The organism is Variovorax sp. RO1, from assembly GCF_002849325.1.
Classification (GTDB): domain Bacteria; phylum Pseudomonadota; class Gammaproteobacteria; order Burkholderiales; family Burkholderiaceae_C; genus Variovorax.
The window spans coordinates 286539-342873 of the sequence record NZ_PKMT01000001.1 but is presented as its reverse complement, the minus strand read 5'-3'; the positions used below and the strand labels follow the sequence as shown (position 1 = coordinate 342873).

52 protein-coding genes and 2 riboswitches (2 of these 54 only partly in view) are annotated in these 56335 nt (G+C 68.8%); of the genes, 27 read left to right on the top strand and 25 right to left on the bottom strand.

Annotated elements, in window-relative coordinates; genetic code table 11:
- The 7 genes from CY658_RS01525 to rfbB form a co-directional block, all read right to left on the bottom strand.
- On the bottom strand, positions 1-550 hold the 5' end (the start) of the coding sequence (locus CY658_RS01525) for a DegT/DnrJ/EryC1/StrS family aminotransferase (protein ID WP_101488552.1). It extends 551 nt beyond the left edge of the window; only the first 550 of its 1101 coding nucleotides appear in the window; the start codon lies at positions 548-550; its stop codon lies off the left edge, out of view.
- Positions 551-991 (bottom strand): sugar 3,4-ketoisomerase, encoded by a 441-nt coding sequence (locus CY658_RS01520; RefSeq protein ID WP_101488551.1) that lies wholly within the window; start codon positions 989-991, stop codon positions 551-553.
- Between the two features lie 19 nt (positions 992-1010).
- Positions 1011-2639: a glycosyltransferase family 61 protein gene (locus CY658_RS01515; RefSeq protein ID WP_143713521.1), complete on the bottom strand. Its 1629-nt coding sequence runs from the start codon at positions 2637-2639 to the stop codon at positions 1011-1013.
- A gap of 182 nt (positions 2640-2821) precedes the next feature.
- Positions 2822-3370: a dTDP-4-dehydrorhamnose 3,5-epimerase gene (rfbC, locus tag CY658_RS01510; RefSeq protein ID WP_070060261.1), complete on the bottom strand. Its 549-nt coding sequence runs from the start codon at positions 3368-3370 to the stop codon at positions 2822-2824.
- A complete protein-coding gene (gene rfbA / locus CY658_RS01505) occupies positions 3367-4254 on the bottom strand; it encodes a glucose-1-phosphate thymidylyltransferase RfbA (protein WP_101488549.1) in 888 nt (295 codons plus the stop codon). Before rfbA ends, rfbC begins: the two co-directional genes overlap by 4 nt.
- 42 nt (positions 4255-4296) lie before the next feature.
- Positions 4297-5187 (bottom strand): dTDP-4-dehydrorhamnose reductase, encoded by an 891-nt coding sequence (gene rfbD / locus CY658_RS01500; protein WP_101488548.1) that lies wholly within the window; start codon positions 5185-5187, stop codon positions 4297-4299.
- Positions 5184-6263, bottom strand: a complete 1080-nt coding sequence (gene rfbB, locus CY658_RS01495) for a dTDP-glucose 4,6-dehydratase (RefSeq protein WP_101488547.1) — start codon at positions 6261-6263, stop codon at positions 5184-5186. Before rfbB ends, rfbD begins: the two co-directional genes overlap by 4 nt.
- Positions 6264-6381: 118 nt before the next feature.
- Positions 6382-6472: riboswitch (glycine riboswitch) on the top strand.
- Between the two features lie 44 nt (positions 6473-6516).
- Positions 6517-6623, top strand: a riboswitch (glycine riboswitch).
- A gap of 91 nt (positions 6624-6714) precedes the next feature.
- Here rfbB and CY658_RS01490 point away from each other — a divergent pair.
- Positions 6715-8016: a D-amino acid dehydrogenase gene (locus tag CY658_RS01490; RefSeq protein ID WP_101488546.1), complete on the top strand. Its 1302-nt coding sequence runs from the start codon at positions 6715-6717 to the stop codon at positions 8014-8016.
- Positions 8017-8035: 19 nt separating this feature from the next.
- On the opposite strand, the gene CY658_RS01485 is transcribed toward CY658_RS01490, so the two are convergent.
- The 3 genes from CY658_RS01485 to CY658_RS01475 form a co-directional block, all read right to left on the bottom strand.
- Complete coding sequence (locus tag CY658_RS01485) at positions 8036-9316, bottom strand: FIST signal transduction protein (protein ID WP_101488545.1); 1281 nt, start codon at positions 9314-9316, stop codon at positions 8036-8038.
- 49 nt (positions 9317-9365) lie between these two features.
- Complete coding sequence (locus CY658_RS01480; protein WP_101488544.1) at positions 9366-10154, bottom strand: PhaM family polyhydroxyalkanoate granule multifunctional regulatory protein; 789 nt, start codon at positions 10152-10154, stop codon at positions 9366-9368.
- A gap of 64 nt (positions 10155-10218) precedes the next feature.
- Positions 10219-11640: an aminotransferase-like domain-containing protein gene (locus CY658_RS01475; protein WP_101490172.1), complete on the bottom strand. Its 1422-nt coding sequence runs from the start codon at positions 11638-11640 to the stop codon at positions 10219-10221.
- A gap of 121 nt (positions 11641-11761) precedes the next feature.
- Between CY658_RS01475 and CY658_RS01470 the strand changes: the two genes are divergently transcribed.
- The 12 genes from CY658_RS01470 to CY658_RS01415 are packed head-to-tail and all read left to right on the top strand — an operon-like array spanning position 11762 to position 21057.
- Positions 11762-12361 carry a LysE family translocator gene (locus CY658_RS01470; RefSeq protein ID WP_101488543.1) on the top strand — a complete coding sequence of 200 codons (600 nt, stop codon included), beginning with the start codon at positions 11762-11764 and terminating at the stop codon, positions 12359-12361.
- The gene (locus tag CY658_RS01465; RefSeq protein WP_101488542.1) at positions 12358-13308 is read left to right on the top strand and encodes a DMT family transporter; all 951 of its coding nucleotides are present in this window, start codon (positions 12358-12360) and stop codon (positions 13306-13308) included. Before CY658_RS01470 ends, CY658_RS01465 begins: the two co-directional genes overlap by 4 nt.
- A gap of 11 nt (positions 13309-13319) precedes the next feature.
- Entirely contained in the window at positions 13320-13727 is a 408-nt protein-coding gene (locus CY658_RS01460) for a VOC family protein (protein ID WP_101490171.1), read from the top strand.
- Between the two features lie 43 nt (positions 13728-13770).
- Positions 13771-14964 (top strand): aminotransferase-like domain-containing protein, encoded by a 1194-nt coding sequence (locus tag CY658_RS01455; protein WP_101488541.1) that lies wholly within the window; start codon positions 13771-13773, stop codon positions 14962-14964.
- Between the two features lie 14 nt (positions 14965-14978).
- Positions 14979-15602: a DJ-1/PfpI family protein gene (locus CY658_RS01450; RefSeq protein WP_101488540.1), complete on the top strand. Its 624-nt coding sequence runs from the start codon at positions 14979-14981 to the stop codon at positions 15600-15602.
- 16 nt (positions 15603-15618) lie between these two features.
- Positions 15619-16257 (top strand): LysE family translocator, encoded by a 639-nt coding sequence (locus CY658_RS01445; RefSeq protein ID WP_101488539.1) that lies wholly within the window; start codon positions 15619-15621, stop codon positions 16255-16257.
- Positions 16258-16271: 14 nt separating this feature from the next.
- Positions 16272-17105 carry a PhzF family phenazine biosynthesis protein gene (locus CY658_RS01440; protein WP_101488538.1) on the top strand — a complete coding sequence of 278 codons (834 nt, stop codon included), beginning with the start codon at positions 16272-16274 and terminating at the stop codon, positions 17103-17105.
- 37 nt (positions 17106-17142) lie between these two features.
- The gene (locus CY658_RS01435) at positions 17143-17784 is read left to right on the top strand and encodes a glutathione S-transferase family protein (RefSeq protein ID WP_101488537.1); all 642 of its coding nucleotides are present in this window, start codon (positions 17143-17145) and stop codon (positions 17782-17784) included.
- A gap of 5 nt (positions 17785-17789) precedes the next feature.
- Positions 17790-18722 (top strand): PhzF family phenazine biosynthesis protein, encoded by a 933-nt coding sequence (locus tag CY658_RS01430; RefSeq protein ID WP_180838828.1) that lies wholly within the window; start codon positions 17790-17792, stop codon positions 18720-18722.
- A 13-nt stretch (positions 18723-18735) separates the two neighbouring features.
- Positions 18736-19431 (top strand): VOC family protein, encoded by a 696-nt coding sequence (locus CY658_RS01425; RefSeq protein ID WP_101488535.1) that lies wholly within the window; start codon positions 18736-18738, stop codon positions 19429-19431.
- Position 19432: 1 nt separating this feature from the next.
- Positions 19433-20065 (top strand): LysE family translocator, encoded by a 633-nt coding sequence (locus CY658_RS01420; protein WP_101488534.1) that lies wholly within the window; start codon positions 19433-19435, stop codon positions 20063-20065.
- 20 nt (positions 20066-20085) lie between these two features.
- Positions 20086-21057 (top strand): threonine dehydratase, encoded by a 972-nt coding sequence (locus CY658_RS01415; RefSeq protein ID WP_101488533.1) that lies wholly within the window; start codon positions 20086-20088, stop codon positions 21055-21057.
- Between the two features lie 278 nt (positions 21058-21335).
- Here CY658_RS01415 and CY658_RS01410 read toward each other — a convergent pair whose 3' ends face one another.
- Positions 21336-22163 (bottom strand): creatininase family protein, encoded by an 828-nt coding sequence (locus tag CY658_RS01410; RefSeq protein ID WP_101488532.1) that lies wholly within the window; start codon positions 22161-22163, stop codon positions 21336-21338.
- Between the two features lie 310 nt (positions 22164-22473).
- Between CY658_RS01410 and pgaA the strand changes: the two genes are divergently transcribed.
- The 5 genes from pgaA to CY658_RS01385 all read left to right on the top strand — a co-directional run bounded on the left by pgaA (position 22474) and on the right by CY658_RS01385 (position 29865).
- Positions 22474-25026: a poly-beta-1,6 N-acetyl-D-glucosamine export porin PgaA gene (gene pgaA, locus CY658_RS01405; RefSeq protein ID WP_180838827.1), complete on the top strand. Its 2553-nt coding sequence runs from the start codon at positions 22474-22476 to the stop codon at positions 25024-25026.
- Positions 25027-25034: 8 nt separating this feature from the next.
- Positions 25035-27101, top strand: a complete 2067-nt coding sequence (gene pgaB / locus CY658_RS01400; protein ID WP_101490170.1) for a poly-beta-1,6-N-acetyl-D-glucosamine N-deacetylase PgaB — start codon at positions 25035-25037, stop codon at positions 27099-27101.
- Positions 27098-28378, top strand: coding sequence for a poly-beta-1,6-N-acetyl-D-glucosamine synthase (pgaC, locus tag CY658_RS01395; RefSeq protein WP_101488530.1), 1281 nt, complete (start codon positions 27098-27100; stop codon positions 28376-28378). The genes pgaB and pgaC overlap by 4 nt, the downstream gene beginning before the upstream one ends.
- Positions 28368-28934, top strand: coding sequence for a poly-beta-1,6-N-acetyl-D-glucosamine biosynthesis protein PgaD (gene pgaD / locus CY658_RS01390; RefSeq protein ID WP_101488529.1), 567 nt, complete (start codon positions 28368-28370; stop codon positions 28932-28934). Before pgaC ends, pgaD begins: the two co-directional genes overlap by 11 nt.
- A 133-nt stretch (positions 28935-29067) precedes the next feature.
- On the top strand, positions 29068-29865 hold the full coding sequence (locus CY658_RS01385; RefSeq protein ID WP_101488528.1) for an SDR family oxidoreductase: 798 nt from the start codon (positions 29068-29070) through the stop codon (positions 29863-29865).
- A gap of 417 nt (positions 29866-30282) precedes the next feature.
- Here the strand turns inward: CY658_RS01385 and CY658_RS01380 are convergent, their stop codons facing one another.
- Positions 30283-31191 (bottom strand): LysR family transcriptional regulator, encoded by a 909-nt coding sequence (locus tag CY658_RS01380; protein WP_101488527.1) that lies wholly within the window; start codon positions 31189-31191, stop codon positions 30283-30285.
- Between the two features lie 88 nt (positions 31192-31279).
- On the opposite strand from CY658_RS01380, the gene CY658_RS01375 reads away from it, so the two are divergent.
- Together CY658_RS01375 and CY658_RS01370 are read left to right on the top strand one after the other, a co-directional pair.
- The gene (locus CY658_RS01375) at positions 31280-32290 is read left to right on the top strand and encodes a zinc-binding alcohol dehydrogenase family protein (protein WP_101488526.1); all 1011 of its coding nucleotides are present in this window, start codon (positions 31280-31282) and stop codon (positions 32288-32290) included.
- Positions 32291-32309: 19 nt separating this feature from the next.
- Entirely contained in the window at positions 32310-32903 is a 594-nt protein-coding gene (locus tag CY658_RS01370; protein ID WP_101488525.1) for a GNAT family N-acetyltransferase, read from the top strand.
- Here CY658_RS01370 and CY658_RS01365 read toward each other — a convergent pair.
- From CY658_RS01365 to CY658_RS01355, 3 genes are read right to left on the bottom strand one after another with little or no spacing between them, the layout of a single operon-like run.
- Entirely contained in the window at positions 32895-33608 is a 714-nt protein-coding gene (locus tag CY658_RS01365; RefSeq protein ID WP_101488524.1) for a sulfite exporter TauE/SafE family protein, read from the bottom strand. The two genes, CY658_RS01370 and CY658_RS01365, sit on opposite strands and share 9 nt — an antisense overlap.
- Entirely contained in the window at positions 33605-35017 is a 1413-nt protein-coding gene (locus CY658_RS01360) for an amidohydrolase family protein (RefSeq protein ID WP_101488523.1), read from the bottom strand. Before CY658_RS01360 ends, CY658_RS01365 begins: the two co-directional genes overlap by 4 nt.
- A gap of 45 nt (positions 35018-35062) precedes the next feature.
- Entirely contained in the window at positions 35063-36439 is a 1377-nt protein-coding gene (locus CY658_RS01355) for a uracil-xanthine permease family protein (RefSeq protein ID WP_101490169.1), read from the bottom strand.
- Positions 36440-36586: 147 nt separating this feature from the next.
- Here CY658_RS01355 and CY658_RS01350 point away from each other — a divergent pair, with 147 nt between their 5' ends.
- Positions 36587-37627: a LacI family DNA-binding transcriptional regulator gene (locus tag CY658_RS01350; protein WP_101488522.1), complete on the top strand. Its 1041-nt coding sequence runs from the start codon at positions 36587-36589 to the stop codon at positions 37625-37627.
- Between the two features lie 25 nt (positions 37628-37652).
- Here the strand turns inward: CY658_RS01350 and CY658_RS01345 are convergent, their stop codons facing one another.
- Positions 37653-39011 (bottom strand): PQQ-dependent sugar dehydrogenase, encoded by a 1359-nt coding sequence (locus CY658_RS01345; protein WP_101488521.1) that lies wholly within the window; start codon positions 39009-39011, stop codon positions 37653-37655.
- Positions 39012-39141: 130 nt separating this feature from the next.
- On the opposite strand from CY658_RS01345, the gene CY658_RS01340 reads away from it, so the two are divergent.
- The 6 genes from CY658_RS01340 to CY658_RS01315 all read left to right on the top strand — a co-directional run bounded on the left by CY658_RS01340 (position 39142) and on the right by CY658_RS01315 (position 48764).
- Positions 39142-39915, top strand: coding sequence for an alanyl-tRNA editing protein (locus CY658_RS01340; RefSeq protein ID WP_101490168.1), 774 nt, complete (start codon positions 39142-39144; stop codon positions 39913-39915).
- 60 nt (positions 39916-39975) lie between these two features.
- Positions 39976-42195: a protein-disulfide reductase DsbD family protein gene (locus tag CY658_RS01335; RefSeq protein ID WP_180838826.1), complete on the top strand. Its 2220-nt coding sequence runs from the start codon at positions 39976-39978 to the stop codon at positions 42193-42195.
- A 124-nt stretch (positions 42196-42319) separates the two neighbouring features.
- Complete coding sequence (locus tag CY658_RS01330) at positions 42320-43012, top strand: thioredoxin family protein (protein WP_180838825.1); 693 nt, start codon at positions 42320-42322, stop codon at positions 43010-43012.
- Between the two features lie 219 nt (positions 43013-43231).
- Complete coding sequence (locus tag CY658_RS01325; protein ID WP_101488519.1) at positions 43232-46237, top strand: transglycosylase domain-containing protein; 3006 nt, start codon at positions 43232-43234, stop codon at positions 46235-46237.
- A 97-nt stretch (positions 46238-46334) separates the two neighbouring features.
- Positions 46335-47642, top strand: a complete 1308-nt coding sequence (locus CY658_RS01320) for an MFS transporter (RefSeq protein WP_101488518.1) — start codon at positions 46335-46337, stop codon at positions 47640-47642.
- Between the two features lie 141 nt (positions 47643-47783).
- Positions 47784-48764 carry a helix-turn-helix domain-containing protein gene (locus CY658_RS01315; protein ID WP_101488517.1) on the top strand — a complete coding sequence of 327 codons (981 nt, stop codon included), beginning with the start codon at positions 47784-47786 and terminating at the stop codon, positions 48762-48764.
- Between the two features lie 25 nt (positions 48765-48789).
- Here CY658_RS01315 and CY658_RS01310 read toward each other — a convergent pair whose 3' ends face one another.
- The 9 genes in view from CY658_RS01310 to CY658_RS01270 are tightly spaced (at most 46 nt apart) and all read right to left on the bottom strand, a layout consistent with a single transcriptional unit that may run on beyond the window.
- A complete protein-coding gene (locus tag CY658_RS01310) occupies positions 48790-49497 on the bottom strand; it encodes an ABC transporter ATP-binding protein (protein WP_101488516.1) in 708 nt (235 codons plus the stop codon).
- Between the two features lie 7 nt (positions 49498-49504).
- Positions 49505-50212: an ABC transporter ATP-binding protein gene (locus CY658_RS01305; protein WP_101488515.1), complete on the bottom strand. Its 708-nt coding sequence runs from the start codon at positions 50210-50212 to the stop codon at positions 49505-49507.
- Positions 50209-51279 (bottom strand): branched-chain amino acid ABC transporter permease, encoded by a 1071-nt coding sequence (locus CY658_RS01300; RefSeq protein WP_101488514.1) that lies wholly within the window; start codon positions 51277-51279, stop codon positions 50209-50211. Before CY658_RS01300 ends, CY658_RS01305 begins: the two co-directional genes overlap by 4 nt.
- Entirely contained in the window at positions 51276-52145 is an 870-nt protein-coding gene (locus CY658_RS01295; protein ID WP_101488513.1) for a branched-chain amino acid ABC transporter permease, read from the bottom strand. Before CY658_RS01295 ends, CY658_RS01300 begins: the two co-directional genes overlap by 4 nt.
- 12 nt (positions 52146-52157) lie before the next feature.
- Positions 52158-53423, bottom strand: coding sequence for an ABC transporter substrate-binding protein (locus CY658_RS01290; RefSeq protein WP_101488512.1), 1266 nt, complete (start codon positions 53421-53423; stop codon positions 52158-52160).
- 42 nt (positions 53424-53465) lie between these two features.
- Positions 53466-54968, bottom strand: a complete 1503-nt coding sequence (locus CY658_RS01285; RefSeq protein ID WP_101488511.1) for an aldehyde dehydrogenase family protein — start codon at positions 54966-54968, stop codon at positions 53466-53468.
- A gap of 46 nt (positions 54969-55014) precedes the next feature.
- Positions 55015-55407 (bottom strand): nuclear transport factor 2 family protein, encoded by a 393-nt coding sequence (locus CY658_RS01280; RefSeq protein ID WP_099794882.1) that lies wholly within the window; start codon positions 55405-55407, stop codon positions 55015-55017.
- A gap of 26 nt (positions 55408-55433) precedes the next feature.
- Positions 55434-56240 (bottom strand): MoaF C-terminal domain-containing protein, encoded by an 807-nt coding sequence (locus CY658_RS01275; RefSeq protein ID WP_101488510.1) that lies wholly within the window; start codon positions 56238-56240, stop codon positions 55434-55436.
- A gap of 10 nt (positions 56241-56250) precedes the next feature.
- On the bottom strand, positions 56251-56335 hold the final stretch of the coding sequence (locus CY658_RS01270; RefSeq protein ID WP_180838824.1) for an SDR family NAD(P)-dependent oxidoreductase. The gene runs 722 nt beyond the window's last position; only the last 85 of its 807 coding nucleotides appear in the window; its start codon lies off the right edge, out of view; it ends in the stop codon at positions 56251-56253.

Genomic DNA, 56335 nt, shown 5'->3' with positions numbered 1-56335 from the left:
TCGGGTAGAAGCTGAACGCAGCCGCGTCGCCGAGCGAGCCTGCGCGCTTGCCGTTGTGGGTCGAACCGTGCGCCTGGGCCGCATCCTCCAGGACAAAAAGTCCGAGCGGTCGCGCAATCGCGTTGATCGCATCCATCGCTGCAGGCAGGCCGTACAGGTGCACCGGCATGATGGCCTTGGTCTTGCTCGTCAACTTCTCCTTGATCCGGGCCGGGTCCATCAGGTAGGTCGCCGGATCGATTTCGACCGGAACCGGCGTAGCGCCGACCATCGAAACCCCCAGCCACGATGCGATGAACGTCTGGGAAGGAACGAGGACCTCGTCGCCTGCCTTGATGCCCCGCGCGCGCAGAGTCAGCGCCAGCGCATCGAGCCCGTTGCCCACGCCGATGCAGTGCTTGACGCCGCAGTAGGCCGCAAACTCCTTTTCGAAGGCCGCGACCTCGGGGCCCATGATGACGTGGCCACTGTTCATGACCCTCGAAAAGGCCTGCTGGAAATCGTCGGCCAACTCGGCATGGCCGGCATGAATATCAAAAAATGGGGTCATTTATTTACCTTTTCGCGCCACAGAAATGAATTCTTCGTAGTTTCTGATGTAGTCGGATTCTTCGTATCTCATCGAGGCAAGAACCAGACAGACGGCACCAGAAGAAAAATTGTTCAACTCTCGCCACACCAAGGATTTCATGAAAATCCCTTGGAATGGCCTGTTGCAGGTGACTGTTCTTCTTTCGTACCCATTGTCGAGAACGACGTCAAAACTACCCGCAACAGCAATGATCAATTGCTGCAATTGATGATGTGCATGCCCACCCCGGGCTTCGCCCGCGGGAACGTCATACAAATAATAGACCCGCTGAACATCAAAAGGAATGTGACGCCCCCCTTCGATGAACGTCAAATTTCCCCGCGGATCGGTCAAACGCTCCAGGTCAAGTATTTCTACAGCGCTGTCGAGCGAAAATTCAGGAGTTTTGGTTTCTTTCATCGGCAGTCCCTTTGCTCTTTTATTCCTCGTCGGAAATTGCAGCAATCACTGCATCTTCATCGACATGGTAGTCATCGTGTACGCTGTAAATGTCATCTCGCACATACGCGCGCGGCCCCTGAACAATTCTTACCTCTGCGCCGGAAACCCGACCGAGGAGTTCCCAGAAATAGAGCTGATGACTGGGATGATCGGAAGCAAGAACGATCACTTTCACTCCAGGCTTGCACCAGACCATGTTGGTCATCTGCGCCCCGGTAGGCCCCACAATCACTTCAGCGTCTTGGAAGGCCCGGATTTGCGCCTCAAGATCCAATTCATCGGTGTGCACCACCTCGAATCCGAGTTTCTCGACGCGGGATTCTATTTCTCGCTGATTCAAAAGCTTTCGATAACTTCCATTGCGTGCGGCAAAGATCTTTCGCCCTCGCGAAAGATCTTTCGTCGCAAAAGCGCGTTGGCATCTTTCCACGCCCGCACGAATTCGATTGACATCGAGCCCCGTCTGGCGAGCCATTTCACCACCGTGATAGGCATCCACAACCGAAGTCATATCAGAGGGATAGTACATCTGCTTCGCGCGATACAAGGTCCCCGACTCCAGCAGAATGACCGGGCGTTGATCGAGATTGGCCAGTTCAAGCAGCTTCGCGATGTTGGGGTGAAGGCCTTCTGTGCAAAGAAAAGGCACATCCAAAGGCACACCAGCCTCTTCCGCCAGCAGCATTCTTGGAAGCGTTTCTGCAATGAAATGAAAGTAATTATTTTCATACTCATGCATGATGTGAAATCCGCGCTCTATCCAAGCGGCCTGCCGCGCGTTCACCTCGATGTGCAGATGCCCAGGTGTCGATGAGCGCTTCGCCTTTCCATATTTGATGGCGGCGCCCTCCCTGCACAGAAAATGGGCGTTTTCGTCATGCAGCACGAAATCCGTCGGCCCAATCAGATAGCGGGTGCCGGCAATGGCCGTCGCGTCATTGATTTCGGCAACAAATCCGACCTTCGGATAATCCGGGGGGCCATCGAGGCCCTCGCAAAACCCGGGCGCAACGCGGTGAAGAATCCGTCCCACGTCACCAGTCCGAGACGCCAAGGAAAACACCGAGCCCACGGGCAAATCGACCGAGCAAGGCCGAGCCGCATAGGAAGGCGCCAACGCTCCCAGAAATTCGGACAAGGCGGAAACAGAATCGAAATGCGCCAGTCGTGCCGGCAAACGCCCCTCGGCCGCACCGAATTTCAAATAGTGCAGCAGTGGGCTCAATTGCGTGGCAGCAACGTCGGGGTATTCATCCAGATACCACTGCGGATCGAATCTCACGCTGGGCGCATCCCCGGTGCGCTCCCCAATTTCGAGATAGTGAGCCAGCGGGTTCTTTTCCGCCGCACGCAATTCGGGATGGCGATCCAGGTACCAGGTGGTATCAAACATGGGATTGGGATTCCCTCTCAGGAATCCCCCCCCCAGATAGTGCTCCCACGGGTTGGCAATCAGTGCACGGTCCGGCAGCCCCTTGAGGTACCAAGCCGCGTCGAAAAGCTCCGCCAGCTGCGGCGTCTTGCGCGGCAGCCGCTTGCGAAGCGCCCCTTTGGCGGCGTCCAGCAAGCTCTCTTTCTTTTCATTGATGGCAGGCGAACTTTTCACGGCTGCGCGGCCCTCATGTCGTCCCGACGGCCGATGGTGATCCCCTTGCACAGGCACCCGTACGCGACCAGCCCGTTGAAGTCAGCAAGTTGTCTCATCTGGAATTGGAATATTTTTGAGATGGCCCGCGTGGGAAGGGCTCTGAAGAAAACGCCGCAAACCGGCTGCTGGTCGACCTGTGTTCAGCCGGGAATTTCGGCGCTCAGAAAGGTCGGCGCTGCAGCGTCCTTGGCGGACAGCTTCGGCGCGATGCCCGTGTCAGGCCACTCGATCGCCAACGTGGGGTCGTTCCAGGCAATGCAGCGCTCGTGCGCCGGCGCGTAGTAGTCCGTCGTCTTGTACAGAAAATCAGCCGACTCGCTGAGCACCAGGAAGCCGTGCGCCAGACCCGGCGGAACCCACAACTGCCGATGGTTGTCTTCCGACAGTTCACTGCCCACCCATTGCCCGAAGGTCGGAGACGACCGGCGGATGTCCACCGCCACGTCGAACACCGCACCGCGAACCACGCGCACCAGTTTTCCCTGTGGTTGCTGCACCTGGTAGTGAAGGCCTCGCAAGACCCCCTTGGTGGAGCGCGAGTGGTTGTCCTGAACGAAGTCGACGCGCTGGCCGACGGCTTCGTCAAAAGCCTTCTGATTGAAGCTCTCGAAGAAAAACCCGCGGGCGTCGCCGAACACCTTGGGTTCGATCAGCAACACGTCGGCAATGGCCGTCTGCGTGACCTTCATGAGCGCACACCTTCGGCCAGCAAATGGCTGAGGTACTTGCCGTAACCATTCTTCTGCAATGGTGCTGCAAGCTTGGCCAGTTGCTCGTTGTCGATGAACCCATGGCGCCACGCGATCTCTTCGGGGCACGCGATCTTGAGCCCCTGCCGATGCTCCAGCGTCGCAATGAACTGCCCCGCCTCGAGCAGGCTTTCATGCGTGCCGGTATCGAGCCAGGCGTAGCCGCGCTGCATGATCTGCACATTGAGCTGGCCGAGGTCGAGGTACGCCTGATTGACAGCCGTGATCTCGAGTTCGCCTCGCGGGCTCGGCTTCACCGCCTTGGCGATGTCGATGACCTGGTTGTCGTAGAAATACAGGCCGGTCACCGCATAATTGCTCTTGGGCTTGAGCGGCTTTTCCTCGATGCTGCTGGCCTTGCCCTGCGCGTCGAATGCGACCACGCCATAGCGCTCCGGATCGTGCACGTGGTACGCGAAAACAGTGGCTCCTGCGTCTTGCGCGTCGGCTCCGCCCAGCAGATGGGCAAAGTCATGCCCATAAAAGATGTTGTCCCCCAGCACCAGCGCGCTCGGCGAATTGCCCACGAACTTCTCGCCGATGATGAACGCCTGCGCCAGGCCATCGGGACTCGGCTGCACCGCGTACTGCAGGTTCATGCCCCACTGGCTGCCGTCTCCCAACAGCTGCTGAAAGCGCGGCGTGTCCTGCGGCGTGCTGATGATCAGGATGTCGCGCATGCCGCCGAGCATCAGCGTGCTCAGCGGGTAATAGATCATCGGCTTGTCGTACACCGGCAGGAGCTGCTTGCTCATGGCGAGCGTGGCCGGGTGCAGGCGGGTGCCGGAGCCACCGGCGAGGATGATGCCTTTGCGTTGCGTCATGGGGGTCTTCTTCTGTAGGGGGCCGGAAAAATCAGTCGGTCGTCAGAGCGTCTCGCGCAGCATGCGCGCCACGCCTTCCTGCCATGGCGGCAGGCGCAGGCCGAAGGTGGTCTGCAGCTTGGAGGTGTCGAGCCGCGAGTTGTGCGGCCGCGTCGCGGGCGTCGGGAAGGCGCTGGTGGGCACGGCTTCCACGGCCTCCGGGCCGGCCTTGAGTTCGACACCGGCTTGCTGCGCCATCTCGAGCACGAAGCGCGCGTAGCCGTGCCAGCTGGTCTCGCCGCCGGCGATGGCGTGGTACAGCCCGGCCTTGGCCGGGTCTTGCAGCGTGGCGCGGATGGCGTGCGCAGTGATGTCGGCCAGCAGCTCAGCGCCGGTCGGCGCGCCGAACTGGTCGTCGATGACGGTCAGCTTGTCGCGCTCCTTGGCCAGGCGCAGCATGGTCTTGGCGAAGTTGCCGCCGCGTGCCGCATACACCCAGCTGGTGCGAAAGATGAGGTGCTTCGCGCAGTGCTTGGCCACCAGCTGCTCGCCTTCGAGCTTGGTCTGGCCGTACACGCTGAGCGGGCCGGTCGCGTCGTCTTCTTTCCAGGGCTTGGTGCCGCTGCCGTCGAAGACGTAGTCGGTGGAGTAATGCACCATCAGCGCGCCGATCTGCTGCGCCGCCTCGGCCACCACGCCGGGCGAGGTGGCGTTGAGCTTGCGCGCAAAGTCGGGCTCGCTCTCGGCCTTGTCGACGGCGGTGTGCGCGGCGGCATTGACGATGACGTCAGGGCGCACGGCCCGCACCGTCTCGGCCAGCTGCTCGGGACGGCTGAAGTCGGCGTGGAAGTCGGTGCTGTCGAAATCCAGCGCGACCAGTTCGCCGAGCGGCGCGAGGCTGCGCTGCAGCTCCCAGCCGACCTGTCCACCCTTGCCAAGCAGCAACAGCTTCATGCGGCGGCCTTCGCCGTCGTGGCGTCGTATTGCTTCTCGACCCATTCGCGGTACGCGCCGCTTTGCACGTTGCGCACCCACTCGCCGTTCGCGAGGTACCACTCGACGGTCTTGCGGATGCCGGTGTCGAAGGTCTCGGCGGGCTTCCAGCCAAGCTCGGCCTCGAGCTTGCGTGCATCGATGGCGTAGCGGCGGTCGTGGCCCGGGCGGTCCGTGACGTAGGTGATCTGTTCCTTGTACGGCTTGCCGTCGGCGCGCGGGCTCAGTTCGTCGAGCAGCGCACACACGGTGTTGACGATCTCGATGTTGGGCTTCTCGTTCCAGCCGCCGACGTTGTAGGTCTCGCCGAGCCGGCCGGCTTCGAGCACGCGGCGGATGGCGCTGCAGTGGTCCTTCACGTAGAGCCAGTCGCGCACCTGCATGCCGTCGCCGTACACGGGCAGGTTCTTGCCGGCCAGTGCGTTGACGATCATCAGCGGGATCAGCTTCTCGGGGAAGTGGAACGGGCCGTAGTTGTTCGAGCAGTTGGTGGTGACCACCGGCAGGCCGTAGGTGTGGTGCCAGGCGCGCACGAGGTGGTCGCTGGCGGCCTTGCTGGCCGAGTACGGGCTGTTGGGCTCGTACTTGTTCTCTTCGGTGAAGGCCGGGTCGGTCTTGGAGAGCGAGCCGTAGACCTCGTCGGTCGACACATGCAGGAAGCGGAAGGCCGTCTTCTGGTCGGCCGGAAGCGCGTTCCAGTAACCGCGCACGGATTCGAGCAGGCGAAAGGTGCCGAGCACGTTGGTCTGCACGAAGTCTTCGGGGCCGTGGATGGAGCGATCGACGTGCGATTCCGCGGCAAAGTTCACGACGGCCCGCGGTTTGTGCTCGGCCAGCAGGCGGTCGAGCAGTGCGCTGTCACCGATGTCGCCTTGCACGAAGACGTGGTTCGCGTTGCCCTTGAGCGATGCGAGGGTCTCGAGGTTGCCTGCGTAGGTCAGCTTGTCGAGGTTCACGACGGGCTCGTCGCCCTGCGCGATCCAGTCGAGCACGAAATTGGCGCCAATGAAGCCTGCGCCGCCGGTAACCAGGATCATGAAGTCCCCCGCCTGTAGAAAAAAGTTTGCTTTACGGAAAATTAACAGTCAATTATCCCATCGGCGTGACGTGCCGATGTACAGGGCTTGGCCGGCTTGCGGGGCCCGCCTACAATCACAAACAATTGCAGGAGAGCGGGCCTCCACGGAGGCCCTACCGAAGGCGCAAACTCCCATAAACGCTCAGGTCGGCCCGACGAAGTTCCAAGTGCAAACAAGGAACAACGGCAAGGGGTCAGTACTGCACTCATCGATACAGCCGTCTGGAGAGCCGCCACGCCACGTGGCGCACCGAAGGAGCAAACCCGCTGCGGGTGCAGCAGGGTGAATCTCTCAGGTACCGAGGACAGGGGGAGCGGCAACTTGGACATCGGTCGTCCGGTTGCTTGCTATTTATTCAATAGCACTCCACGCCCGCCGTTCAAGCGCTGCAACCTCAAAGGTACTTGAAATGCGCGTGATCGTTCTTGGCGCCGGCCTGCTCGGCGTGACTTCGGCTTACTACCTCCAGCAACTCGGCCACGAGGTGACCGTGATCGATCGGCAGGCCACCCCGGCCGCCGAAACCAGCTTCGCCAACGGCGGCCAGATCTCGGTCAGCCATGCCGAACCGTGGGCCAATCCGAGCGCGCCGCTGAAGGTGCTGCAATGGCTCGGCAAGGAAGATGCGCCGCTGCTTTTCCGCATCCGCGCCGACATGCGCCAATGGCTCTGGGGCCTGCAGTTTTTGCGCGAATGCACCCCCGCGCGCACCCGCCACAACATCGAACAGATCGTGCGTCTCGGTACATACAGCCGGGAAATGTTGCAGCAATTGCGTCGAGACACCGGCCTGAGCTATGACCAGCGCACGCAAGGCATCCTGCACTTCTATACGACGCAGAAGGAATTCGACGGCGCCCTCAAGCCTTCCGAGCAGATGCGTGCACTGGGCTGCGAGCGCTTGGTCATCTCGGCCGACGAGGCCATCAGGATCGAACCCGCCCTCGCCCACATCCGTCCGCAACTCGCCGGCGCCACGTACACCGCAGAAGACGAGTCGGGCGATGCCAACCGCTTCGCGCGCGAGCTCGTGAAGCTGGCCGAAGCGGCCGGCGTGAAGTTCCTCATGAGCCACACCGTGACCGCGCTGCGCGAAGCCGGTGGCAGCATCGACCACATCGAGGCGACCGACAACGAAGGCCGCTTCCAGCGCATCCGCGGCGATGCCTTCGTGCTCGCGATGGGTTCGCTGAGCCCGCTGTACGCCGCGCCGCTGGGCATCCGCCTGCCGATTTACCCGGCCAAGGGCTACTCCGTGACGCTGCCCGTGAAGGACGCATCGAAGGCGCACCAGGTCTCGCTCACCGACGACGAATACAAGCTGGTGTTCTCGCGCTACACGTCGGAGTCGGGCGACCGCCTGCGCATCGCCGGCACGGCCGAACTCAACGGCTACGACCGCGACCTGAACCGCGTGCGCTGCGAAGCGATCGTGCGACGCGTCGAAGAACTCTTCCCCGGCGCCGGCGACACCGAGCGCGCGCAGTTCTGGACCGGCCTGCGCCCGGCCACGCCGAGCAACGTGCCGCTGATCGGCAAGACCAAGCTGCCGAACCTGTTCCTCAACACGGGCCACGGCACGCTCGGCTGGACGCACGCCTGCGGCTCGGGCAAGTCGATCGCGCGCATCGTGAGCGGGCTCGCACCCGAGGTCGATTTCGCGTTCGCCGGCATGCCGGCACCCGCACCGCGCGCGTTGCAACCAGCCTGAACGCGACCGGCGCCGGATCTCAGTCCGGCGCAGTGAACACCGTCAGCACGCCGGTGTAGCCATACAGGTGGTGGCGTGCAATTTCGCCGGCGGCGAAGAAGCCGACCAGCGGCACGTCGCCCAGCGCATGCCGCACGATCTGCAGCTCGGCGCCCGGTGCACCGAAGTGCGGACCGCCGCGCCCCGAGCAGCTCACGTACACCGCGCCCGCGATGCGCCGCGCCGGATGCGGCGCGGCTTCGGCCTCGCCGGCGGCCACGGCGCGCGCGGTGGCCAGCGTCTGTTCTTCGGGCTCGAGTTCTTCGCGGATCTCGGCGCAGATGCGCATCAGGTCGGCGCGTGCCGCCTGCGCGTTGCGGCGGCAGAAACTCAGCCGCATGCCGGCCTCGGCGTTGTCGGCGATGGCGATGCCACGGCGCGTCGGGTCGAGGCCGATGATGTGGCGCACCAGCACGTCGGCGCCCAGGTCGCCGGTGCGGCGCAGGCCGTCGCTGCCCGCGTCGGCCAGGCCGACCAGCGTGTTGCGCACGGCGTCGATGGCTTCCTGCGGCCGGTCGAGCGACACCTGCAGGTCGGCCAGCAGCACGTCGAGCGCCGGCTCGCCGTCGAGCGACAGCAGCAGGTTGCCGTCGGCCTCGGTGATCTCGCGCTCGCGTGCGCCGCCGGTGCGCAGCGGCTGGCAGCCCTGCGTGACGCGCGACACCAGCCGCACGCCCTCGCCGAACACCACGCCCGACAAGCCGCCCGAGAACACACCGCCCGCCGCGCCGTGGCCGCGGATGTTGCCGTTGCCGCCGACCGCGAACTGCAGCGCCCCGCCGCGGCCGGACGAGAGCCCGCCGAACAGGTAGCCGGTGTCGGTGCGACCCGCCATCTCGCCGATGAGTTCGCCCAGGTCGGGCGTGGCCGGGTCGGCATGCACGAGCGCGGTGTGTGCCTCGAAGCCGCTCATTTCAGAGCTGCCCAGCGGCGCCACACCCGAGAACACGCGGTACTGGTCGCTCGGCAGCGCGCACAGCATCAGGCTCAGGCCGGGCTCGTCGAAATACTCGGCGTTGTTGGCCGACACGCCGATGCCGACGGTGCCCGACCAGTCGGTCACCTCGGGCAGCTCGGCGCTCAGGTGATCGAGGATCTCCTGCGCCTCGCTCGCGTAGTGGTCGGTGATGTAGAGCAGCCCGAGCGTCGGGTTCGACGCGTAGTCGGGCAGCGCCATCTGCGCGCGCAATTGGGCCAGCACGAGGCCGGCGGCCATGCGCCATTGCGGGTGGGTGGCATGGCCGGTGGGAAACAGTTTCATGGTGCGTACCGACCCGTGCGTCGTCGTCTGAAGAGGTGGCTATAAGACGTCAGCGCCGGCCGGAGGTTCGCTTGCGCGCGGCGGCGGACGTGGTTTTCTTGCGCGCGGCGGGTGCCGGCGCGGCTTTCTTGGGTGCGGTCTTCTTCGGAGCAGCCTTGGCGGCCGGCTTGCGCGCCGCCGTCACCTTGCCGATAGCCTGCTCCACGGCGTCGGCCAGCGGCTGCGCCATGGCCGGCACCTTGAGCTGCGCTGCGTCCTGCAGCGCCGTGCTCGCGATCTGCTGGAACTGTTCGGTGAGCGAGCCCCACCATTGCATCGGGTCGACCCCGCCGGCTGCACCGTTGGACGATGCAGACCTGGCGCGCGACTTCTTCTTCGGCGCCGGGGTTTCTTCTTCTGCTTCGTCTTCCTCGGCCTCGTCGAACTCTTCTTCCTCTTCCTCGACGGCTTCCGGTTCGGGCCGGGGTGCGGGGGCTGCAGCGGCAGGGGCCGGCGCGGGCGCCATGGCCGCAGCCTGTTTGGTGAACGCGCTGGCGATATCTTCCATCCGCACGTTCATGCCGCGCAGGGTCGACAGCGTCATCTTCTGCACCTCGAGCGCCTGGATGGTCGCCTTGAGCGCGTGGCCGTTCTGTTCGAGCCAGTACTGGACCGTCTTCAATTCCTGGATGCGCTTGTCGACCTCTTCGACGCTCATGGTGGGCGCGACCCAGCTGGCGAGGCTGGGGATGCCGGGCACCGACCCTGAGCCCGCTGCGGCACCGCCGGCGAGGTTCTTCAGGAAGTCGAATCCGGGGACGAACTGGCTGAAGTCGAAGGGTTTGCTGGCGTTGCTCATGCGGGAGGTCTCCTGGCTGGGTTTTCTTGTGCTGGCAGCTTACTCCAAGCCCTTCGCGAGCGAATCAGAGCTGGTCCCTGACCCGGCTGAAAACCTTCCAGAACGCCGCGTCCTGCGAGGTCGCGAAATTGATCCGCATCATCGTGCTCGGCGGGCGCCGCGCATGGAACAGCGAACCCGGCGCGAGCAGGTAGCCCTGGTCGAGCATGCGTTGCGTGAGCGCGTCGGTGTCGACGCCCGTGTCGACCCAGCCGAACAGCCCCGCGGGCTCCGAGGCGAAGGTGCAGCCGTGCGACATGGCGAGCTTCACGGCGCGGCCGCGCGCGCCGTCGAGCCGGATGCGCACGCGCTCCGAATGGCGGCGCAGTTGGCCCTGGTCGATGCACCACGACAGCGCCCGCTCGAACAGCGTGGGCGAGGTCAGCGTGGCCAGCAGCTTGGTCTCGAGCAGCCGTTCTTTCAGCGCGGGCGAAGCAGCCAGGAAGCCGATGCGCCAGTTGGGCGCCAGGATCTTCGCGAAGCCGCTGACGTAGATGGTGCGCTGCAGCCCGTCGAGCGCACTGAGCCGCGTGGCGTGCTCGGGCGCGAGGTGGCTGTAGGTGTCGTCCTCGACGATGTGGAAGTCGTGCTCGTTGGCCAGCTTGAGCACGCGGTGCGCGCTGCCCGGCGTGAGGCTGTAGCCGGTCGGGTTGTGCAGCACGCTCACGCTGACGAAGAGCTTGGGGCTGTGCAGCTTGCAGTACTGCGCCATCACGTCGAGGTCGGGCCCGTCGGCGCGGCGCGGCACGGGCAGGATGCGCATGCCCAGCGCCTCGAGGCGCGCGAACTCCAGCGCCCAGCCGGGCTCCTCGACCATCACGGGATCGCCCGCGCGCAGCAGCGTGCGGCTCACGACGTCGAGCGCGTGCGTGGCGCCGATGGTGGTGACGATCTGGTCCGGCCCGGCCGGCACGTTGATGCGCACCAGCTTCTGCGACAAGCTGCGGCGCAGCGCGAGGTCGCCCGAAGGCTCGCCGTATTGAAGCGACAGTTCCTGCAGCGCCGACGTGGTCGTCACGCGGCGCACCGCGGTCGCCAGGAAGGTCGAGGCCATCCAGTCGGGCGGGAACACGCCCATGCCCGGCTGCGGCTTGTCGCTCGGGCGGTGGAACATGCTGCGGATCAGCGAACTGGCGTCGGCCGGTACGCGCGAGGCCATCATCGGCGGGACCTCGGGCGCGGCATGCGCCGGGTTGCGCGAACTCTCGGGCACGGGCGCCGCGTCGCGCACATAGAAGCCGCGCTGGCGGCGCGCCTCGACCAGGCCTTGCGCGAGCAGCTGGTCGTACGCGGCAACCACGGTGTACGGGCTCACGCCCTGCTGGCGCGCGCATTCGCGCACCGAAGGCAGGCGCGCGCCGGGTGCCAGCAGCCGGTTGCGGATGCGCTCGGCGAGGCGGTCGGCCAGCTGCCCGGTCAGGGACTGGGTGGAGGTTCGGGTCAGCATCGGGTCGGTCTGCATCGCACAAAGACTGCGGTGTGTGTCGAAGGAATGACCAATACAGATTTCAGATTTGTTCGATCATCTGTATTGGAACTGTAATGGTCCAAAGTTTAGAGTCTGTGACATGAACTGGCAAGAATTCACCGCGCTGCTGGTGTTGGCCACGGCGATGAGCTTCTCGCCCGGTCCCAACACCACGCTCTCCACCGCCCTGGCGGCCAACGGCGGCCTGCCGCGCGCCATGCGCTTCGTGGTCGCGGTGCCGGTCGGCTGGACCTTGCTGCTCGCGATCTGCGCGGCCGGCCTCGGCGCGCTGGTGGTGGCGATGCCGCCGCTGCGCCTGGCGATCAAAGGGCTGGGCATCGCCTACCTGCTGTGGCTGGCCTACAAGCTCAGCGGCAGCGCAAAGCTCGGCAAGGCCGACAACGCCAGCCTCTCGGTCGGGTTCACGCAGGGCGTGATGCTGCAGTTCGTGAACATCAAGGCCTGGCTGCTCGCGCTTACGCTGGTGGCCGGCTGGATCGCCGGCCAGCCCGACGCGCTCGCGCGCTTCGCCATCGTCGCGCCCGTGATGCTGACCTATGCCTTCGCGAGCAACTTCGCCTACGCGCTGGTCGGCGCGCTGCTGCGCGAGTGGCTGGCCAAGGGCACGCGCCTGCTGTGGTTCAACCGCGCGATGGGCCTGATCCTCGTGCTCACAGCCTGGTGGATGGTGAGCGTATGAAGCTCGCCCTCAAGGACGAAACGCTGGGCATGTGGCTCGGCGTCGTGGGCGTCGCGCTGTTCGCCGTCACGCTGCCGATGACGCGGCTGGCCACCGGCACGCAAGAGGCGCCTCAGCTGTCACCGTGGTTCGTCACGCTCGGGCGCGCGGCGCTGGCGGGCGTGCTGTCGGCCATCTTCCTGCTGGTGACGCGTTCGCCGCGCCCGGCGGCGCACCAGTGGAAGCCGCTGGGCATGGCGGTGCTGGGCAACGCCGTCGGCTACCCGCTGCTGCTGGGCTACGCGCTGCGCGTGGTCACGGCGAGCCACGCGGCGGTGGTGACGGCGCTGCTGCCGCTGGTCACGGCCGCGGTCGCGGCCTGGGTGCTGCACCAGCGCGCGCGGCTGGGCTTCTGGCTCTGCGCCGTCGCGGGCAGCCTGCTGGTGGTGGTGTTCTCGGTGCTGCGCGCGCAGCAGAGCGGGCACGGCTTCGGTTTCGAATGGGCCGACCTGCTGCTGGTCGGCGCGGTCATCGCGGCTTCGGTCGGCTACATCTACGGCGCGCAGGTCACGCCCGCGCTCGGCGCCGAGCGCGTGATCTGCTGGGTCTGCGTGATGGCGCTGCCCGTGTCGCTGCCCGCCACGATCGCGCTGTGGCCGCAGCAGCCCGTGGCCCCGTCGGCCTGGGTCGGCTTCACCTACGTGGGCATGTTCTCGATGTGGATCGGTTTCTTCGCGTGGTACCGCGGCCTGGCCCTGGGCGGCGCGCTGCGCGTGAGCCAGACGCAGCTGCTGCAGCCCTTCCTGTCGATCCTCGCGTCGATCCCGCTGCTGGGCGAACCGCTCGACGTGGTGACGCTGGGCTTCGCCGCCGCCGTGGTCGCCACGGTGGTCGTGGGCAAGCGGCTGTCGCAACCGCAGGCCGCGCCCGCTGTGCCGCGCGGCGCCGAGTCGCAGGCCAGGAGCTGACGACGATGACGCTGTTCAGCCATGTCACCGTCGGCTGCACCGACCTGTCGCGCGCCGCCGCCTTCTACGACGCGGTGCTCGCGCCGCTCGGCCTCATCCGTCGCCCCGTGACGCCCGACGGCGGCCCCGACGCCGCCTGCTGGATCGTGCCGGGCCAGACGCTGCCGCGCTTCTACGTGTACATCCCGCTGGACGGCGAACCCGCCAGCGCCGGCAACGGCAGCATGGTCGCGTTCTGCGCGCCCTCGCCGCAGGCCGTTCACGCCGCCCACGAGGCGGCCCTGCGCCACGGTGGCCGCGACGAAGGCGCGCCCGGTCCCCGCCCCCGTTACGGGCAGGGCTATTACGGCGCCTACCTGCGCGACCCGGACGGCAACAAAATCCATGTCGTGCACCGTGGCGACATCCCGTCCCCCTGACTCACACTCGCTCCTCTCATCTGCAGAAAGAAGAAAGCCTCCCATGAACTGGAAACTCGCCGCCCGCGCCGCCAAGATGAATCCTTCGGTGCTGCGTGAAATCCTCAAGGTCACCGAGCGCCCCGGTATCATCAGCCTGGCCGGCGGCCTGCCCTCGCCCAAGACCTTCCCCATTCAAGAATTCGCCGACGCCTGCGCCGAAGTGCTGCACACCGACGGCGCGGCCGCGCTGCAGTACGCCGCCAGCGAAGGCTACGCACCGCTGCGCCAGGCCGTGGCCGACATGCTGCCCTGGGACGTCGACGCCTCGCAGGTGCTCATCACCACCGGCTCGCAGCAGGGCCTCGATCTCGTGGCCAAGGTGCTGATCGATCCGGGCAGCAAGGTGCTGGTCGAAACGCCCACCTACCTGGGCGCGCTGCAGGCCTTCGGCCCGATGGAGCCGCACCCCGTGGGCGTGGCCAGCGACGACGACGGCGTGGTCGTCGACGACCTCGTGAGCAAGGCCGCCGACGCGCGCTTCGTCTATCTGCTGCCCAACTTCCAGAACCCCACCGGCCGCACCATGACCGAGGCGCGCCGCGCCGCCGTGTCGGCTGCCGCCGCTGCCGCCAACCTGCCGATCGTCGAAGACAACCCCTACGGCGAACTCTGGTTCGACGAAGCCCCGCCACTGCCGCTGGCCGCGCGCAACCCCGAGGGCGTGATCTACCTGGGCTCGTTCTCGAAGGTGCTGGCCCCGGGCCTGCGCCTGGGCTTCCTGGTGGCGCCGAAGGCCATCTTCCCCAAGCTGCTGCAGGCCAAGCAGGCGGTCGACCTGCACACGCCGATCTTCACGCAGCGCATGGTCTCGGCCGTGATGCGAGACGGTTTCCTCGACCGCCACGTGCCCACCATCCGCGCGCTGTACAAGCGCCAGCGCGACGCGATGATCGCCGCGCTCGCGCGCGAGATGGCCGGCCTCGATGTGAAGTTCAACGCCCCCAAGGGCGGCATGTTCCTGTGGGCGCGCCTGCCCGAGGGCATCGACACCGTGACCTTGCTGCCCAAGGCGGTCGAGCGCAACGTGGCCTTCGTGCCCGGCGCGCCGTTCTACGCGGGCGAAGGCGATCCGCGCACGCTGCGCCTGTCCTTCGTGACCGCCAGCGTCGAAGAGATCGACACCGCCATCGCCGCGCTCGCCGTCACGCTGCGCGAAGAGCTGGCGCTGCTCGCCCCTTCCCCCGCTCACGCCTGAACCGGCCCACGACCATGCACATCGCCATCCTCACCTTCGACGGCTTCAACGAGCTCGACTCGCTGGTCGCGCTCGGTGTGCTCAACCGCGTGAAGAAGCCGGGCTGGCGCGTGACACTGGCGTCGCCCAGCGCCACCGTGACCTCGATGAACGGCGTCACGGTGCACGCCACCGCGACGCTTGAGTCGGCCTGCGAGGCGGGCGCGGTGATCGTCGGCAGCGGCATCCGAACGCGCGAGATCGCCGCCGATGCGGGCCTCATGGGCGTGCTGCGCGGGCTCGACCCGTCGCGCCAGCTCATCGGCGCGCAATGCTCGGGCACGCTGCTGCTCGCCAAGCTCGGCCTGCTGGGCACGGTGCCGGCCTGCACCGACCTCACGACCAAGCCGTGGGTGCAGGAGGCCGGCATCGAGGTGCTCAACCAGCCCTTCTTCGCGCGGGGCAACGTGGCCACCGCGGGCGGCTGCTTCTCGGCGCCCTACCTCGCGGCGTGGCTCATCGCGCGCACCGAAGGCATCGAGGCCGCGAAGAGCGCGCTGCACTACGTCGCGCCGGTCGGCGAGAAAGACGACTACGTGGCGCGCGCGATGCGCAACATCGAGCCGTACCTGCAGACGCAGCAACCGGCCACGGCCTGATTCACGGAACACGGACATGATCGGACTCGCAACCCTCTCGCTCTTCCTGCTCGCGGTGCTGGCGCTGTTTCTGTCGCCCGGCCCGAACATGGCCTTCGTGATGTCGCATGGCGTGGCGCATGGCCCGCGCGGCGGCTTCGCGGCGGCGGTCGGCATCTCGGCGGCCGACCTGGTCCACACGCTGTTCGCGGCCACCGGCGTCACCGCATTGGTCGCGGCGTGGCCGCCCGCCTTCGACGTGCTGCGGTATGCGGGCGCGCTGTACCTGGTCTGGCTCGCCGTGCAGGCGCTGCGCAGCGGCGGCGGCTTCCGCCCGGGCGCGCAGGCGCAGCCGGCCGGCTTCGGCCGCATCGTGCGCATGGCGCTGCTGAACAACCTCGTGAATCCGAAGGCGCTGCTGTTCTTCATGGTCTTTCTGCCGCAGTTCGTCGACCCGACGCACGGCAGCGTGCCGCTGCAACTGGTGCAACTCGGCGTGGTGCTGTCGCTGGCCGCGCTCGCATTCAACACGCTGCTGGGCGCCTGCAGCGGGCAGGTCGGCCGCTGGCTGCAGCAACGCCCGGGCGCCGAAAAATTCCAGCGCAGCCTGCTCGCCGCCGTGATGCTGGGGCTGGCCGTGCGCCTGCTGTTCCTCGACCGGCCGGCACCGCGCTGAAAGCGAGTCTCCTCATGAACGTCTTGAAGATCGCAGCCTTCTCGGAGGGACAGACTGGCGGCAACCCCGCCGGTGTCGTCATCGGCGATGCGCTGCCGTCCGCCGCGCAGATGCAGGCGGTGGCCGCCGAGGTCGGTTTCTCCGAGACCGCCTTCGCGGCGCCCATCGACGGCGGCTGGCGCGTGCGCTACTTCTCGCCGCAGTCCGAAGTGCCGTTCTGCGGCCACGCGACCATCGCCCTCGGTGCCGCGCTCGCGCTGCGCCACGGCGACGGCGTGTTCGCGCTCACGCTCAACCAGGCCGAGATCACGGTCGAGGGCCGGCGCGAAGGCAGCGTCATCGCCGCCGCCTTGCAATCGCCGCCCACGCGCAGCGCGCCTGCAACGCCCGCGCTGGTCGCCGAGGCATTGGCCCTGTTCGGCTACACGCCCAGCGACCTCGACGCACGCATTCCGCCCGCCGTGGCCCACGCGGGCGCGAACCATCTGGTGCTGGCGCTCCAAAGCCGCCAGGCCCTGTCCGCCATGCGCTACGCGCTGGAAGCCGGCCGCGCGCTCATGCAGCGCGCCGAGCTGACGACCATCGTTCTCGTTCACGCGGAAAGCGCCCAGCGCTTTCACACACGCAACCCGTTTGCCTCGGGCGGCGTCTACGAAGACCCGGCCACCGGCGCCGCGACGGCCGCGCTCGCGGGCTACCTGCGCGACCTCGGATGGCCCCACGGGGGCGCCATCGACGTGGTGCAGGGCGAAGACATGGGCATGCTGTCGCGCCTGCATGCCGACATCTCGCCGGTGGCGGGCAGCTCGGTCCGCGTGTCCGGCACGGCACGCGTCATGGCGGCCTGAGCCCCCTCAGCCAACACACAGACAAGGAACCTCACCCATGCTCAACATCTGGGGCCGCATCAGCTCGATCAACGTGCGCAAGGTCGTGTGGTGCGCGCAGGAACTCGGGCTCGACTTCCAGCGCACCGAGGCCGGCGGCAAGTTCGGCGTGGTGCAGACGCCCGAGTACCTCGCGCTCAATCCGAACGCCATGGTGCCCACCATCGACGACGGCGAAGGCGCCGAGCGCGTCACGCTGTGGGAGTCGAACGTCATCGTGCGCTACCTGTGCGCCAAGCACGCGCACGGCACGCTCTACCCGGCCGAGCTGCCCGCGCGCTTCGACGCCGAGCGCTGGATGGACTGGCAACAGACCACGCTCAACCGCGCGAGCCGCGACGCCTTCGTGCAATGGGTGCGCACGGCGCCTTCGGAGCGCCAGCCCGCGCTGATTGCCGCGTCGGTGCGCGAGAGCGAGGCGCTGTTCGCGATGCTCGACGCGCACCTCGCGCAGCGCCCCTACATGGCCGGCGATCGCTTCACCATGGCCGACATTCCGATCGGCTGCGAAGCGCACCGCTGGTTCGGCCTGCCCGGCGCCGAGTACCGCCGGCCGGCCTGGCCGAACGTCGAGCGCTGGTATTCGGAATTACTTTCCCGACCGGGCACGCGTGGCGTGCTCGATTTACCTCTCGAATGATCCTGATGAAATCCCGCCCCTTCAAGCAAGTCGACGTCTTCACCGCCACCGCCTACCTCGGCAACCCGCTCGCGGTGGTGCTCGACGGCCAGGACCTCGACGACGACGCCATGCAGCGCTTCGCGCAGTGGACCAACCTGTCCGAGACCACCTTCCTGGTGCCGCCGACCGACGCGGCCGCCGACTACCGCGTGCGCATCTTCACGCCGGGCGGCGAGCTGCCCTTTGCCGGCCACCCGACCATCGGCAGCTGCCACGCCTGGCTGCAGGCCGGCGGCAAGCCCAAGGTGGCGGGCCGCGTCGTGCAGCAGTGCGGCGCCGGCCTGGTGCCGCTGCGGCGCGAAGGCGAGCGCCTGGCTTTTGCCGCGCCGCCGCTCAAGCGCAGCGCCCCAAGCCCCGCGCTGCTGGCCAAGGTGGCCGGCGCGCTGGGCCTGAAGGCGCAGCAGATCGTCGCGGCGCAGATGCTCCAGAACGGCCCCGCCTGGCTCGGCCTGCTGCTGGAGAACGCCGATGCGGTGCTGCAACTGCGCCCCGATCACCGGCTGCTCAAGGAGCTGGGCGTCGAGGTGGGCGTGGCCGGCGTGCCTTCGGCGCACGACTCCTCGCAACTGATCAGCCGCTCCAACCGTGAAGCGCGCGCCTTCGGCAAGCGGTCGACAACCGTGGTCGCGCCCGACGCCGACGGCGTGACGATCGATCTCGAGGTGCGCGCCTTTGCCGCCGCCGTCGGCGTCGATGAAGACCCGGTCACCGGCAGCTTCAACGCGGGACTGGCCGAATGGCTGATCGCCGACGGCCACATGCCCGAGCGCTACGTCGCCGCGCAAGGCCAATGCCTGGGCCGCGCGGGCCGCGTGTACATCGAGCGCGACAGCGACGGCACGATCTGGGTCGGCGGCGATGCCGTGACCTGCGTCGACGGCCACGTCACGCTCTGAACGAAAGCACACCATGGCCCCCGCCGAAGTCGACCACCTGGTGATCGCCGCCGCCTCGCTGGCGGAGGGCGTGGCATGGTGCGAGGCCACGCTCGGCGTGACGCCCGCGCCGGGCGGCGCGCACCCGCTGATGGGCACGCACAACCGGCTGCTGAACATCGCAAGCGACGCGTTCCCGCGCGCCTATGCCGAGATCATCGCGATCGAACCCGGCAAGGCGCCGTCGCGGCCGAAGACGCACCGCTGGTTCGACCTCGACGACACCGCGCTGCAGGCCGCGCTTGCGCAGCACGGCCCACGGCTGATTCACTTCGTCGCGCGCGTGCCCGACGCGCACGCCGCCACGCAGGCGCTCGCACGTGAAGAGCATGCGCACATCGACCGCGGCCACCTGCTCGAAGCCTCGCGCGACACGCCGGCCGGCCGGCTCGAATGGCAGATCACCGTGCGCGACGACGGCCAGCGCCTGTTCTATGGCGCGCTGCCCACGCTGATCCAGTGGGGCGCCGTGCACCCGACCGACGCCATGCCCGCCTCGGGCCTCACGCTGCGGTCGCTGCGCGTGGCGCATCCGCGTGCGCCGGCACTGTCGGCCGCGCTCTCGGCCATCGGCATGGGCCGCCTGCCGGTCGATGCCGGCCCGCCCAACCTCGTCGCGGTGTTCGACACGCCGCGCGGCCCCGTCACGCTCGAATCCAAAGGACTCTGACATGCTGACCCTCACCGAAATCGCCTGGTTCGCCCTCGCCTCGTTGCTGCTGGCGCTCACGCCGGGGCCGAACATGATCTATTGCGTGTCGCGCACGCTGATCCAGGGCCGCCGCGCGGGAATGATCTCGCTGGGCGGTGTGCTGATGGCCTTCCTGGTGCACCTGTTTGCCGCGGCGCTGGGGCTCACGGCGCTGTTGCTGGCGGTGCCGGTCGCGTTCGACGCGATCCGTTTGGCCGGCGCGGCCTACCTGCTGTGGCTCGCATGGCAGGCGGTCAAGCCCGGCGGCAACGCGCCCTTCGAGGCCCGCTCGCTGCCGGCCGATCCGCCGGCCAAGCTGTTCCGCATGGGTTTTCTCACGAACCTGCTGAACCCGAAGGTGGCGATGTTCTACCTGTCGTTCTTTCCGCAGTTCATCCACCCCGAACGCGGCTCGGTGCTGCTGCAGAGCCTGCAGCTGGGCCTGGCGCAGATGGCGAGCAGCGCGCTGGTCAACACCGTGATGATCGTCGGCGCCGCGAGCATCACGGCCGTGCTGTCGCAAAGCGCCGGCTGGCTGCGTGCGCAGCGCTACATCATGGGCAGCGTGCTGGCCGCGCTGGCCGTGCGCGTGGCGCTCACCGAACGCAAGTAAGTAAGAACGAAAGACGCCTGATGCGATTCACCCGCGAAGAGATCGAAGCCGCGCTGCGCACCGTGCATGCGGCCATGCCGCCCACGCCGCAGTACACGTGGCCGCTGCTGTCGCAGCGCCTGGGCGCCACGGTCTGGGCCAAGCACGAGAACCACACGCCGGTCGGCGCCTTCAAGATCCGCGGCGGTCTGACCTACTTCGAGACCCTCGCGCGCGAACAGCCCGAGGTGCGCCATGTGATCAGCGCCACGCGCGGCAACCACGGCCAGTCGGTCGGCTTCGCCTCGCAGCGCCACGGGCTGGCCGCGACCATCGTGGTGCCGCACGGCAATTCGCGCGAGAAGAACGCCGCGATGCGCGCGCTCGGCGTGACGCTGGTCGAGCACGGCGACGACTTCCAGGCGGCCTCCGAACATGCGGCGGTGCTGGCCGAGCGCGACGCACTGCACCGCGTGCCCTCGTTCCATCGCGAGCTGGTGCGTGGCGTGTCGACCGCGTACGTCGAGTTCTTCAGTGCTTTGAAAGATTCACCGCCCGACGTGCTGTTCGTGCCCATCGGCCTGGGCTCCGGCTTTGCCGGTGCGGCGGCGGCGCGCGCGCATTGCGGTGTGTCGACGAAGCTCATCGGCGTGGTGTCCGCGCATGCCACGGCCTACCGCGATTCCTTCCGTGCGCGCCGTGCCATCGAATCGCCCGCGACCACCTTGCTGGCCGATGGCATGGCCTGCCGCACGCCGGTGCCTGCCTCGCTGGACGTGATCCTGCAGGAAGCCGACGACGTGATCACCGTCACCGACGACGAGGTGGCGGAAGCGATGCGCGTTCTATTCAGCGACACGCACAACGTGGCGGAAGGGGCGGGCGCCGCTGCGCTGGCTGGGGCGCTTCAGCAGCAGGAGCGCTGGCGCGGCAAGACCGTGGGCATTGCGCTGAGCGGTGGCAATGTCGATGCGGACATGTTCGCCGGGGTGCTGGGGCGCAGCGCTTCCTGAACCAGGCTCTGCTGTTCAGGGCGCGTGCACAGGCCACCGGGTACTTCCCTCCGCGAATGTCCCCCGCCTTCGGCTCCTCCTTAATTTCGCTGCGGGAAGCACCCAGTGTCCTGCGCACACCGAGTGCAGTGGTTGTGCTGGCCGATCAACGACGGCACCGAACACGCTCACGTCGATGCGGTGCCTTGCGCAGCGAAATTAAGGGGGAGCCCGAAGGGCGGAGGACATTCGCGGAGCAAGGTACCGCGTCGGCGGGAGCGTCGCCCTGAACAACAGCCTTACGGCAGCGGCCCCGTGTTCGCCGTGCTCAACGGCAGCCGCGACACCTCGGCCAGCAGCAGCGCCAACTGCTGCGCAGCCGCATCGATCACCACCTGCCCCTTCGTGGCCGTGGCCGCCGCGGCGTTACCGGCCGCACCCTGCGCGTTGTAGTCCTCCATCGCCCAGCCGAGCTTGGCGCTCTTGCCGTTGCCGAGGATCGCGTAGTCCGCTGCGCGCTGCTGCGAGGTGGAACTGAAATCCTTCGCCTCGCCCATGCGCACGAACTCAGGCGTCAGCGCCAGCATCATCGAGGTCTCGACCTCGCCCGCGTGCACACCGAAGCGGTGCTCCTGGGCGCTGAACTGCGCGTTCGCATCGCCCAGCGGCAGATTGAACCAGCTCACGCTGTAGACGATGAGGCCGTGCGCGGCGCGCAGTTCGCGCGCCACGATGTCCATCGCGCCCACGTGGCCGCCGTGGGCGTTGAACAGCACCAGCTTCTTCACGCCGGCACGCGCCACGCCCGCGCCGATCTCGCTCCACATCCGGATCAGCGTCTCGGCCGACAGCGTGAGCGTGCCCGCGAAACGCGCGTGCTCGGGGCTCAGGCCGATCTGCTGGGTCGGCAGGAACAGCGCCGGCAATTCCGGTGGCAGCAGCGGCAGCGCGGCGGCCACGATGCCGTCGGCCAGCACGGTGTCCACGCCCAGCGGCAGGTGCGGGCCGTGCTGCTCGGTCGCGCCCAGCGGCAGCACCGCCACCGTGGTCGCCGCGTCGAGCGCGGCGAAGTCGCGCGTCGTCAATTGGGACCAGAAACGGGGCAAAGAAACCGGAAGTGCGTTCATGTCGCGATCTTAGGGCGGGGGCCTGGGGCGCGTTGTGGGTAGCACTTGCATACAACTTGCCAACATCGGACGAATTGATCGCGAATCTGTTCACGATTAGTTCTCATCTTTCCCCATATCCGGCTCAATTGTTAACAAATTGGCCTAGAGTTCCTTTTCACGAACTTCCCGCCACGGCTTGTCACGGCCCAGGGAAGTTCAAGCAAAAGGGAGTTGCGTGTCCATCCATCCACAAAAAAATGGAGGCACCGTCGTTGCCGGGCGCAAAGTCGCGCCCTTCAAGGCATTGCCTCACCATCTCGCACGTGCCGTGCGAGGTTTGCCGCCGATCGTGTGCGTGCTGGTCTTCGGAAGCAGCACCGCCTTCGCGGATTCCACTGTCGCGCCCTCGCCTGCCGCCACCCTCGGCGGCGCGGTGGCGTATGACGTCTCGCAGCACGACGCACTGATCGTCGCGCGCCGCGCCGGTCGCATCGCACCGGCCCAAGCCCTGCAACAGCTGCGCCAATGGCTGGCCGCCCCGCTGGCCGACGATCAGCGTCGCCGCGTGGCGTCCGACGCCATCGCGATCGCGGTCGCCGACGGCCAGTTCGCCGAGGCGGTGGCCGTGGGCCGCCAGGTGCCGCCGGGCGAGCTGAGCGACTACGCGCTCGGCCCGCTGGCTGGCGCCGCGCGGCGCACGGGCGACATCGCCTTGCAGGGCGACACGGTCAAGGTCTGGCGCGCGCGCCAGCCAGCCGCCCGCGAGCCACGCATCCACGAAGCCTTCTGGCGACTGGCCAGCGGCGACACGGCGGGCGCGCAGACGATCTACCGTGCGCTGGCCCAGCCCGCGCCCACCCAAGTCGCCGACCGCGTCGCGCTGCTCGACCTGCTCGACCTGCGCGCCGCGCTGGCGCGTGCCCAGGGCCAGCCCTTCCAGGCACTGTCGGCCTATGGCGAGATCACCACGCTGCAGCCCGATCGGCGCGATGCGCGGCGCGACGCCGACTTCCTGCTGGCCGAGTACGGCGGCGCCACGGCCGCCTTCGAAGACGCGCAGGCGGCCGAACGCAAGCAGCCCGGCAGCCTCGCGCCGCTGACGCTCGCCCTGCTCGAACAACCAGCACTGGCGCAGCAACTGCGCTGGGCCGTGAAGGCGCGCGACCAGCGCCTGGGCGCGGCGCGCGTCGCCGACCTCGACAAGGTGCTGGCCGCCCAGAGCGCCGCGCTGGCCCGGGTCGATGCCGCGCTCGCGCAGCCCGCCACACCAGACGCCGACACCTGGCGCACGCTGCGCACGCGGCTGCAGTCGGACCGCATGATGGCGCTGCTGGAACGCGGCCGTCCCGCCGACACGATCGCGCTGTACGACACGCTGCGCCCCGACGGCACCGTGCTGCCGCCCTATGCACTCGGCACCGCCGCTCGCGCGTTGGCGCAGGAGCGCCGCTCGGCCGATGCCGTGCCGCTGTTCGAAAAGGCGGTCGTCGATCTGCCGATGCCCGACCCCCTGCATTTCAGCCTGGTCTACGCCTACCTCGACACCGGCCGCTTCGACGACGCCGAAGCGCTGCTCCAGCGCATCGAAGGCGCGACGCCCGTGCTGATGCGGCTGGCGCCGGAAGCCGGCCGTCCCAACGACCAGTTCTCCGAAGTGAGCGGCCTGAGCGCATTGCTGCAGCTCTACGGCGACCGGCCGAAGATCGCGCAGCCGCGTTTCGACACGCTCACCTACGAAGCCCCGCTCAACGCGAGCTACGCCTACGGTGCCGCGCTCACCGAGCGGCTGCGCGAGCACCCCGAGGCGGCCGTGGCGCGCTTCGAGGCGCTGAACGCCGACCACCCTGACGACCTGAGCGTGCGCACCGGCCATGTCGAAGCGCTGCTCGACGCCGACGAGTTCCGCGCCGCCCGCATCCGTGCCGAGTCGCTCGAGGCCGATGCGCCCGACGCCGCCGAGGTGCGCGAGATGGCGCGCAAGCGGCGCTCGCTGGTCGGCCCGCAGCTCGAGATCGACGCCGAAGGTTCGCGCGGCGGCGGCACGCTGGCCAGCCGCGAATGGCGCATCGACAGCCGGCTCAGCTCCGGCCTCATCGGCGATGCGTGGCGCGTGTTCTACGCGCAGACGCTGGGCCGCGGCTACACCTCCGAAGGCACCGCCAAATGGGCCCGCAGCGGCCTCGGCGCGAGCTGGCAGCAGGGCCGCTGGCTGGCCGAAGGCGTGCTGCAGCATGCGAACAGCGGCCGCTACCGCAACAGCGTGGCCGGCCGCGTCGACTACCGCGCGGGCGATGGCTGGCAGCTGTCGGCCACCTACGACGGCGACAGCAAGGAGCTGCCCTGGAAAGCCCGCGCCGTGCCCTTCGGCGCGCAGGCCATCGGCGCGCGCGAGTTCGGCGCCAGCGTGGCCCACATCGTCAACGAGTCGCGCCGCTTCGACCTGCAATGGCGCCGGCTCGACTTCAGCGACGGCAACCTGCGCGACGGCCTCGACTTCGGTTGGCGCGAACGCTGGGTCAGCACGCCGCGCTTTCAGATCGAGACGCGGCTGGGCGTCGATGCCAGCCGCAGCCGCCTGCAGGACGTGCGCTATTTCAGCCCCTCGCGCGACGCCAGCGCGCAGCTGTCGGTGCGCGGCCAGTGGCTCACATGGAAAAGCGACGACCGCCAGTTCTTCCAGGTGCTGGAGCTCGGCGGCGGCAGCTACCGCCAGGCCGGCTTCGGCAGCGGCCCGCTGTGGAACCTGCGCTACGAGCACCGCTGGGCCCTGGGCCAGAAGCTCACGCTGCGCTACGGCCTGACCTACGGCAGCCACCCCTACGACGGCGTGCGCGAAAAACAGCGCGGCGTGTTCCTGAACCTTTCGATGCCCCTGCAGTGATGTCCGTGATGCAAGCCCCTACCTTCTTCTCCTGGTTGCGCACGACCCTGCTCGGGCTGCTGCTGGCGGCCTCGTTGCCTGCGCTCGCGGCGCCAGTGCTGCCCGCCGACCCCGACAACGGCGTCGACTTCCGCGTGATCTCGTTCCACGACGTGCGCCCCAACGTGCGCGCCAGCTTCGAGACCTCGCCCGACGAAACCGCCATCGACGAGCGCACGCTCGCCGAAGTGTTCGCCTGGCTGCAGCACAGCGGCTACCACCCGGTCAGCCTGCAGCAGGTCATCGACGCGCGCAAGGGCGGCAAGCCACTGCCCTCGCAGCCCGTGCTGCTGACCTTCGACGACGGCTACCGCAGCGCCTACACGCACGTGTTCCCGCTGCTCAAGCGCTTCAACTACCCGGCGCTGTTCGCGCTGGTGACGAGCTGGCTCGAAGTGCCCGAAGGCCAGCCCGTGCACTGGGGCGACAAGCCCGCACCGCGCGAGAACTTCCTGCTGTGGCGCGAAGCCGCCGAGATGGCGCGCTCGCCGCTGGTCGAGTTCGCGAGCCACACCGACGCGATGCACACCGGCATCCAGGCCAATCCGCAAGGCAACATGCTGCCCGCCGCAGCCACGCACCGCTACGACCCCAAGACCGGTCGCTACGAAGACGACGCCGCCTACCTGCGCCGCATCGAGACCGACCTGCGCCGCAGCCGCGAGCTCATCGAGCAACGCACCGGCGCCAAGGTGCGCGCCACCGTGTGGCCCTACGGCGCCTACAACACGCCCGCGCTGGAAGCCTCGGCGCGCGTGGGCATGCCGATCACCTTCACGCTCGACGACGGCGCGAACACCAAGGAAATTCCGCTCAGCCGCATCCGCCGCGCGCTGGCCGCCTACGACAACGAGGCGCCCGACTACGTGCAGATGCTGCGCAGCCCGGTGGGCGGCGAGGTGCGGCCGATCAACCGCGTGATGCACGTCGACCTCGACTACGTGTACGACCCCGACCCGGCCCAGCAGGAGCGCAACCTCTCGGCACTCATCGAACGCGTCGCCGCTGTGCGCCCGCGCTCGGTGTTCCTGCAGGCCTATGCCGATCCCGACGGCGACGGCGTGGCCGACGCGCTGTACTTTCCCAACCGCCACCTGCCGATGCGCGCCGACCTGTTCGCCCGCGTCGCGTGGCAGCTGCGCAGCCGCACCGGCGTGAAGGTCTACGCCTGGATGCCCGTCACCGCCTACCGGCTGCCGGCGTCGAACCCGCTCGCCACCCACACGGTGCGCACGCTGAAGGGCGACGCGCCGGCCGACCGCTACCACCGGCTCTCGCCCTTCGACCCCGCCGTGCGCACGCTGGTCGGCGACCTGTACGAAGACCTGGGCCGCCACACCTTCTTCGAGGGCCTGCTGTTCCACGACGACGCCATGCTCTCGGACGACGAGGACGCCAGCCCCGCCGCGCTCGACACCTACCGCCGCTGGGGCCTGCCGGCCGACGTGGCCGCGCTGCGCGCCGACCCCGCGCTCATGGCGCGCTGGACCAGCGCCAAGACCCGCCACCTGATCGAGTTCACGCAGGAACTCGCGGCGCGCGTGGGCACCTGGCGCCCTGCGCTGGAAACCGCGCGCAACCTCTACGCGCGGCCGGTGCTCCAGCCCGCCGCCGAACAATGGTTCGCGCAGAACTACGAAGCCTCGCTTGCCGCCTACGACTACGTCGGCCTGATGGCCATGCCGCGCATGGAGCAGGAGGCCCGCACCGCCGCCGACAGCGACGCGTGGCTCGGCCGCCTCGCCCAGCGCGCGGCCGCCACGCCGCACGGCCTGGACCGCACCGTGTTCGAACTGCAGGCGCGCGACTGGCGCACCGGCAAGCCCGTGCCCGACGCCGAGCTCACGCGCCAGTGGACCTTGCTGCAGCGTGCCGGCGTGCGCCACCTGGGCTACTACCCCGACGACTTCCTGAACAACCAGCCCTCGCTGGAGACCGTGCGCCGCGCGATCTCGGTGCGCTCGCTGCTGTCGCGCGCACCCCGGCGCAACCACGACGCCGCCACGCTGCCGCCTGAAGGAGGGAAGCCCCGATGAACACGCTCCAGATGCTGGTGGACCTGATTCCGCCGGTGCTCTTCGGCTTCGTCTTCTACTACCCGTTCTTCATGGCGTGGGTGTGGATCGCGGGCGGCCTCTCGCACGCGTGGTCGTTCGAACGCAAGCGCGACGTCGAGATCGACCAGCTGCCGCTGCTGCCCTCGCAGCCGCTCGTGACCGTGGTCGTGCCCTGCTTCAACGAGGCGCCGCACCTGCGCGAAGTGATCGAGCAGCTCATGCGCACGCACTACCCGAACTACGAGGTGATCGCCGTCAACGACGGCAGCACCGACGGCACCGGCGAACTGCTCGACGAGATGACGCTCGAGTTCAGCCGCCTGCGCGTGATCCATAACGCCAGCAACCAAGGCAAGGCCGTGGGCCTGAACACCGCCTGCCAGCTGGCGCGCGGCGAGTACATCCTGGGCATCGACGGCGACGCGCTCGTCGACCCCCACGCCATTGCCTGGATGCTCAAGCGCATGCTGGCCTCGGATCGCATCGGCGCCGTCACCGGCAACCCGCGCATCCGCACACGCACCACGCTGCTGGGGCGCATGCAGGTGGGCGAGTTCTCGTCGATCATCGGCCTCATCAAGCGCTCGCAGCAGCTCATCGGCACGCTGTTCACCGTGTCGGGCGTGCTCGCCATGTTCCGCCGCCGCGCCGTGCTCGAGGTGGGCTTCTGGAGCCCCGACGTGCTCACCGAGGACATCGACATGAGCTGGAAGCTCCAGCTCGCCGGCTGGCGCCTGCGCTTCGAGCCGCGCGCGCTGTGCTGGATCCTCATGCCCGAGACGCTGCGCGGCCTGTGGAAGCAGCGCCTGCGCTGGGCCGTCGGCGGCATCCAGACCATGCTGCGCATCACGCCGTCCATCCTGCGCCTGCGCAGCTGGCGCCTGTGGCTCATCTACAGCGAATACATGGTGAGCGTGGTGTGGGCCTATGCGATGGCGCTGGTGCTGTTGATCAGCTTCATCCGCCCCTTCCTGCCGCAGGAGTCGGCCTGGCATTCCGCGTTGCTGCCGCACTGGCAGGGCACGCTGCTGGCCATGACCTGCATCCTGCAGATGCTGCTGAGCCTGTGGATCGACCGTCGCTACGACCGCGACCTCATGCGCTATTTCGCCGGAACGATCTGGTACCCGATCGCGTTCTGGACGATCACGATGGCCACCACGGTGGTCGCCCTTCCCAAAGCCCTGATACGCCGACGCGGCAAGCGCGCGGTGTGGACGAGCCCTGACCGAGGAGTTTCTTCCGATGCATCCTGAGCACCTGCTTTCTTCACCGGCGGTCCACGAAGCCCCGCCGCCCCGCACCCGTTCGTGGGGCCAACCCGCGATGGACGAGCCCATCATCGACGCCGCGCGCATCCCGCTGCACGCCTTCGGCAACGGCCGCTCGCCGGCGCGCACGCTCGCCATGTACCTGTGGCTGCGCGTGCTGCGCCCCGCGATCACCGTCGCGATCTGGTTCTGTGCCATCTGGTACGCCTGGCCTTACGTGATGGGCGCCCGCTCCCAGCCCGAGGTGCTGCACCTGCTGGGCCTGTACGCCATCGTCATCGGCGTGATCCTCGCCTCGATGCTGGTCATGGGCCCACTGCGCCGCCGCCAGCACCGGCGCGAAACGCCGCCGGAGAAAGAGCAGTCGTCGCTGTTCGCGCTGGCGTCGTACATCGAGGTCGCGCCCGCGCGCCTGTCGACCTGGCAACGCACGCGCCAGCTGCTGGCGCACCACGACACCCATGGCCAACTGCGCGACGCCACCGACACCGCGCCGGCCGCGCTGGAAGAAGAAGCGCCAGCGAAGCGCCGCAAGGCCTGAGGCGCAGGGCGGGGCCAACCGACGCGGCCTTTCGGCCGCGCCGCTGCAGGAATTTCGGGGCGGTGATTCAATCGCGGCGGTGGCGACAGCAGCGCCGCGATCGAATCCCCTTCTTCCCTCAAGGAACCCCGACATGGACCTCCAGCTCCAGGACCAGCACGCTCTCATCACCGGCGGCAGCAAGGGCATCGGCCTGGCCTGCGCGCTGGGCTTCCTGCGCGAAGGCGCGCGCGTGAGCCTGGTCTCGCGTGACCTGCAGAACCTGCAACAGGGCCAGCAGTCGCTCATCGCCGCATTCCCGCAAGCCGAAGGCCGCGTCTCCCTGCACGCCGCTGACCTGAAAGATCCCGCCAGCGCCGTCGCCGCACTCGACGCCGCCGAACAGGCCTTCGGCCCCGTCGACGTGCTCGTCAACTCCGCAGGCGCCGCCCGCCGCACCCCGCCCGACGAACTCACGCCCGCCGCGTGGCACGACGCGATGGACGCCAAGTACTTCACCTACATCCACATGATCGACCCGGTCGTGAAGCGCATGGGCACCCGCGGCCGCGGCGCGATCGTCAACGTCATCGGCCAGGGCGGCAAGGTCGCGAGCCCGGTACACATGGCCGGCGGCGCGGCCAATGCGGCGCTGATGCTGGTGAGTGCGGGCATGGCTGCTGCCTATGCGGCCAAGGGTGTGCGCGTGAATGCCGTGAACCCGGGGCTCACGCTGACCGCGCGGCTGCAGGAAGGGATGAAGGCCGATGCGAAGCTGGCAGGGATCGGCACGGATGAGGCGCTGGAGCGCGCGACTGCGCGCTTGCCGCTGGGGCGCATTGCGACGCCGGAGGAAGTGGCCAACACGGTGCTGTTCCTGGCGTCGGCGAAGGCGAGTTATGTGACGGGGGCGATCGTGGCGATGGATGGGGCTGTGACGCCGATGATTTGAGAGTGGGTCTGGCGAAGGCAATGGCGGTTTCGAACGCTGCTGCCCTCACCCCAGCCCTCTCCCAGAGGGAGAGGGAGTAAATCCGGGGAGCGGGCCTGGGAAGTCAATTGGGAAAGTAAATCCGGCGAGCGAACGCAGTGATGCGATCTCCCAGGCCGAGCGCAGCGATGGCCCGGGTGCTCCCCCTCCCCTCTGGCCGCGCCGAGGAGCGGAGCGTTTCGCGGATCAGGGCTTGCAGCTGTTTGAGCCGCAGGCGAGTTCTGCAAGACCCCGCGAAACGCGAGCACCGCAGGTTGCCCGCAGCGAAGCGGAGGGACGCAGACAGTGGGGTCGCCTTTCTTTGCTTACTTTCTTTGGCGAAGCAAAGAAAGTGAGTCGCCCGCCGGGGCGAGTCCCGGCCAGCCACCCTAAAAACAATCAGCCAACAGCCAACAACCCCTCAAACTTCAAAGCCAGAAAATCAACAAACGCCCGCACACGCGCCGGCACGAACCGCCCACTCGGCAGCAACGCATGCAGTGGATAAGGCTCGGTCTGCCAATCCGTCATGAGGTGCACCAGCCGGCCGCTGCGGATGTCGTCGCGCACATCGAGCGCCGACTTCAGCGTGACGCCATACCCCGCCACCGCCCACTCCCGCGCCAGCGACGCATCGTCCACGCTGCGATTGCCATTCACCCGCACCTCCGTCCACTGCCCGTTCTGCGCAAATCGCCAGACGCGATGCCGCCGCCCCCCGCGGTTGAAAGTCAGGCAGTTGTGGTGCACGAGATCCTGCGGCACCTTCGGCGCAGGATGCCGCCGCAGATAGTCGGGCGATGCCGTCAACAGCGGATTCGTCATCGCAAATGCCCGCGCCACCAGCCGCGAATCGGCCAGCGCGCCATACCGCAGCGCCACATCGACCTCGTCACGCATCACATCCAAGGGACGGTCACCCACAGAGAGCGACAGCTGCACCCCGCCATGCAGCGCAAGGAATTCATCGAACCAAGGCAGCAGCGTGCTGCGCGTCAGGTCCGACGGCGCAGCCACGCGCAAGGTGCCCACCAGTTCACCGCGATCCGCCGTGACCAGCGACTCGCCCTCATCCAGCAGCTCGAAAGCCCGCACCGCGTAGTCCAGCAGCGTCTGCCCCTGCGGCGTCAGGCGCATCGCCCGCGTCGACCGCTCGAACAGCCGCGCGCCGAGCTGCGTTTCCAGCCGCTTGAGCGTTGCGCTCGCCGCAGCCGGCGTGATGCCCAGCGCATGGGCCGCCGCCGTGAGCGTGCCGCCGCGCGCCGTCTGAACGAGCACCCGCAGGTCCGAGGTATTTTCAATTTTCATTTGAAGGTGTTGCAGTTCGATGCCGGCTTATCAAATGGCCGTTGCCATCCTACAGTCGAGCCATCGTTTCAGAAAGAAGGTCCCTCCCATGAAAGCCATCGGCTACTACCAGCCCCTCCCCATCGACAACCCCGAATCGCTGCAGGACATCGAACTCCCCGCCCCGGTGCCCGGCGCGCGCGACCTGCTGGTGCGCGTGAAGGCCGTGTCGGTCAACCCCGTCGACACCAAGGTCCGCAAGAACGCCGCCCCCGAAGCCGGCCAGGCCAAGGTGCTGGGCTGGGACGCGGTCGGCACCGTCGAAGCCATCGGCAGCGGCGTGCAGAATTTCAAGGTCGGCGACCGCGTGTACTACGCCGGCTCGATCATTCGCCCGGGCGCCAACTCGGAGCTGCATGCGGTCGACGAGCGCATCGCCGCCCTCGCGCCGAAGACCCTCGACGACGCGCAAGCCGCCGCATTGCCGCTGACCACCATCACCGCCTACGAACTGCTGTTCGACCGCCTGCAGGTGCCCAAGGGCGGCGGCGAAGGCCAGACGCTGCTGATCACCGGCGGCGCGGGCGGCGTGGGCTCCATCCTCATCCAGCTCGCACGCCAGCTCACCAAGTTGCGCGTGGTCGCCACCGCCTCGCGCGCCGAAACGCGCGAGTGGTGCCTGGCACTGGGTGCGCACGTCGTCATCGACCACTCGAAGCCGCTCGCCGCCGAACTCAAGGCCGCGGGCATCGACGAAGTCGACATGGTCGCCAGCCTCACGCAGACCGAGCAGCACTACGCGCAGATCATCGAGAGCCTCAAGCCCCAGGGCCAGCTCGCGGTGATCGACGACATGAAGGTGCTCGACGCGATGCCGCTGAAGACCAAGTGCATCTCGCTGCACTGGGAAATGATGTTCACGCGCTCGCGCTTCACCACGCCCGACATCGCCGAGCAAGGCAAGCTGCTGGCCGAGGTGGCCGCGCTGGTCGACGCGGGCCGCATCCGCACCACGGCGAACGCGAGCTTCGGCACCATCAACGCCGCGAACCTCAAGAAGGCGCATGCGCTGATCGAGAGCGGCAAGGCGCAGGGCAAGGTGGTGCTGGCCGGGTTCTGATCTGCGCACAATCGGTCGCATGACCGAAGAAAGCACACACCCGCCCCTCATCGAATTCGACACGCCGCGCCTGCGGTTGCGCCAATGGCGCGAGAGCGATCTCGCGCCATTTTTCACATTGGCTTCCGACCCGGCGGTGATGGAGTTCTTGCTGCCCCTGCCCACCCGCGCCGACAGCGACGCGATGGCCGCGCGCGTCAAGGCCCGCATCGCCGAGCACGGCTGGGGCTTCTGGGCCGTCGAGCGCAAGGACACGGGCGAGTTCATCGGCTTCACCGGCCTGAACGTGCCGATGGCTTCACTGCCTTTCTCGCCCTGCGTCGAGATCGGCTGGCGCCTTGCGCGCGCCAGCTGGGGCCAGGGCTTCGCGACCGAGGCGGCGCGCGGCGCGCTGCAGGTCGGGTTCGAACAACTCGGGCTCGGCGAGATCGTGGCATTCACCGCCGAGGGCAACGTGCGCTCGGCCGCGGTGATGACGCGCATCGGCATGCACGAGGACGTGGCCGGCGCCTTCGAACACCCGGCGGTGCCCGAAGGCCATGCGCTTCGCCGTCACCGGCTGTTCCGCATCGGCCGCGCGGCATGGCAGGCCGCGCGCAGCGCCTCAGAATGAATGCAGCAGCAGCGCGGCGCCCGACACGATCGCGAACACCTGCACGAAGATCCGCAGCACGCGACCGTTGATGCGGCGATGCACCACGCGGCTGAGCACCGCGCCCACGACGAGCGCGGGCAACAGCAAGGCCGCGGCATAGAGCTGTGAACCGTCGATGCGCCCCGCCACCATCAGCGTGGCCAGCGACACCAGTTCGCCCACCAGAAAGCACAGCGCAATCGTCGAGCGCATGGTGGGCGCCGGCTGGTGCTGGTAGACCAGCGCCAGCGGCGGGCCGCCGATGCCGGTCGCGGTTTCGGTGACGCCGGTGACGAGCCCCGCCGCCACGAAGGCGGTGCGGCCCGGCGAGAAGGCCGGCATCATCAACGTGACCAGCGCCGCCGCGATGGTCGATGCGCCGACGAACAGCGACAGGTGGCTCGCACTCAACGCCGCCAGCACCCACAGGCCGCCGACGGTGCCGAGCAGGCGCCCGCCGGTGATCCAGCTGGCGCCGGTGCGGTCGATAGCGCCGCGCTCGCGCCACATCACGTAGAAGTTCAGCGGCAGCATCAGCACCAGCACGCACACGGGCAGCAGGTCGGGACGCACGATGCCGATCACCGGTGCCGCGATGAGCGCAAAGCCGACACCGGTCGCGCCCTGCACGAAGGCGGCGAACAGCACGGCGATGGAGACGAGGAAGAGGTGCTGCGCGCTCACTGCGAATGCCGCTCCGTGGCCAGGCGACGGTGCGCGGCGGCCGGAGGATGCAGGCGCACGATGGGCGCGCGGTCCATCGCCGCATGGGCGACGCGCGCCAGCTGCCGCTGCAGCGCGCGCGCATCCCAGTCGGGCGGCCAGCCTTCCCACAGGCGCAGGCGTCCGTCGACGAACACGGCCACGATCTGGTCGCGGTTGCCCAGGCGCACGAGGTCCCAGGTGAGGTCGACGGAGGTGCACATCTCGGGCGTGTCGACATCGACGATGAGGAAGTCGGCCGCCTTGCCCACGGCGATCTCGCCCGTGAGGTGGCCCAGGCCCACGGCGTGCGCGCCTTCGTGCGTCGCGTGGTCGAACCAGGTCCAGCCGCCGCCGCTCGACGCATCGCCGATCGCCATGCCGAAGGCCAGCTTCTGCGCGGCCTCGGCCGCGTCCATCAGGCGGAACGCATCGCTGCGCGTGGCGTCGGTGCCCAGGCCGAAGCGGATGCCCAGCGCGGCCATCAGGTTCGCGGGCGCCACGGCGTTGCCCTTCCACTGGCTGGCGACGGGGTTGTAGCTCACGGCGGTGTCGGTGTCGCGTAGCACCATGAGCTCCGACGGCGTGACCAGCGTGCCGTGCGCAATGAGCACCTGCGGCCCGAGCGCGCCCAGGTGCGCCAGCAGCTCCAGCGGCCGCTTGCCACGCTGCACCACCGAGCGCTCGACCGAGGCGAGGTGTTCGTTGACGTGCGTCTGGAACACGGTGCGCGCCTCGGCGCACAAGGCCGACACGGCGACCAGCATCTCGTCGGACGCGGCCTCGGGCACCGAGATGGCGAGCGAGGGATGCACCAGCTCCGCACCCGACCACTGCTGCAGGAACTGCGCGGCGTGCGACTGGATCGCCTGACGGTCGGCGGCGGTGCTGTCGTTGCCGCCGTCGTTGCAGATCAGGCCCAGCACGCAGCGCAGTCCGGCCTCCTTCACGGCCGCGGCCACGGCGCCGATGTCGCCCGGTGCGCGCGTGCCCGCGTCGCACACGGTGGTGAAGCCGCCGCGCAGCGATTCGAGCGCCGCGAGCTTGGAGGCCATGTAGACGAACTCGTCGTCCAGGCTCGACTCGAGCGGCACCCACACGCGGCGGAAGATTTCCGACGGCTCGCCATAGGCCAGCGACTTGCCGAAGGACTGCGTGAGGTGGTGATGCGCATCGATCATGCCGGGCATCAGCAGCTTGCCGGGCAGATGCCGCGGTGTGAGCTGCGGGTGGCGGGCGATGAGCGCGTCGGCGGGGCCGACCTCGCGAAAGCGCCCGCCTTCGATGCGCACGGCATGGCCGGTGGCGGGGCCGTCGCGCAGCATCAGGTGGTCGGGAACGAGCAGCAGCTCGTCGGCCGCGAAAAGCGCGGCATCGAGTTCAGGAGACATGATGAAAGGAGAGAGCAGGAAAAGAAAGGAAGAGGCGCGCGGCGCTCATTGCGGCGCAGGCGCAATGGCGGGGCTGTCGGGCTGCACGCGGTTGAACACCAGGTTGAGCACCACCGCCGTGAGCGAGCCCATGGCCAGGCCGTTGCCCAGCACCAGCTGCAGCGTGTCGGGAAAGCGGCTGTACAGGCCCGGCACGACGATGGGCAGCAGGCCCATGGTCAGCGCGCCGGCCAGCACGAACATGTTGCCGCGCTCGTGCAGGTCGACCTTGCGCAGCATGTCGATGCCCATGGTGCCGATGATCGCGAACACCACCATCGCGGTGCCGCCGACCACGGCCGAAGGAATGGCGCTGGCCAGCCGGCCCAGCGGCGCCGACAGCGCGATGAGGACCAGGATCACGCCCGCGGCCGCCGTCACGTAGCGCGAGCGCACGTTGGTGGCGCGCACGATGCCGATGTTCTCGCCGCTGGTGATGATCATCGAGGTGCCGAAGAAGCCGCCCGCCAGCGACACCAGCGCGTCGCCGCGGATGGTGCGCGGCACCACGTCGCGCGGGTCGATCTTGCGGCCCACCACGTCGGCCACCGCCACGGTCTGCCCCGTGGCCTCGACCATCGAGATGATGCTGAAGATCAGGAGCGGCACGGCCGCCACCAGGTCGAAGCGCGGCATGCCGAAGGGCAGCAGCGTCGGGGCGCTCCAGAAGGGGCCGGCGGCCACGCTGCTGACATCCATCAGCCCGCACGCCGCGGCCAGCACTGTGCCGGCCAGCAGGCCCAGCAGCACCGCGAGCTGGCCGAGCGTGCCCTTGAACACGCGCGCGAACAGCACGGTGAAGCCGATGGTCGCGAGTGCCAGGCCGATGTTCACCGGGTCGGCAAAGGTGGACGTGCCCGCCTTGCCCGCGATGATGCCGCCGTACACCTTCACGAGGTTGATCGACACCAGCAGCAGCAAGGTGCCGATGACGATCTTCGGAAAGAAGCGCAGGCAGCGCGCGAACACCGGCAGCACCAGAAAGTAGAACAGCGCCGTGAGAATCACCGCGCCCGAGGCGGTCTGCAGGTCACGCTGCTGGGCGATGGTCACGAACATCACGATGGGCGCACCGCCCGGCACCATCACGAACGGCAGGCGCGCGCCGAACTTCCATGGCCCGAACGACTGCAGCAAGGTGCCCACGCCGCACAGCAGGAAGGTGGCGCTGATCAGGTTGACCGTGAGCGCGGACTCCAGCCCCAGCGCCTTGGCCACGAGAAACACGGACGTGATGGGCACGGCGGCCATCACCAGCACGTGCTGCAGGCCGAACAGGAGCAGTTGCGACAGGGGCAGCACCGCGTCGACCGGGGCGATGGCGGAAGGCGCGCCGGCAGGCACGACAGAAGGCACAGCAGAGGCATCGGGAACACGGGACATCATGGAATCCTTGAACCGGGACCGCGCCCAAATCGATTTGGGCGCACTGGCAAAAAAAGCCGCCGAAGCGGGTGAAGTACATTCCGTGGCATCGCGCCCCAAAACGATTTGGGAATTGAATCACCGCTTTTCGAAAAGGTCAACGGGATGAGCACTGATCCATCGCCGCGGGCAAACATCAAGGACGTGGCGCGCGAAGCGGGCGTGTCGCCGACCACCGTCTCGCACGCGCTCAATGCCCGGGGCCAGGTCGATGCCGAAACGCGCGCGCGCGTCGAGCAGGCGGCGCTGAAGCTGGGCTACCGGCCCAACCGCAATGCGCAGCGGCTGCGCACGGGCGAGGCGCACATGATCGTGCTGCTGTCGTCGATGCCGTTCGCGGTGGCCGGCGGCCCGTCGCGGCTCGGCTTCCTGATGGAAGTGGCGGCCGTGGCAGCCGCGGCCGCGCTCGACCGCCGCCTGGCGCTGGTGCTGGCACCGCCCATGGAAACCGGGCGCGTGCCGATGGAACTGCTCGACGTCGACGGCGCACTGGTCATCGAGCCCTCGGCGGGTGACCCCAACCTGGCGTACCTGCTGCGGCGCGGCCTGCCGGTGGTGGCCATCGGCAAGCCGGCCGAAGAAGCGGCCGACGGACCGGCGATGCCGCCCTATGTCGACATCCACTCGGGCCAGACGACGCGCCTGCTGCTCGAACACCTGCATGACCAGGGCGCGCGCAAGGTCGCGATGATCCTCGGCTCGGCCGCCCGCAATTCGTATGTGGAAGGCCAGGCGGCCTACCAGGCCTTCGCCGCCGCGCACGGACAGGCGCCGCTGCTGTCGCTGGTCGACGAAGCCGAGGGCGAGAACGGTGGCCGGCAGGCCGCGCTGGCGCTGCTGGCGGCGCACCCCGACATCGACGCCTTCTGCGTGCCGGTCGACGCATTCGCCTCGGGCGCGGTGACCGCCGTGCTCGAATCGGGCCGGCGCATTCCCGACGACGTGATGGTCGTCACGCGCTACGACGGCCTGCGCGCCCGTACCTGCGTGCCGCCGCTCACGGCCGTCGACCTGCACCTGGACGAGGTCGCGCAGCAGGCGATTGCCCTGCTGTTCGACCACCTGCGCGGCGACACCAGCCGGCGCCGTGTCGACGGGCCTGCGGCCCAGCTGGTGCCGCGCCTGTCGTCGGCACGCCAGCGCTGACCGCCCCTTCTGCTGCGCGTGCGCGTCAGTTGGGCTTGCTGCGCGACACGCGCCACACCGCGTTGCCCACGTCGTCCGCCACCAGCAGTGCGCCGCTCTTGTCGAGCGCCACGCCGACCGGCCGGCCGTGCGCCTTTTCGTCGGCGCTCAAAAAGCCCGTGAGGATATCGACCGGCGGCCCGCTCGGCTTGCCGCCGATGAAGGGCACGAACACCACCTTGTAGCCCGACTTGGGCTTGCGGTTCCACGAGCCGTGCTCGCCGATGAAGGCGCCGCTCGCGAACTCGGGTGGCATGCCGCGCGGGTTCGAGAACACCAGCCCCAGCGGCGCGACGTGCGAGCCCAGCGCGTAGTCGGGCGCCAGCGCCTTCGCCACGAGGTCGGGCTTTTGCGGCGTGACGCGCGCATCGACCACGCCGCCCCAGTAGCTCCAGGGCCAGCCGTAGAAGGCGCCGTCTTTCACCGAGGTGAGGTAGTCGGGCACGAGGTCGCTGCCGATTTCGTCGCGCTCGTTCACCACGGTCCACAACGTGTTGGTCTCGGGCTCCCAGCCCAGGCCGTTGGGGTTGCGCAGGCCGCTCGCGAACAGGCGCTTTTCGCCGCTCTTCGCATCGACCTCCCAGATCGCGGCGCGGCCCTCTTCGGCCGCCATGCCGTTCTCGCCGATGTTGCTGTTGGAGCCGACCGTGACGTAGAGCTTGCTGCCGTCGGCATTGGCAATGACGTTCTTGGTCCAGTGGTGGTTGATGCCGGCGGGCAGCGCCGTCACGACCACCGGCTTGGCGCGGGCAGACGTGTCGCCTTCGGTGTAGGGCACCTTCACGAGCGCATTGGCGTTGGCGATGAAGAGCTCGTTGCCGACCAGCGCCATGCCGTAGGGCGAGACGAGGTCCGACAAAAACACCTGCTTCACCTCGGCCAGGCCGTCGCCGTCAGCGTCGCGCAGCAGGGTGATGCGGTTGGCACTGGGCACGCCGGCGCCCGCGCGGCCCATGACCTTGCCCATGACCCAGTTGCGCACCTTCGCAACCGGGCCGCCGGTGTCGCTGCCCTCGGGCTTGGGTGGCTTGTTGCTTTCGGCCACCAGCACGTCGCCGTTGGGCAGGGTGTAGACCCAGCGCGGGTGGTCCAGGCCGCGCGCCAGCGCCGTCACGCGCAGGCCTTCGGTGGGCGTGGGCGCGGCGGTGTCGGTCCATCCGACGGCAGGCGCCACGTTGACGGTGGGGATCAGTGTCTTGTTCGGATCGACGAGCTGCGGCCGGGGGCCGGTCGTGAGTTCGGGCGCGAGCTTGGCGGTCTCGCCGCAGCCGGCGACGAGCAGCACGGCGGCCATGGCGGCTGCGGACAAGGCGAGGCGAGCGGGAAGGTGCGGCGATACGTTCATGCAGATTCCTTGCGCGGCGGGCGGCCGCAGACCGCCGGATCATGCGCAATCGCGCGGCGCGGGCGTGTCGGTCGTGGGCGCTTTCCGGCGTGCGCGCACCTCCTTCGCGCATCGTCGCTACCATCGCCGCATGACCGACGACCTGTTCCGCGCCGACGCCTACCTGCGCACCTGTGAAGCCCGCATCCTGCGCCTCGACGACACCGGCATCGTGCTGGACCGCACCGTGTTCTATCCGCTGGGCGGCGGGCAGGCCGGCGACGCCGGCGTGCTGGTGCTCGCCGACGGCCGCGAAATCGCCATCGCCGACACCCGCAAGGCCAAGGACGCCGAAGGCCAGCCGACCGCCGAGTTCGTCCACGTGCCCGCGCCCGACCAGGCCGAGCTGCTGGCCGCGCTGGCGCCCGGCGACACCGTCACCGCCCGCCTCGACTGGGAGCGCCGCCACCGGCTGATGCGCTTCCACACCGCGAGCCACCTGCTGTGCCACCTCGTGCCGGTGCCGGTGAACGGCTGCTCGATCACGCCCGAGTACGCGCGCATCGACTTCCACATCACCGACCCGCTCGACAAGGAAACGCTCACCGCCGGCCTCGCGAAGCTGGTCGAAGCCGCCCATCCGCTGACCGTGGGCGCCATCAGCGACGCCGAGCTCGACGCCAACCCCGCGCTGGTCAAGAGCATGAGCGTGCAGCCGCCGCGCGGCACGGGCACGGTGCGCACCATCCGCATCGGCGGCACGGGCGAAGACGGCGGCGCGCCGTCGATCGACTTCCAGCCCTGCGGCGGCACGCATGTGGCCAACACCGCGGAAATCGGCGCCATGGTCGTCACCAAGATCGAGAAGAAGAGCGCGACCACCCGGCGCGTGGTCCTGGGTTGGCCCGCGGCCTCCGCGGCCTGAGCCCCGGAAAGACGCGGCCCCCAGGAACTTCGCCCCGCCCTCTGGCTCCGACTGACCGGCATGATCCTTTCGCGCATCTCTCTCGCTCCCTTTCTGATAGCTACCGCCGCAGCCTGCATGCCGGCTGCGGCCCAGCTGGCCCCGAAGACCGGGGCCGTGGTCACCACCCCCCATGTGCGCGCCGAACTGGTCGCCCATGCGCCCGAGGGCGTGGCGCCCGGCGCGCCGGTCTGGGTCGGGCTGCAGATCACCCACCAGCCCGAGTGGCACACCTACTGGAAGAACGCCGGCGATTCGGGTCTGCCGACGGAATTGAAGTGGACGCTGCCAGCGGGCGTCTCGACCGGCGAAATCGCCTGGCCGGTGCCCAAGAAGATCCCGGTCGGCACGCTCGCCAACTACGGCTACGAGAACACCGTGCTGCTGCCGGTGCCGCTCGAGGTCTCGACGCTCTACAAGCCCGACGTGGCGCTCACCGGCGGATCGCCGGCCATGGACATCAAGCTGCAGGCCTCCTGGCTGGTCTGCCGCAAGGAATGCATTCCTGAAGAGGGCGAGTTCACGCTCTCGTTGCCCACGCGCGGCTCGACCGCGCTGAACAAGGCGGCCTTCGACACCGCGCAGGCCGCGCAGCCGCAGCCGCTGGGCGCGCCCGGCACCATCGCCGTCGACGGCCAGCAGCTGAAGGTGCGCCTCGACGGCCTGCCCGCCGCGGTGCGCGGCAAGACGCTCGAGTTCTTCCCCGAAACGCCCGAGGTGATCCGCACCGCCGCCGTCTCCGGAAAGGACTGGACGCAGGCCTGGGACGGCGCGACCTGGACCGCCACGCTGCCTCTGGCCGACCAGCGCAGCGAAAGCCCCACCGTCATGCCGGTCGTGGTGGTGCTGGCCGAAGCCGATCGCCAGGCGGGCCAGCCCGTGGCATGGCGCGCCGAGGCGCCGGTGTCGGGCACCTGGCCCACCGCTGCGGCCGCGCCGCGCGCCGCCGAGGTGTCGCCAGCGCTGCAGGCAGCGCTGGCGGCCAATGCCGCGCAGGCGGCGGCCCCCGCTGCTGCCCAAGCCCAGCCCGCCGGCGCCTTCATGGTCGCCCTGCTCGGTGCGCTGCTCGGCGGCCTGCTGCTCAATCTCATGCCCTGCGTGTTCCCGATCCTCGCGATCAAGGTGCTGGGCTTCGCGCGGCAGGCGGGCAACGCCAGCGCGCACCGCAAGGCGGGCCTGGCCTACACGGGCGGCGTGATGCTGTCGTTCCTCGCACTGGGTGGCGCCATGCTCGCGCTGCGCGCGGCCGGCGCCCAGCTCGGCTGGGGTTTCCAGCTGCAGTCGCCCGCCGTGGTGGCGGCGCTGGCGGCGCTCTTCACCTTGCTCGGCCTGAACCTGGCCGGCGTGTTCGAGTTCGGTCGCGCGGCACCGTCGTCGGTGTGCAGCGCACAGGCCAAGCACCCGCTGGCCAACGACTTCCTTTCCGGCGTGCTGGCCGTGGTGATCGCCTCGCCCTGCACCGCGCCGTTCATGGGCGCCTCGCTGGGCTTTGCCATCGGCCTGCCGGCCACCCAGGCCCTGATGCTGTTCGCGGCGCTGGGCCTCGGCTTGGCACTGCCCTACCTCGTGGCGGGCTTTGTGCCGGCCGTGGCGCGCCTGCTGCCCAAGCCGGGCCCGTGGATGCACACGTTGCGCCGCCTGCTCGCCTTCCCGATGTTCGCGACCGTGGCCTGGCTGGTCTGGGTGCTGGGCCAGCAAAGCGGCATCGATGGCGCCGGCACGCTGCTCGCGCTGCTGGTGTGCCTGGCCGCGGTGGTCTGGGCGTTCACGCTGCGCGGACGCACGCGGCTCGTCATCGCCACCGTGATGATCGCCTTCACCGCCGTGCTGGCCGGCGCCATCGGCCGCAACATCGTGCAGGTGCCTGAACCGGCCAAGCTGGCCACAGCACCGAACGACGGCGAGCGCTGGCAGCCGTGGTCGGCCCAGCGCGTGAGCGACATGGCGACCGCGGGCCGCCCCGTCTTCATCGACTTCACCGCCGCCTGGTGCGTGACCTGCCAGTACAACAAGAAGAGCACGCTGGCCGACGCCGAGCTGCTCGCCGACTTCGACGCCAAGCAGGTCGCCATGCTGCGCGCCGACTGGACCCGCCGCGACCCCGCCATCACCGCCGCGCTCACCGCGCTGGGCCGCAGTGGCGTGCCCGTGTACGTGCTGCAGGCGCCGGGCAAGGCGCCCGTCGTGCTGACCGAAATCCTCAGCAAAGACGAGGTGCGCGCCGCGTTGGCAGCGCTTTGAGCGCCGATGCGGTGAATTGAAAAAAGATGACAACGCCGCTGTCATGGGTTGTCACACGCACTTGAAGAAACCGTTCTAAGCTGCAGTTGTTGTTTGGAATTTTGTTTTGGAGTTCAAGCTGGCCATGACGCTTTCGCCCACTGTCGACTCACGCTCCCTTCGTGCCGCACGCCAGGCACGCGCCGCCCTCAGCCGCGCCTCCCGCCGCGCCGTCGTGGCCGCCGCCGTGGCGCTGGGCGCCACCTTCCTCATGGGCACCAACGCCTTTGCCGCGCCCGCCGTGGGCCAGCAGGCGCCCGATTTCGTCGCCGTCGACACCAGCGGCGCCAAGCACAAGCTGTCCGACTTCGCGGGCAAGTTCGTGGTGCTCGAATGGACCAACCCCGGCTGCCCCTTCGTGCGCAAGCACTACGGCAGCGGCAACATGCCGGCCACGCAGAAAGCGGCCACCGACAAGGGCGTGGTCTGGCTCGCGATCAACTCCACCGAACGCGCCGCCAGCGACTACCTGAAGGCCGATGCGCTCGACGCCTGGATGAAGTCGCAAAAGGCCGCGCCCACCGCCGTGCTGATGGACGAAGACGGCGTGATCGGCCAGGTCTACGGCGCGCGCACCACGCCCCACATCTTCATCATCGATCCCAAGGGCATGCTGGTGTATGCCGGCGGCATCGACAGCATCGCCTCGGCGCGCGCCGACGACATCAAGACCGCCACCAACTACGTGAACCAGGCGCTGGGCGAAGTGCTCGGCGGAAAACCGGTGTCGACCGCGAGCACGCGGCCGTACGGGTGTTCGATCAAGTACAAGAGTTGAGCGGGCGGGCGCCTCGCGCGAGGTGACGCGCAGGCCTCTTCGTCTCGCGTCCTCGACGACACGGACACGCTGTGTCCAGGCCTGAAACGGGCACGCCCATGCCCGGCCCCTCCCGCTTCGAACCCGTCGGCCGGTTCGTTCGGGCAGAAGCCAAATCGCCGCAAAAAGCGCATCATCGTCACTGACGAACCCACGGTGCGGACTGTTCGCGAGGCGAGCATGACAAGAAGGTTCAAGACGCTTTTCTGGGTCGGCGCTGGGCTCGCCGTGGGGGGAACGCTTGCCGCGCTCGTGGCAAACGAGTTGAAGACCTCCCGGCTGCAATCGGCCCTGTGGCGCGACCTTGCCAGCGGTGCCAACTTCAGCGTCGACGCCGGTGCCAGCGATGCCATCCGCTTTCCCCGCAACGGCCCCTACGACGAACGGCTGGGCTATCACCAGCTTCCCGGCTACATCGACCGCCTGAAGCCACAGGGCTATGTCGTCACCCGCCAGGCCCGCATGTCGCCGCGGCTGATCGAACTGCAGGAACACGGGCTCTTTGCGCCCTACCGCGAGAAAAACCAGGCCGGCCTGACCGTGCGCGACTGCCGCCATGCGGCGCTGCTGCACACGCGTGTGCCCAAGCGCGCCTACGAGCGCTTCGAGGAGGTGCCGCCGCTGCTGGTGAGCGCCCTGCTGTTCGTCGAAGACCGCCATCTGCTGGATGCGCAGCCGCTGCAGCGCAACCCCGCCATCGATCCGGAACGCTTCGCGAAGGCAGCGCTCGAGCAGGCGCTGCGCGCGGTCGGCCTGGGCCAGTCGGCGACGGGTGGCAGCACGCTGGCCACCCAGCTCGAGAAGTACCGCCATTCGCCGCAAGGCCGCACCGGGTCGGTCGGCGAGAAGCTGCGCCAGATGGCATCGGCCTCGCTGCGCGCCTACCAGGACGGCGACGACACGCTGGTGCGGCGCCGCCAGATCGTCGTCGACTACCTCGACACCGTGCCGCTGGCCGCGCGCCCGGGCATGGGCGAGGTGCACGGCCTGGGCGATGGCCTGTGGGCCTGGTACGGACGCGACTTCGGCGAGGTCAACCGCCTGCTCGCCGACCACGCGGAAGAGGCCGCAGCGCCCACGGACGAAGCGCTCCGGCAGCAGGCCGAGGCCTTCAAGCAGGCGCTGTCGCTGATGATCGCGCAGCGCCGCCCGTCGCAGCATCTGCTCGGCGACGGCGCGGGTCTGGCCCGGCTGACCGACAGCTACCTGCGGCTGATGGCCGAGGCAGGCCTGATCACGCCCGCGCTGCGCGATGCGGCGCTGCCGCTGCCCTTGCACCTGCAGCCCCCGCTGCCGCCCACGCCCCGGCCCGACTTCGTGCAGCGCAAGGCCGCGAGTGCGCTGCGCACCCACATCGCCACGCTGCTCGACGTGCCGCGTGCCTACGACCTGGAGCGCCTCGACCTCGAGGCCGAAACCAGCCTGGACGGCGAAGCGCAGGCGCTCGTGGCACAGGTGCTGGCGGGCCTGCGGACGCCCGCCGCAGCGAAGGCGGCAGGGCTGTACGGCGCCCACCTGCTCGACCCGGGTGCCGACCCGAGCCCGCTGGTCTACAGCTTCACGCTGTTCGAGCGCAGCGCCGGGGCGAACCTGCTGCGCGTTCAGGCCGACAACATCGACCAGCCCTTCGACGTGAACCAGGGCGCGCGGCTGGACCTCGGCTCGACGGCCAAGCTGCGCACGCTGGTGAGCTACCTCGAGCTCGTGGCCGAGCTGCACGCGGGCTGGGTCGACCTGAGCCCCGCCCAGTTGTCGGCGCTGGCGCCGAACCCGCGCGATCCGCTGGGCGCCTGGGCTCGGCAATACCTGCTGCGAGCCAAGGACCGCAGCCTTGCGCCGATGCTCGAGGCGGCCATGGAGCGCAAGTACTCGGCGAACCCCGGCGAGTCCTTTTTCACCGGTGGCGGCCTGCACCAGTTCGAAAACTTCGAGCGCTCGCGCAACAGCAGTTCGATGACAGTGCGGGAGGGCTTCAAGCATTCGGTCAACCTCGTGTTCATCCGCCTGATGCGCGACCTGGTGCGCCACCGCATGTTCGGCGGCGCGTCGGATGTCGAGCGCCTTTTGAAGGACCCTGCCGACCCGCGCCGGCGCGAAATGCTCGCGCGCTTTGCCGACCGCGAAGGCTCGGCCTTCCTCATCCGCTTTCATCGCAAGTACCAGCGCCTGTCGGCCGCGGAGGCCGAAGCGCTGCTGCTGCGCGGCCTGAGGCCGTCGGCGCCGCGCCTGGCGAGCGTGCTGTTCACCATCGAGCCCGAGGCCAGCGATGCGCGACTCGACGCGCTTCTGGTGCAGCGGCTGGGCCGCGGCGCCGACTCACCGCGCGCACTGGGGGCGCTGCGCAGCACCTACGCCAACCTGTCGCTGGCCGATCGCGGCTACGTCGCGCGCGTGCATCCGCTGGAGCTCTGGCTGGTCGGCTTCCTGCGGACGCACCCCGGCGCCTCGCTGACCGAGGTGCTGGATGCCAGTGCGAGCGAACGCCAGGAGGTCTACGCCTGGCTCTTCAAGACGCGCCACAAGGGCGCGCAGGACAAGCGCGTGCGCGAGCTGATCGAGCTCGATGCCTTCGCGCAGATTCATCGTTCGTGGCAGCGCGTGGGCTACCCCTTCGCATCGCTGACGCCGTCGTATGCGAGCGCGATCGGCGCATCGGGCGACCGGCCGGCCGCGCTGGCGGAGCTGATGGGCATCATCGCGAACGACGGCGTGCGGCTGCCCACGCAGCGGGTCGGTGCGCTGCACTTCGGGCGCGACACGCCCTACGAGACACGGCTGGAGCCGCACAACGCGAGCGCCGAAAGGGTGCTACCCACCGAGGTGACTGCGACGCTGCAGCGCGCGCTGGTCGGGGTGGTGAACGATGGCACGGCGCGGCGCTTGAAGGGCGCACTCACGGACGAGAACGGCCGGGCCCTCGAGATCGGCGGCAAGACCGGCACCGGCGACCATCGCTACGAGCAAACCGGCCGCGGCGGACGGGTGATCTCGCAGCGCAAGATCGACCGCTCGGCCACCTTCGTGTTCATGATCGGCGACCGCTATTTCGGCACCATCATGGCCTACGTGCACGAGCCCTATGCGGCTCGCTACCGGTTCACGAGCGCACTGCCGACCCAGCTGCTGAAGTCGCTGGGGCCGCAGCTGCTGCCCGTGCTCCAGCGCAGCGGGTGCGGGGGAGATTGACAGGGCGCATTGACAGCTACCTGACTCCCCTCGTCAGGTCCCGGTCGGGAACCCCGACCTACCCTTGGGCCCACAACATCGCCCCAGGGGACACACCATGACTTCCGCGCCTGCCCACGCGCAGACCTCCTCGAAATTCGCCACCGTCCTGCGCGTGACCGGCGGCAACTTCATGGAGATGTTCGACTTCTTCCTGTTCGGCTTCTACGCCACGCAGATCTCGAAGGCCTTCTTCCCCGCGGGCAACGAGTTCGCGTCGCTGATGCTGACCTTCATGACCTTCGGCGCGGGCTTCCTGATGCGACCGCTGGGTGCCATTTTTCTCGGCGCGTACGTCGACCGCGTCGGCCGCCGCCAGGGTTTGATCGTCACGCTCGCGCTGATGGCCGTCGGCACCTTGCTGATCGCCTGCGTGCCCAGCTACGCGACCATCGGCGTCATCGCGCCGCTGCTGGTGCTGGTCGGCCGGCTGCTGCAGGGCTTCTCGGCCGGCGTGGAACTGGGCGGCGTGTCGGTGTACCTGTCGGAGATGGCCACGCCGGGCCGCAAGGGCTTCTACGTGAGCTGGCAGTCGGCCAGCCAGCAGGTGGCGATCGTTGTTGCGGCCGCGCTCGGCTACTGGCTCAACGTGACCTTCACGTCGCAAGAGATCGGCGACTTCTACTGGCGCGTGCCCTTCTTCGTCGGCTGCCTGATCGTGCCCGTGCTGTTCATCATTCGCCGCTCGCTGCAGGAGACCGAGGAGTTCATGGCGCGCAAGCACCGCCCCGACGCGCGCGAAATCTTCCGCTCGATGGTCGCCAACTGGGGCCTCGTCGTCGCCGGGATGATGCTGGTGTCGATGACCACTGTGTCGTTCTACCTGATCACCGTCTACACGCCCACCTTCGGCAAGGCCGTGCTGCACCTGAGCACCACCGACGCGCTCGTCGTCACGCTGTGCGTGGCCATCTCGAACTTCATCTGGCTGCCGATCATGGGCTCGCTGTCGGACCGCGTGGGGCGCAAGCCGCTGCTCGTTCTGTTCACCGTGCTGACCATCCTCACGGCCTACCCGTCGCTCAAGTGGCTGGTCGGTGCGCCGAGCTTCGCGCGCATGCTCGAGGTGGAGCTGTGGCTGTCGTTCCTGTACGCCAGTTACAACGGCGCGATGGTGGTGGCGCTGACCGAGGTGATGCCGGTCAGCGTGCGCACAGCCGGCTTTTCGCTGGCCTACAGCCTTGCCACGGCCCTGTTCGGTGGTTTCACGCCGGCCATTGCCACGGGCCTGATCGAGATGACGGGCGACAAGGGCGCACCCGGCCTGTGGATGACGGCCGCCGCGGCCTGCGGGCTGATCGCGACGCTCGTGCTGTACCGCCGCGACGTCGACCCGGCCGACGCGGGCCGCGTGCCGGCCGTCTGAACCGCAAGCATTGACCCTGCGCGCACCGGCCGTTGACCGGGAGCGCACCGCCCGATTGTCCCGGGTGGAAGTACCGATGATTGTGAACATCGTTCTGCCTATCCTGCAGAAGCGCTTCCGGCGCCCCCAGGGAACCACGGCATGAACGCACACCACTTCAGCACCCGGCTCGAACATCCGGCCGACCGGCAGGCCTGCTGGGGCCGCATCAACGAGTCGTACTTCGGCGCGCTGCGCGTGCAGTGCCTCGACCCGGGCCCCTTCGACGCGCGCCTGGACGCCTACGAGCTCGGGCCGCTGGGCATGTTCATGATCGAGGCGCCCTCGCACCGCGTGGCGCGGCCCGACACGCACCGCGAGATCGCGCTCGACGAGCACTACAAGCTGGTGCTGCAGCTCGAAGGCCATGGTCACATCTCGCAGCGCGACCGCGAGTTCCACCTGCACCCGGGCGACTGGAGCCTGTACGACCCGCGCGTGCCTTACGCCATCACCAACCCCGAGCGCTCGCGCCTGCTGGCCATCACGATCCCGCGCCAGCAGTTCAAGGGCATGAAGATGCCCGACCTGCACACCTGCGAGGCCCACACGCCCGCCATGCAGGGGCTCTACGCGGTGCTCGGCTCGTTCCTCACCTCGCTGGCCGACCAGCTGCCCTCGCTGCCCAACGCCGTCGGCCGCTCGGTCAGCGACACCGTGCTGGGCCTGCTGGCTTCCACGCTCGCCACGCACGCCGACGAACAGTTCGGCGCGCAGCCGCTGCCGGGCGTGCTAAAGGCGCGCGTGAAGCAGTTCGTGCATGCGCACCTGGCCGACCCGGCCTTGTCGCTCGACCTCATCGCGCAGCAACTGCGCTGCTCCAAGCGCTACCTGCACCGCGTGTTCGAAGACGAAGACCAGACGCTCGACCGCTTCATCTGGCAGATGCGTCTGGAGCGTTGCAGCGAAGCGCTGCGCCACGCCGCGGGCGGCCGCACCTCGGTGTCGGAAATCGCCTTTGCCTGGGGCTTCAACAGCAGCGCGCATTTCTGCCGCGTGTTCAAGACGCAGTACGGCGTGTCGCCGCGCGAGTTCCAAAGGCGCGAGGCGCAGCGGGTGGCGTCGCCGGCGCTGGCGCACTGAGCGCCAAGCGGAGAAAGGCGGCGGTTCAGGCCGCCGCGAGATAGCTGCTGTGCAGGATCTCGGGCCGGCTGCGCAGCTCTTCCGACGAGCCCGCAAACGCCATGCGCCCCCGCTCCAGCACATAGGCGCGGCTCGACACGGCCAGCGCCACGGTCGTGAACTGCTCGATCAGCAGCACGCCCACGCCCTCGCGCGCGACCTGCTGCACCACCTCGACCAACCGCTTCACCACAGCCGGCGCGAGCCCCAGCGAGAGTTCGTCGATCGCGAGGTAGCGCGGCTTGCCGATGAGGGCCTGCGCGATGCAGACCATCTGCTTCTGCCCACCTGACAGCGAACGCGCAGGCAGCGCGAGCTTCACGCGCAGCTCGGGGAACACGCCGAGCATCCGCTCGACCGCATCGGCCACGCTGGCCGCAGGCAATGCAGTGGCGGCCGCGCGCAGGTTGTCGAGCACCGATAGCTCACCTAGAACGCGATGCCCTTCTGGCACCACTGCCACACCCAGCGCACGCACGCGCTCGGGTCGCTGGCCGTGGAGCGAACGGCCCTCGACCTCGATGCGCCCGCCCGTGATCGGCAGCACGCCGCCGATGGCCATCACGGTGCTCGACTTGCCCGCGCCGTTGGCACCCAGCAGCGCCGTCACCTCGCCGGGCGGCACCTGCAGGTCGATGCCGTGCAGCACGGCCTTGCCGCCGCGCTGCAGGCGCAGATCGTTCACGCTCAGCATGGGGTTCTCACTCCGTTCCCAGGTAGGCCTTGCGCACGGCCGGATCGTCAAGCACCTCGCGCGTCGGGCCGAGCGCGAGGCGGCGGCCGAAGTCGAGCACCAGGGTCTGTGTGCAGGTCGCGGCGATCAGGTCGACATCGTGGTCGATCAGCAGCACCTGCGCACCGCAGAACGCATGCACCGAGCCGATCGTGCGGCGCAGCACGCCGGCCTCCTGCTCGGTGAGGCCGGCGCCGGGCTCGTCGAGCAGCAGCAGCTTGGGCGCACCGACGAGCGACTTCGCGAGCTCGAGCATGCGGCGCTGGAACAGATTGAGGCGATGGCCCATGAGGGTCGCCACGTCGAGCAGGCCCGTGTGCGACAGCGCACGCGCCACCTGCGACGTGGCCTCGCCGCGCGCGTGCGGCACATGGTCGAGCAAGGCTCGCACGTTGTCCCACACGCTGAGGTCTTCCACCACCTGCTCGGTCTGGAACGAGCGGCGCAGGCCGAAGCGCACGCGCGCGATGGGCTTCAATCCCAGCAGGTCGGCGCCGTCCACCGCCACGCGGCCGGCGCTCGGCGACACGAGGCCGCTGAGCACATTGACCAGCGTGGTCTTGCCCGCACCGTTCGGCCCGATGAGCCCGCACACGGGCGCATCGAGCTGGGCCGTGAGCGCATCGATGGCCTTGACGCCGCCGAAGGCGACGGTGAGATCGTCGATGCAGATCATGGCGCGACGTCCTTGTCCTTCGGCGAAGCGAAGCGCTTGCGCACCGCCTCGAACGCGCCCATCAGTTGCCCGGCGATGCCGCTCGGCGCGGTGATGAGCGCATGCAGCAGCGCCACGCCGAAGAAGATCATCGCGAGGTAGCCGTTGACGCCGAAGTCGGTCAGCAGCGCCGGCACCGCGCGCAGCAGCAAGCCTGCGATGAGCGCGCCGGCCCAGTGGTACACGCCACCCACCACCGTGAGCGCGAACAGCATCACCGATTCGCCGGCCGTGAAGGCGCGCCCGTCGAGCTGCCCCACGCCGCCCGCGAGCAGCGCGCCGGCCACGCCCGCGCAGAAGCCCGCAAGCCCGAAGGCCCAGGTCTGGTAGCGCAGGATGTTCACGCCGGCCGCCACGGCCGCCGCCTCGCCGCGCCTTATCAGCGCCCACGAGCGGCCTGCACGCGTGCGCCGGTGTAGCTCGATCAGCGCCAGCACCGCGGCCAGCCACACGGCCACGTAGCGGAAGTACGCTGCATCCGAGAGCGCCAGCGCGGGGCGCGGCATCATCAGCCGCTCGCTGCCGAACACGCGACCCAGCCAGCCCGCGCCGCCGTCGGGAAAGCCCGTCACGTTGATGACCACCTGAAAGCCGCCCGCCATCATCATCGTGACGAGCGCCAGGTACAGCCCCTTGAGCCGAAGCGCCGGCAGGCCCGCGAGCATGCCGACGGCGCACGACAGCAACCCGCCTGCGAGCACCGACAGCTCGAAGGGCCAGCCCAGCCCATGCCCCGCGCGCAATGCGACCCAGCCGCCCGCGCCGAGCAGCGCGTACTGGCACAGCGACACCAGCCCGAGCTGCCCGTAGAGCAGCGCCACGCCGGCCGCCGCGACCGACAGCGCGAGCGACGAGGTCAACGTCTTGATCCAGTACGCGTTCGCGAACCACGGCACGACCCAGCCGATCAGCAGCACGCAGACCACCATCAAGAGGAGCGAGCGGCGGGCGCGGCGCGCGGCCTGCGCGAGCGCGGCGGGTGCTGCGTCGGGCGCGGCCACTGCGCCTTCGAGAATCGATGCGTTCATGCCGAGCGCGTCCCCGCGCGGTAGAGGACGATCATGGCCAGCGCGATCAGGAACGGCGTGGCCGTGCGAAAGGCCGTGAAGCCCGGCACCGTGATTGCCAGTGCCTCCAGCACGCCGATCGCGATGCCACCCGCCACGGTCGCCGGCAACGAATGCAGCCGGCCGATGATGGCGGCGGCGAACGCCGGAATCACGAGAAAGGTCAGCAACGTGGCCTGCAGCCGCACGATGTTCGCAAGCAGCAGCCCGCACACGCCCGCGAAGGCGCCGCTCAGGATCCACGCCACGGTGTCGACGCCGAGCACGCGGATGCCGAGCAGCGCGCTCAGGTCGCGGTCGTTGGCCAGCGCGCGCATCTTCAAACCCACGCGCGTCTTCGACAGCAGCAGGCCGACGCCGCCCATCATCAACACCGCGAGCGCGAGACCGAGTGCGCGCGTGTGCGTGAGCCGCACCTCGACCTCGCCCAGCACGAATTCGAGCGCGCCGCCGTCGGTCGGCAGCACGAGGCGACGCGGCTGCTCGCCCCAGGTCCATTCGGTGAAGCCCACCACCACGAGCGCGAAGCCCAAGGTGGCGATGCTGCGGATGGTCGGGTCGCGGTGCGACAGGCGCGGTGCCAGCAGGCGCCCGTAGGCCAGCGACAGCAGCATCGACGCGGCGATGGCCGCGCACCACGCCAGGCCCTGCGGCCAGTCGGCTTCGAGCAGCGTCCAGGCCACGTAAGCGCCCAGCGCGCCGATGGCCCCGAAGGCGAAGTTCAGCACGCCCGACGAGCGATAGAGCACCACCAGCCCCACGCCCGAGAGCGCGTAGACCGCGCCCAGGCCCAGGCCCGAGATGACGAAAGGCAGGTAGTCCTCCATGGCCCGGCGCGCTTACTTGAGGCCCATCTTCTGCTCGTCGGCGCGGATGTCGACCAGCTCCGGGTCGTCCGCCGTGAGGCAGCCGCCGGGTGCAAAGCGCCAGCCGTTGCCGTCGGGGCTGGCCATGGGGCCGCTGTTGTTCGCGTTGTGGCGGTTGCCGCTGCCCACGTAGAAGGGCTTGCACAGGATGTCGCTGCGGAAGTCGCTCACCTTGCGCAGCGCGTCGGTCACGCTGGCGCGGTCTATCTTCTTCGGGTCCATCTTCAGCATCGCCTGCGTGACGAGCCGCGCGGCCAGGTAGCCGGCCTGCGAGAAGGTGTCGCGCGGGTCGCTCTTGGCACCGTGCTTGTCCATCACGGCGAGCCAATTCTTGTTGTCGGGGCCGGCCGATTCGAGCGGGTTGAATTCGAGGTTGACGTCGAAGTTGCCCTTCCAGTACGGCCCGATGGCCTTGGGCACGTCGGCGTTGTAGGCCGGTGCGGCCGACACGAAGTGGATCTTCTTGCCCAGGTTCTGCTGCTCGGCCGCGGCCAGCATCGGCACGAGGATGCCCTTGGGCACGTTCATGATGATGACGTCAGGCTTCTTCGCGGCGGCCTGCAGCATCGTCGAGGTGGCGTCGGCCGAGCCGGGGTCAATGGTGAGGGTCTCGACCGTCACGCCGTTCTTCTTGCCCCATTCCTTCGGCCCTTCGCAGGCCCAGTTGCCCAGGCTCGGGATGTTCGGAATGATGCAGACCATCTTCCTGGCCTTGTACTTCTGCGCGGCGTACATCGCGGCGATGGTGGCCGACACGCGCGGCCCCGCGTTCACCGGCACGTAGTTGCGCGCGTTGAAGCACTCGCGCGGCACGCCGGTGCCGGCGATGACCATCACGCCCTCGTCGGCGTACATCTTGGCGTTGGCGCCGCACTCCACGAAGCTGGTGCTGCCCGCGAGCGCGACCACCTTGCGGTCCTTCACGAGCTTGGAGGCGACCTGCGCCGCCGTCTCGGGGTTCCACTGGTCGTCGAGCACGAGGTAGTCGACCGGGCGGCCGTTGATGCCGCCGTTGGCGTTGACGCACTTGAAGTACGCGGCCGCCGCCTGGCCCGAGGCGCTGAAGTCGTCGGGGCCGGTCTTGCCGACCACAGCGCCGATGGGAATGGGCTCGCCCGTGGCGGGCTTGCCGGTGTTGAGGCCGCAGTCGGGGCTGGCTTGCGCCCAGGCGCCGCTGAAACCGGCAAGGCCCAGCGCGCCGGCAACGGCCGACAGCGCGATTCGTCTTTTGCTTTGCATGAGGTGTCTCCTTCTTTCTTGGTGATCGAAACCGGGGCGGGGCTACACCGCCATGCACACGCTCTTGAGTTCGGTGAAGCTCTCCACCGCCGCGCGCCCCAGGTCGCGCCCGCTGCCCGACTGCTTCACGCCGCCCAGCGGCAGCGCGTTGTCGAGCACGTTGTGCGCGTTGACCCAGACCACGCCCGCCTGCAGGCGCGGCACGATGCGGTGCACAGCCGAGAGGTCGTTCGACCAGACGCTGGCGGCCAGGCCGTAGGCGCTGTCGTTGGCCAGGCGCACCGCGTCGTCGACATCGTCGAAAGGCACCACGGTCGCGACCGGCCCGAACACTTCTTCGCGCGCGATGCGCATCGACGGCTGCGCATCGACGAACACGGTGGGCTGCACGAAGCAGCCGCCGTCGAACGCCAGGCGCCCGCCCGTGACCAGCGTCGCGCCCTCGGCCACCGCGCCGTCGATGTGCGCCATCACGCGCGTCAGGTGGCGCTTGGACACGAGCGGCCCGAACTGCGCCTTCGGGTCGAAGCCTGAGCCGATGTGCAGGCCTTCGGCCGCTTGCGCGAGCCGGCGCACCACCTCGTCGAACAGGCTGCGCTGCACGTACACGCGAGAGCCGGCTGTGCACACCTGGCCCTGGTGAAAGAAGATGCCGTTGGCCGCGCCCTGCGCCGCCGCCACGGGGTCGGCATCGCCGAGCACGATGAGCGGCGACTTGCCGCCCAGCTCCAGCGTGAAGCGCGCCATGTTGTCGACAGCCGCGTGGCCGATGTGCCGGCCCACCGCCGTCGATCCGGTGAAGCTGATCTTGCGGATGTCCGGGTGCGCGGCCAGCGCCGCACCGGCCGTGGCGCCGCGCCCGCACACCACGTTGAGCGCGCCCGGCGGAAAGCCCGCCTCCAGCGCCAGCTCGGCCAGCCGCAGCGCGGTGAGCGGTGTTTCTTCCGAGGGCTTGAGCACCACGGTGCAGCCGGCCGCGAGCGCGGGCGCCACCTTCCACAGCGCGATGGCGAGCGGAAAGTTCCACGGCACGATGGCCGCGACCACGCCCACCGGCTCACGCCGCGTGTACGTGACCCACTGCGCACCGGGAATGCCGATGGAGTTGTCGAGCGTCTGGCCTTCGAGCTTGGTGGCCCAGCCCGCCATGTAGCGCACGAACTCCGCGCCTGCGCCCACATCGACCATGCGTGCGATGCCGCGCAGCTTGCCGCTTTGCAGCGTCTCGAGCGCGCTGAGTTCGTCGGCGTGCGATTCGATGAGCGTCGAGAGCGTGTACAGCATGCGCTCGCGGTCGGCCGGTCGCAGCGACTTCCACGCGGCGCTCTCGAAGGTGCGGCGCGCGCCGGCGACGGCCGCATGCACGTCGTCCGCGCCGCTGTCGGGCGCCTCGGCCACGGTCATCTCGGTGGCCGGATCGACGACCGGCAGGTACTGCCCGTTGCGGGGCACGACCTCGTGGCCGTCGATGTGGTTGCCGCGGCGGCGCTGCGCCTGCAGGCCCACCTGGCCGAGGTGTTCGATCGACAGGTCGCGCAGATTCATGGGCGGGCTCCGGGAAGGGATGCGAGGGATGCGAAAGAAAGAGGCGTCACGGCTGCATGGCGCGCGCCACGAGCAGCGTGTCGGTGAACTGCTCGAAGCGCCGAACCTGGCCGCCCTGCACCTGCCACACATGCGTGACGCGGGCCTGCATCGGCTTTCCGGTGGTGCGGTGGCGCGCGTGGTAGTCGCCGATGCCGACCACGGTGTCGCCGCCATCGACCAGCCGCTCGAGCACGAAGCGGTAGCCCTCCCATTCGGCGCCGAGCACCTGGAAGACCTTCTCGACCACCTGCGCGGGGCCGACGTGCGTGCCGGCGCACGGAAAGCCAGCCATCTCGGTCCACTGCACGTCGTTGGCCACGTCGGCGAACATCGCGGCGAGGTCGTGGCGGTCGGAGGCGGCGTAGTGGTCGGCCACGATCTGGTAAGGGGTGCGCATGACAAAAGCTCCTGGAAACGGTGAAGTCAGACGGGCCCGAACTCGGGCGGGTAGAAGGTCTGCGAGGCCTTGCGCATGAAGGCACCGGCGGGGTTGTTGGCGATCTCGCCGGCACCGGTGACGCCGAGGAACTTGCCGGTCGAGCGGCCGTTCGCAAAGTCGAAGAAGAACACCGACGCGACCGGAATCAGGAACTCGCGGAAGGTGAAGACGTACTGGTCGTCGTCGAACTTCCAGTAGCTCGCCAGGTCGACGTCGCCGTGGCCGCGCTGCACGCCCACGAGGCACTGCCACGCATAGCGTTCGGCGCTCAGGTAGGTGTGCTCGTAGGTGTGGTTCGGGCTGTAGGTCTGCCAGGTGCGCAGGCCGATGAGGTCGCGCGTGGCGTGCGGCACGCTGCCGGTGGCGATGCCGCCTTCGAGCGTGCCGGGCCAGAAGTCCTGCGGCACGCGCGGCTGGCCCGCGGCCTCGTCGGCGCCGACGATGCGGCAGCGAATCGCGAGCACGCGGCGCGTGCGTGTGTTGACGACAACGGTCAGCGCCTCGGTCGGTCGGCTGGCCTGCGTGATGTCGAGGAAGAAGGTGTCGGGCGCGACCTCGATGGCTTCGTACCAGTCGCCGGTGCCTTGGCCGCCGCGTGCGCCGTCTTCGTGCCAGTCGAGCGTGTGCTGCGCGCGCGGCTGCAGCGTGAGTTTGAAGTCGGGCAGTGCGAGCGCCAGCGTCTGGCCGGCGAGCGCGTCGGTGGCGGGCAGGCGGTTGGTGGCAATGCCTGCGGCGAAGTCGTCGTAGTTTTTCCAGTCCGCGGGTTTCGCGACTGCAGTGTGGTTACTCATGGCGTGTTCCTCAAGCGTCGTGCGCGAAGGCGATGGTGGGCAGGTCGACCGCGGACGCGCCGCCATCGACCATCAGCGAACTGCCGCTAACCATC

Bases quoted from the DNA above. Each gene is read 5' to 3' on its own strand.
- CY658_RS01480 (WP_101488544.1), bottom strand. From the start codon at position 10,154: ATGAGCAACGCCAGCAAACCCTTCGACTTCAGCCAGTTCGTCCCCGGA.
- rfbA (WP_101488549.1), bottom strand. From the start codon at position 4,254: ATGACGCAACGCAAAGGCATCATCCTCGCCGGTGGCTCCGGCACCCGC.
- CY658_RS01465 (WP_101488542.1), top strand. From the start codon at position 12,358: ATGAAGCTCGCCCTCAAGGACGAAACGCTGGGCATGTGGCTCGGCGTC.
- CY658_RS01290 (WP_101488512.1), bottom strand. From the start codon at position 53,423: ATGCAAAGCAAAAGACGAATCGCGCTGTCGGCCGTTGCCGGCGCGCTG.
- CY658_RS01435 (WP_101488537.1), top strand. From the start codon at position 17,143: ATGCTCAACATCTGGGGCCGCATCAGCTCGATCAACGTGCGCAAGGTC.
- CY658_RS01355 (WP_101490169.1), bottom strand. From the start codon at position 36,439: ATGTCCCGTGTTCCCGATGCCTCTGCTGTGCCTTCTGTCGTGCCTGCC.
- rfbC (WP_070060261.1), bottom strand. From the start codon at position 3,370: ATGAAGGTCACGCAGACGGCCATTGCCGACGTGTTGCTGATCGAACCC.
- CY658_RS01445 (WP_101488539.1), top strand. From the start codon at position 15,619: ATGATCGGACTCGCAACCCTCTCGCTCTTCCTGCTCGCGGTGCTGGCG.
- CY658_RS01420 (WP_101488534.1), top strand. From the start codon at position 19,433: ATGCTGACCCTCACCGAAATCGCCTGGTTCGCCCTCGCCTCGTTGCTG.
- CY658_RS01300 (WP_101488514.1), bottom strand. From the start codon at position 51,279: ATGAACGCATCGATTCTCGAAGGCGCAGTGGCCGCGCCCGACGCAGCA.
- CY658_RS01490 (WP_101488546.1), top strand. From the start codon at position 6,715: ATGCGCGTGATCGTTCTTGGCGCCGGCCTGCTCGGCGTGACTTCGGCT.
- CY658_RS01325 (WP_101488519.1), top strand. From the start codon at position 43,232: ATGACAAGAAGGTTCAAGACGCTTTTCTGGGTCGGCGCTGGGCTCGCC.
- pgaC (WP_101488530.1), top strand. From the start codon at position 27,098: ATGAACACGCTCCAGATGCTGGTGGACCTGATTCCGCCGGTGCTCTTC.
- CY658_RS01310 (WP_101488516.1), bottom strand. From the start codon at position 49,497: ATGCTGAGCGTGAACGATCTGCGCCTGCAGCGCGGCGGCAAGGCCGTG.
- rfbB (WP_101488547.1), bottom strand. From the start codon at position 6,263: ATGATCCTGGTTACCGGCGGCGCAGGCTTCATTGGCGCCAATTTCGTG.
- CY658_RS01275 (WP_101488510.1), bottom strand. From the start codon at position 56,240: ATGAGTAACCACACTGCAGTCGCGAAACCCGCGGACTGGAAAAACTAC.
- CY658_RS01385 (WP_101488528.1), top strand. From the start codon at position 29,068: ATGGACCTCCAGCTCCAGGACCAGCACGCTCTCATCACCGGCGGCAGC.
- CY658_RS01285 (WP_101488511.1), bottom strand. From the start codon at position 54,968: ATGAATCTGCGCGACCTGTCGATCGAACACCTCGGCCAGGTGGGCCTG.
- CY658_RS01375 (WP_101488526.1), top strand. From the start codon at position 31,280: ATGAAAGCCATCGGCTACTACCAGCCCCTCCCCATCGACAACCCCGAA.
- CY658_RS01350 (WP_101488522.1), top strand. From the start codon at position 36,587: ATGAGCACTGATCCATCGCCGCGGGCAAACATCAAGGACGTGGCGCGC.
- CY658_RS01520 (WP_101488551.1), bottom strand. From the start codon at position 991: ATGAAAGAAACCAAAACTCCTGAATTTTCGCTCGACAGCGCTGTAGAA.
- CY658_RS01330 (WP_180838825.1), top strand. From the start codon at position 42,320: ATGACGCTTTCGCCCACTGTCGACTCACGCTCCCTTCGTGCCGCACGC.
- CY658_RS01360 (WP_101488523.1), bottom strand. From the start codon at position 35,017: ATGTCTCCTGAACTCGATGCCGCGCTTTTCGCGGCCGACGAGCTGCTG.
- CY658_RS01485 (WP_101488545.1), bottom strand. From the start codon at position 9,316: ATGAAACTGTTTCCCACCGGCCATGCCACCCACCCGCAATGGCGCATG.
- CY658_RS01305 (WP_101488515.1), bottom strand. From the start codon at position 50,212: ATGATCTGCATCGACGATCTCACCGTCGCCTTCGGCGGCGTCAAGGCC.
- CY658_RS01295 (WP_101488513.1), bottom strand. From the start codon at position 52,145: ATGGAGGACTACCTGCCTTTCGTCATCTCGGGCCTGGGCCTGGGCGCG.
- CY658_RS01440 (WP_101488538.1), top strand. From the start codon at position 16,272: ATGAACGTCTTGAAGATCGCAGCCTTCTCGGAGGGACAGACTGGCGGC.
- CY658_RS01415 (WP_101488533.1), top strand. From the start codon at position 20,086: ATGCGATTCACCCGCGAAGAGATCGAAGCCGCGCTGCGCACCGTGCAT.
- pgaD (WP_101488529.1), top strand. From the start codon at position 28,368: ATGCATCCTGAGCACCTGCTTTCTTCACCGGCGGTCCACGAAGCCCCG.
- CY658_RS01450 (WP_101488540.1), top strand. From the start codon at position 14,979: ATGCACATCGCCATCCTCACCTTCGACGGCTTCAACGAGCTCGACTCG.
- CY658_RS01320 (WP_101488518.1), top strand. From the start codon at position 46,335: ATGACTTCCGCGCCTGCCCACGCGCAGACCTCCTCGAAATTCGCCACC.
- CY658_RS01425 (WP_101488535.1), top strand. From the start codon at position 18,736: ATGGCCCCCGCCGAAGTCGACCACCTGGTGATCGCCGCCGCCTCGCTG.
- CY658_RS01410 (WP_101488532.1), bottom strand. From the start codon at position 22,163: ATGAACGCACTTCCGGTTTCTTTGCCCCGTTTCTGGTCCCAATTGACG.
- CY658_RS01345 (WP_101488521.1), bottom strand. From the start codon at position 39,011: ATGAACGTATCGCCGCACCTTCCCGCTCGCCTCGCCTTGTCCGCAGCC.
- CY658_RS01430 (WP_180838828.1), top strand. From the start codon at position 17,790: ATGAAATCCCGCCCCTTCAAGCAAGTCGACGTCTTCACCGCCACCGCC.
- CY658_RS01380 (WP_101488527.1), bottom strand. From the start codon at position 31,191: ATGAAAATTGAAAATACCTCGGACCTGCGGGTGCTCGTTCAGACGGCG.
- CY658_RS01370 (WP_101488525.1), top strand. From the start codon at position 32,310: ATGACCGAAGAAAGCACACACCCGCCCCTCATCGAATTCGACACGCCG.
- pgaB (WP_101490170.1), top strand. From the start codon at position 25,035: ATGCAAGCCCCTACCTTCTTCTCCTGGTTGCGCACGACCCTGCTCGGG.
- CY658_RS01335 (WP_180838826.1), top strand. From the start codon at position 39,976: ATGATCCTTTCGCGCATCTCTCTCGCTCCCTTTCTGATAGCTACCGCC.
- CY658_RS01280 (WP_099794882.1), bottom strand. From the start codon at position 55,407: ATGCGCACCCCTTACCAGATCGTGGCCGACCACTACGCCGCCTCCGAC.
- CY658_RS01475 (WP_101490172.1), bottom strand. From the start codon at position 11,640: ATGCTGACCCGAACCTCCACCCAGTCCCTGACCGGGCAGCTGGCCGAC.
- CY658_RS01315 (WP_101488517.1), top strand. From the start codon at position 47,784: ATGAACGCACACCACTTCAGCACCCGGCTCGAACATCCGGCCGACCGG.
- CY658_RS01455 (WP_101488541.1), top strand. From the start codon at position 13,771: ATGAACTGGAAACTCGCCGCCCGCGCCGCCAAGATGAATCCTTCGGTG.
- CY658_RS01470 (WP_101488543.1), top strand. From the start codon at position 11,762: ATGAACTGGCAAGAATTCACCGCGCTGCTGGTGTTGGCCACGGCGATG.
- rfbD (WP_101488548.1), bottom strand. From the start codon at position 5,187: ATGAAGCTGTTGCTGCTTGGCAAGGGTGGACAGGTCGGCTGGGAGCTG.
- CY658_RS01340 (WP_101490168.1), top strand. From the start codon at position 39,142: ATGACCGACGACCTGTTCCGCGCCGACGCCTACCTGCGCACCTGTGAA.